Source organism: Geotalea toluenoxydans JCM 15764 (genome assembly GCF_001311985.1).
GTDB classification, from domain to species: Bacteria; Desulfobacterota; Desulfuromonadia; order Geobacterales; family Geobacteraceae; genus Geotalea; species Geotalea toluenoxydans.
Map to the genome: position 1 here is coordinate 1 of NZ_BBCJ01000013.1, position 54,586 is coordinate 54,586.

Annotated in this window: 61 protein-coding genes, 1 tRNA gene and 9 pseudogenes (1 of these 71 cut by a window edge); 19 read left to right on the top strand and 52 right to left on the bottom strand. The window is 56.2% G+C overall.

From position 1 onward, the window contains the following. Positions 1–76 precede the first annotated feature (76 nt). Positions 77–802 carry a non-homologous end joining protein Ku gene (ku, locus tag JCM15764_RS09815; protein WP_243688696.1) on the bottom strand — a complete coding sequence of 242 codons (726 nt, stop codon included), beginning with the start codon at positions 800–802 and terminating at the stop codon, positions 77–79. Between the two features lie 84 nt (positions 803–886). Between ku and JCM15764_RS29500 the strand changes: the two genes are divergently transcribed. The 3 genes from JCM15764_RS29500 to JCM15764_RS09825 all read left to right on the top strand — a co-directional run bounded on the left by JCM15764_RS29500 (position 887) and on the right by JCM15764_RS09825 (position 2,566). Next, positions 887–1,501, top strand: a complete 615-nt coding sequence (locus JCM15764_RS29500; RefSeq protein WP_243688697.1) for a glucosidase family protein — start codon at positions 887–889, stop codon at positions 1,499–1,501. Further along, positions 1,491–2,078: a glycoside hydrolase 100 family protein gene (locus tag JCM15764_RS29505; RefSeq protein WP_243688729.1), complete on the top strand. Its 588-nt coding sequence runs from the start codon at positions 1,491–1,493 to the stop codon at positions 2,076–2,078. Before JCM15764_RS29500 ends, JCM15764_RS29505 begins: the two co-directional genes overlap by 11 nt. Positions 2,079–2,173: 95 nt before the next feature. Continuing rightward, the gene (locus JCM15764_RS09825) at positions 2,174–2,566 is read left to right on the top strand and encodes a rhodanese-like domain-containing protein (protein WP_054695175.1); all 393 of its coding nucleotides are present in this window, start codon (positions 2,174–2,176) and stop codon (positions 2,564–2,566) included. 162 nt (positions 2,567–2,728) lie between these two features. Here the strand turns inward: JCM15764_RS09825 and JCM15764_RS22740 are convergent, their stop codons facing one another. The 5 genes from JCM15764_RS22740 to JCM15764_RS22745 are packed head-to-tail and all read right to left on the bottom strand — an operon-like array spanning position 2,729 to position 3,783. Beyond that, a complete protein-coding gene (locus JCM15764_RS22740) occupies positions 2,729–2,884 on the bottom strand; it encodes a hypothetical protein (protein WP_243688698.1) in 156 nt (51 codons plus the stop codon). Next, positions 2,884–3,084, bottom strand: a complete 201-nt coding sequence (locus tag JCM15764_RS09830; protein WP_054695178.1) for a hypothetical protein — start codon at positions 3,082–3,084, stop codon at positions 2,884–2,886. Before JCM15764_RS09830 ends, JCM15764_RS22740 begins: the two co-directional genes overlap by 1 nt. Beyond that, entirely contained in the window at positions 3,081–3,419 is a 339-nt protein-coding gene (locus tag JCM15764_RS09835) for a hypothetical protein (protein ID WP_054695180.1), read from the bottom strand. Before JCM15764_RS09835 ends, JCM15764_RS09830 begins: the two co-directional genes overlap by 4 nt. Continuing rightward, on the bottom strand, positions 3,386–3,622 hold the full coding sequence (locus JCM15764_RS09840) for a phage holin family protein (RefSeq protein WP_054695182.1): 237 nt from the start codon (positions 3,620–3,622) through the stop codon (positions 3,386–3,388). The genes JCM15764_RS09835 and JCM15764_RS09840 overlap by 34 nt, the downstream gene beginning before the upstream one ends. Before the next feature lie 23 nt (positions 3,623–3,645). Then, positions 3,646–3,783 (bottom strand): phage holin family protein, encoded by a 138-nt coding sequence (locus JCM15764_RS22745; protein WP_243688699.1) that lies wholly within the window; start codon positions 3,781–3,783, stop codon positions 3,646–3,648. A 417-nt stretch (positions 3,784–4,200) separates the two neighbouring features. Between JCM15764_RS22745 and JCM15764_RS09845 the strand changes: the two genes are divergently transcribed. After that, positions 4,201–4,440: a hypothetical protein gene (locus tag JCM15764_RS09845; RefSeq protein WP_054695187.1), complete on the top strand. Its 240-nt coding sequence runs from the start codon at positions 4,201–4,203 to the stop codon at positions 4,438–4,440. 145 nt (positions 4,441–4,585) lie between these two features. Beyond that, the gene (locus tag JCM15764_RS09850; RefSeq protein ID WP_054695190.1) at positions 4,586–5,791 is read left to right on the top strand and encodes a ferritin-like domain-containing protein; all 1,206 of its coding nucleotides are present in this window, start codon (positions 4,586–4,588) and stop codon (positions 5,789–5,791) included. Positions 5,792–5,863: 72 nt separating this feature from the next. Here JCM15764_RS09850 and JCM15764_RS09855 read toward each other — a convergent pair whose 3' ends face one another. After that, positions 5,864–6,043, bottom strand: coding sequence for a DUF1328 domain-containing protein (locus JCM15764_RS09855; protein ID WP_012645444.1), 180 nt, complete (start codon positions 6,041–6,043; stop codon positions 5,864–5,866). A 179-nt stretch (positions 6,044–6,222) separates the two neighbouring features. On the opposite strand from JCM15764_RS09855, the gene JCM15764_RS09860 reads away from it, so the two are divergent. Continuing rightward, the gene (locus JCM15764_RS09860) at positions 6,223–7,038 is read left to right on the top strand and encodes an NAD(P)/FAD-dependent oxidoreductase (protein WP_243688700.1); all 816 of its coding nucleotides are present in this window, start codon (positions 6,223–6,225) and stop codon (positions 7,036–7,038) included. Positions 7,039–7,097: 59 nt separating this feature from the next. Here the strand turns inward: JCM15764_RS09860 and JCM15764_RS22750 are convergent, their stop codons facing one another. After that, complete coding sequence (locus tag JCM15764_RS22750; RefSeq protein ID WP_243688701.1) at positions 7,098–7,397, bottom strand: hypothetical protein; 300 nt, start codon at positions 7,395–7,397, stop codon at positions 7,098–7,100. Between the two features lie 161 nt (positions 7,398–7,558). On the opposite strand from JCM15764_RS22750, the gene JCM15764_RS09870 reads away from it, so the two are divergent. The 7 genes from JCM15764_RS09870 (at position 7,559) to JCM15764_RS09895 (ending at position 14,396) form a co-directional block, all read left to right on the top strand. Beyond that, on the top strand, positions 7,559–8,506 hold the full coding sequence (locus tag JCM15764_RS09870) for an AI-2E family transporter (protein WP_243688702.1): 948 nt from the start codon (positions 7,559–7,561) through the stop codon (positions 8,504–8,506). Next, on the top strand, positions 8,503–8,640 hold the full coding sequence (locus tag JCM15764_RS22755; RefSeq protein ID WP_243688703.1) for a hypothetical protein: 138 nt from the start codon (positions 8,503–8,505) through the stop codon (positions 8,638–8,640). Before JCM15764_RS09870 ends, JCM15764_RS22755 begins: the two co-directional genes overlap by 4 nt. Positions 8,641–8,660: 20 nt before the next feature. Further along, complete coding sequence (locus tag JCM15764_RS09875) at positions 8,661–9,962, top strand: autotransporter assembly complex protein TamA (protein WP_054695200.1); 1,302 nt, start codon at positions 8,661–8,663, stop codon at positions 9,960–9,962. 29 nt (positions 9,963–9,991) lie between these two features. Continuing rightward, entirely contained in the window at positions 9,992–10,336 is a 345-nt protein-coding gene (locus JCM15764_RS09880; protein ID WP_054695204.1) for a BamA/TamA family outer membrane protein, read from the top strand. Positions 10,337–10,412: 76 nt separating this feature from the next. Then, entirely contained in the window at positions 10,413–12,569 is a 2,157-nt protein-coding gene (locus JCM15764_RS09885) for a translocation/assembly module TamB domain-containing protein (RefSeq protein ID WP_054695207.1), read from the top strand. Between the two features lie 73 nt (positions 12,570–12,642). After that, complete coding sequence (locus tag JCM15764_RS09890; RefSeq protein ID WP_054695210.1) at positions 12,643–13,251, top strand: translocation/assembly module TamB domain-containing protein; 609 nt, start codon at positions 12,643–12,645, stop codon at positions 13,249–13,251. A 5-nt stretch (positions 13,252–13,256) separates the two neighbouring features. Continuing rightward, positions 13,257–14,396, top strand: coding sequence for a translocation/assembly module TamB domain-containing protein (locus JCM15764_RS09895; RefSeq protein WP_243688730.1), 1,140 nt, complete (start codon positions 13,257–13,259; stop codon positions 14,394–14,396). Here the strand turns inward: JCM15764_RS09895 and hemG are convergent. The 6 genes from hemG to JCM15764_RS09930 form a co-directional block, all read right to left on the bottom strand. Continuing rightward, positions 14,393–15,655 carry a menaquinone-dependent protoporphyrinogen IX dehydrogenase gene (gene hemG, locus JCM15764_RS29510; protein WP_243688704.1) on the bottom strand — a complete coding sequence of 421 codons (1,263 nt, stop codon included), beginning with the start codon at positions 15,653–15,655 and terminating at the stop codon, positions 14,393–14,395. The two genes, JCM15764_RS09895 and hemG, sit on opposite strands and share 4 nt — an antisense overlap. Before the next feature lie 72 nt (positions 15,656–15,727). After that, the gene (locus tag JCM15764_RS09905; RefSeq protein WP_054695215.1) at positions 15,728–16,285 is read right to left on the bottom strand and encodes a DUF6624 domain-containing protein; all 558 of its coding nucleotides are present in this window, start codon (positions 16,283–16,285) and stop codon (positions 15,728–15,730) included. Between the two features lie 575 nt (positions 16,286–16,860). Next, a complete protein-coding gene (locus tag JCM15764_RS09915) occupies positions 16,861–17,685 on the bottom strand; it encodes a hypothetical protein (protein WP_054695220.1) in 825 nt (274 codons plus the stop codon). Positions 17,686–18,113: 428 nt separating this feature from the next. Then, positions 18,114–18,386, bottom strand: a complete 273-nt coding sequence (locus tag JCM15764_RS09920; RefSeq protein WP_054695222.1) for a transposase — start codon at positions 18,384–18,386, stop codon at positions 18,114–18,116. A gap of 232 nt (positions 18,387–18,618) precedes the next feature. Continuing rightward, positions 18,619–18,996, bottom strand: coding sequence for a helix-turn-helix domain-containing protein (locus tag JCM15764_RS09925; RefSeq protein ID WP_054695223.1), 378 nt, complete (start codon positions 18,994–18,996; stop codon positions 18,619–18,621). A gap of 13 nt (positions 18,997–19,009) precedes the next feature. Next, positions 19,010–19,303, bottom strand: a complete 294-nt coding sequence (locus JCM15764_RS09930) for a type II toxin-antitoxin system HigB family toxin (RefSeq protein WP_054695226.1) — start codon at positions 19,301–19,303, stop codon at positions 19,010–19,012. A 224-nt stretch (positions 19,304–19,527) separates the two neighbouring features. Between JCM15764_RS09930 and JCM15764_RS09935 the strand changes: the two genes are divergently transcribed. After that, a complete protein-coding gene (locus JCM15764_RS09935; RefSeq protein ID WP_054695229.1) occupies positions 19,528–19,926 on the top strand; it encodes a Slp family lipoprotein in 399 nt (132 codons plus the stop codon). Here JCM15764_RS09935 and JCM15764_RS22765 read toward each other — a convergent pair. From JCM15764_RS22765 to JCM15764_RS22820, 29 genes and pseudogenes are all read right to left on the bottom strand, one after another. Next, a complete protein-coding gene (locus tag JCM15764_RS22765; RefSeq protein WP_243688705.1) occupies positions 19,916–20,080 on the bottom strand; it encodes a hypothetical protein in 165 nt (54 codons plus the stop codon). The two genes, JCM15764_RS09935 and JCM15764_RS22765, sit on opposite strands and share 11 nt — an antisense overlap. A 61-nt stretch (positions 20,081–20,141) precedes the next feature. Beyond that, positions 20,142–20,579: an NUDIX hydrolase gene (locus JCM15764_RS22770; RefSeq protein WP_243688706.1), complete on the bottom strand. Its 438-nt coding sequence runs from the start codon at positions 20,577–20,579 to the stop codon at positions 20,142–20,144. A gap of 71 nt (positions 20,580–20,650) precedes the next feature. Continuing rightward, positions 20,651–20,869 (bottom strand): CDGSH iron-sulfur domain-containing protein, encoded by a 219-nt coding sequence (locus tag JCM15764_RS09945; RefSeq protein ID WP_054695232.1) that lies wholly within the window; start codon positions 20,867–20,869, stop codon positions 20,651–20,653. Positions 20,870–20,918: 49 nt separating this feature from the next. Further along, complete coding sequence (locus JCM15764_RS09950) at positions 20,919–21,506, bottom strand: YceI family protein (RefSeq protein ID WP_054695236.1); 588 nt, start codon at positions 21,504–21,506, stop codon at positions 20,919–20,921. A gap of 519 nt (positions 21,507–22,025) precedes the next feature. Continuing rightward, on the bottom strand, positions 22,026–22,697 hold the full coding sequence (locus tag JCM15764_RS09960; RefSeq protein WP_439645278.1) for an ABC transporter ATP-binding protein: 672 nt from the start codon (positions 22,695–22,697) through the stop codon (positions 22,026–22,028). Then, positions 22,616–22,828, bottom strand: a complete 213-nt coding sequence (locus JCM15764_RS29515) for a hypothetical protein (RefSeq protein ID WP_243688707.1) — start codon at positions 22,826–22,828, stop codon at positions 22,616–22,618. The genes JCM15764_RS09960 and JCM15764_RS29515 overlap by 82 nt, the downstream gene beginning before the upstream one ends. Then, positions 22,825–22,968, bottom strand: coding sequence for a hypothetical protein (locus tag JCM15764_RS22780; RefSeq protein ID WP_243688708.1), 144 nt, complete (start codon positions 22,966–22,968; stop codon positions 22,825–22,827). Before JCM15764_RS22780 ends, JCM15764_RS29515 begins: the two co-directional genes overlap by 4 nt. A 67-nt stretch (positions 22,969–23,035) precedes the next feature. Beyond that, the gene (locus JCM15764_RS09965; protein WP_243688709.1) at positions 23,036–23,590 is read right to left on the bottom strand and encodes an ABC transporter permease; all 555 of its coding nucleotides are present in this window, start codon (positions 23,588–23,590) and stop codon (positions 23,036–23,038) included. 218 nt (positions 23,591–23,808) lie between these two features. After that, a pseudogene (locus JCM15764_RS09970) lies at positions 23,809–24,824 on the bottom strand (ABC transporter substrate-binding protein). Next, positions 24,763–25,215, bottom strand: a complete 453-nt coding sequence (locus JCM15764_RS26440) for a hypothetical protein (RefSeq protein WP_279384360.1) — start codon at positions 25,213–25,215, stop codon at positions 24,763–24,765. The pseudogene JCM15764_RS09970 and the gene JCM15764_RS26440 overlap by 62 nt, the downstream one beginning before the upstream one ends. Positions 25,216–25,247: 32 nt before the next feature. Further along, a pseudogene (locus tag JCM15764_RS26445) lies at positions 25,248–25,901 on the bottom strand (anaerobic carbon-monoxide dehydrogenase catalytic subunit); the annotation flags it as partial. Continuing rightward, positions 25,832–26,646: pseudogene (locus tag JCM15764_RS22790) on the bottom strand (anaerobic carbon-monoxide dehydrogenase catalytic subunit). The pseudogenes JCM15764_RS22790 and JCM15764_RS26445, both read right to left, overlap by 70 nt. Further along, positions 26,541–26,786 (bottom strand): hypothetical protein, encoded by a 246-nt coding sequence (locus JCM15764_RS22800; protein ID WP_243688710.1) that lies wholly within the window; start codon positions 26,784–26,786, stop codon positions 26,541–26,543. Before JCM15764_RS22800 ends, JCM15764_RS22790 begins: the two are co-directional and overlap by 106 nt. A 153-nt stretch (positions 26,787–26,939) precedes the next feature. Continuing rightward, positions 26,940–28,457 (bottom strand): S10 family peptidase, encoded by a 1,518-nt coding sequence (locus tag JCM15764_RS09980; RefSeq protein WP_243688711.1) that lies wholly within the window; start codon positions 28,455–28,457, stop codon positions 26,940–26,942. Positions 28,458–28,569: 112 nt separating this feature from the next. Further along, positions 28,570–29,685, bottom strand: coding sequence for an HlyD family type I secretion periplasmic adaptor subunit (locus JCM15764_RS09985; protein ID WP_243688712.1), 1,116 nt, complete (start codon positions 29,683–29,685; stop codon positions 28,570–28,572). Between the two features lie 62 nt (positions 29,686–29,747). After that, on the bottom strand, positions 29,748–30,578 hold the full coding sequence (locus tag JCM15764_RS22805; RefSeq protein ID WP_369412293.1) for an ATP-binding cassette domain-containing protein: 831 nt from the start codon (positions 30,576–30,578) through the stop codon (positions 29,748–29,750). A gap of 113 nt (positions 30,579–30,691) precedes the next feature. Next, positions 30,692–31,910 (bottom strand): annotated as a pseudogene (locus JCM15764_RS28140) (ABC transporter transmembrane domain-containing protein); the annotation flags it as partial. After that, positions 31,907–32,080, bottom strand: a complete 174-nt coding sequence (locus tag JCM15764_RS28145) for a TolC family protein (RefSeq protein ID WP_369412294.1) — start codon at positions 32,078–32,080, stop codon at positions 31,907–31,909. The gene JCM15764_RS28145 and the pseudogene JCM15764_RS28140, both read right to left, overlap by 4 nt. Before the next feature lie 530 nt (positions 32,081–32,610). After that, positions 32,611–33,174: pseudogene (locus JCM15764_RS30615) on the bottom strand (TolC family protein); the annotation flags it as partial. Then, complete coding sequence (locus JCM15764_RS10000; RefSeq protein ID WP_054695244.1) at positions 33,077–33,493, bottom strand: tetratricopeptide repeat protein; 417 nt, start codon at positions 33,491–33,493, stop codon at positions 33,077–33,079. The pseudogene JCM15764_RS30615 and the gene JCM15764_RS10000, both read right to left, overlap by 98 nt. 4 nt (positions 33,494–33,497) lie before the next feature. Further along, the gene (locus JCM15764_RS10005) at positions 33,498–34,349 is read right to left on the bottom strand and encodes a sulfotransferase family protein (protein WP_243688715.1); all 852 of its coding nucleotides are present in this window, start codon (positions 34,347–34,349) and stop codon (positions 33,498–33,500) included. Further along, positions 34,298–34,984, bottom strand: coding sequence for a tetratricopeptide repeat protein (locus JCM15764_RS10010; RefSeq protein ID WP_054695250.1), 687 nt, complete (start codon positions 34,982–34,984; stop codon positions 34,298–34,300). Before JCM15764_RS10010 ends, JCM15764_RS10005 begins: the two co-directional genes overlap by 52 nt. Further along, the gene (locus JCM15764_RS10015) at positions 34,920–35,765 is read right to left on the bottom strand and encodes a tetratricopeptide repeat protein (RefSeq protein ID WP_054695252.1); all 846 of its coding nucleotides are present in this window, start codon (positions 35,763–35,765) and stop codon (positions 34,920–34,922) included. The genes JCM15764_RS10010 and JCM15764_RS10015 overlap by 65 nt, the downstream gene beginning before the upstream one ends. A gap of 103 nt (positions 35,766–35,868) precedes the next feature. Then, the gene (locus tag JCM15764_RS10020; protein WP_054695255.1) at positions 35,869–36,294 is read right to left on the bottom strand and encodes a hypothetical protein; all 426 of its coding nucleotides are present in this window, start codon (positions 36,292–36,294) and stop codon (positions 35,869–35,871) included. 82 nt (positions 36,295–36,376) lie between these two features. Then, positions 36,377–38,512, bottom strand: a complete 2,136-nt coding sequence (locus tag JCM15764_RS10025; protein WP_054695258.1) for a cadherin domain-containing protein — start codon at positions 38,510–38,512, stop codon at positions 36,377–36,379. 45 nt (positions 38,513–38,557) lie between these two features. Continuing rightward, positions 38,558–38,815: pseudogene (locus JCM15764_RS28150) on the bottom strand (cadherin repeat domain-containing protein); the annotation flags it as partial. Beyond that, complete coding sequence (locus JCM15764_RS10030) at positions 38,713–39,357, bottom strand: hypothetical protein (protein ID WP_054695261.1); 645 nt, start codon at positions 39,355–39,357, stop codon at positions 38,713–38,715. The pseudogene JCM15764_RS28150 and the gene JCM15764_RS10030, both read right to left, overlap by 103 nt. 355 nt (positions 39,358–39,712) lie before the next feature. Next, the gene (locus JCM15764_RS10035) at positions 39,713–40,747 is read right to left on the bottom strand and encodes a hypothetical protein (RefSeq protein WP_054695264.1); all 1,035 of its coding nucleotides are present in this window, start codon (positions 40,745–40,747) and stop codon (positions 39,713–39,715) included. An 8-nt stretch (positions 40,748–40,755) separates the two neighbouring features. Next, entirely contained in the window at positions 40,756–40,908 is a 153-nt protein-coding gene (locus JCM15764_RS22820) for a hypothetical protein (protein WP_243688717.1), read from the bottom strand. A 318-nt stretch (positions 40,909–41,226) separates the two neighbouring features. On the opposite strand from JCM15764_RS22820, the pseudogene JCM15764_RS28155 reads away from it, so the two are divergent. Continuing rightward, positions 41,227–43,525: pseudogene (locus JCM15764_RS28155) on the top strand (N-6 DNA methylase). A gap of 53 nt (positions 43,526–43,578) precedes the next feature. Here JCM15764_RS28155 and JCM15764_RS29520 read toward each other — a convergent pair. Beyond that, positions 43,579–44,115 carry a DUF6429 family protein gene (locus JCM15764_RS29520; protein WP_243688718.1) on the bottom strand — a complete coding sequence of 179 codons (537 nt, stop codon included), beginning with the start codon at positions 44,113–44,115 and terminating at the stop codon, positions 43,579–43,581. 15 nt (positions 44,116–44,130) lie between these two features. Beyond that, positions 44,131–44,313 (bottom strand): DUF4160 domain-containing protein, encoded by a 183-nt coding sequence (locus JCM15764_RS10070; protein ID WP_243688719.1) that lies wholly within the window; start codon positions 44,311–44,313, stop codon positions 44,131–44,133. Between the two features lie 220 nt (positions 44,314–44,533). Here JCM15764_RS10070 and JCM15764_RS29525 point away from each other — a divergent pair, with 220 nt between their 5' ends. Genes JCM15764_RS29525 through JCM15764_RS10080 form a run of 4 tightly spaced genes read left to right on the top strand, consistent with a single transcriptional unit; the run spans position 44,534 to position 46,552 of the window. Then, entirely contained in the window at positions 44,534–45,007 is a 474-nt protein-coding gene (locus JCM15764_RS29525; protein ID WP_243688720.1) for a radical SAM protein, read from the top strand. Beyond that, positions 44,992–45,183, top strand: a complete 192-nt coding sequence (locus JCM15764_RS29530; RefSeq protein ID WP_243688721.1) for a hypothetical protein — start codon at positions 44,992–44,994, stop codon at positions 45,181–45,183. The genes JCM15764_RS29525 and JCM15764_RS29530 overlap by 16 nt, the downstream gene beginning before the upstream one ends. After that, positions 45,180–45,806, top strand: a complete 627-nt coding sequence (locus JCM15764_RS29535) for a radical SAM protein (protein WP_243688722.1) — start codon at positions 45,180–45,182, stop codon at positions 45,804–45,806. Before JCM15764_RS29530 ends, JCM15764_RS29535 begins: the two co-directional genes overlap by 4 nt. Then, entirely contained in the window at positions 45,806–46,552 is a 747-nt protein-coding gene (locus tag JCM15764_RS10080; RefSeq protein ID WP_054695279.1) for a TIGR03915 family putative DNA repair protein, read from the top strand. The genes JCM15764_RS29535 and JCM15764_RS10080 overlap by 1 nt, the downstream gene beginning before the upstream one ends. Before the next feature lie 418 nt (positions 46,553–46,970). Here the strand turns inward: JCM15764_RS10080 and JCM15764_RS10085 are convergent. From JCM15764_RS10085 to dnaX, 7 genes and pseudogenes are all read right to left on the bottom strand, one after another. Beyond that, a tRNA-Asn gene (locus JCM15764_RS10085) sits at positions 46,971–47,045 on the bottom strand. A gap of 51 nt (positions 47,046–47,096) precedes the next feature. Further along, positions 47,097–47,684, bottom strand: a complete 588-nt coding sequence (locus tag JCM15764_RS10090; protein ID WP_012645471.1) for a GTP-binding protein — start codon at positions 47,682–47,684, stop codon at positions 47,097–47,099. 20 nt (positions 47,685–47,704) lie between these two features. Beyond that, positions 47,705–48,196 (bottom strand): roadblock/LC7 domain-containing protein, encoded by a 492-nt coding sequence (locus JCM15764_RS10095; RefSeq protein WP_012645472.1) that lies wholly within the window; start codon positions 48,194–48,196, stop codon positions 47,705–47,707. A 151-nt stretch (positions 48,197–48,347) separates the two neighbouring features. Then, a pseudogene (nifJ, locus tag JCM15764_RS10100) lies at positions 48,348–51,928 on the bottom strand (pyruvate:ferredoxin (flavodoxin) oxidoreductase). 59 nt (positions 51,929–51,987) lie between these two features. Further along, positions 51,988–52,580, bottom strand: a pseudogene (recR, locus tag JCM15764_RS10105) (recombination mediator RecR). Positions 52,581–52,753: 173 nt separating this feature from the next. After that, entirely contained in the window at positions 52,754–53,068 is a 315-nt protein-coding gene (locus JCM15764_RS10110; protein WP_012645475.1) for a YbaB/EbfC family nucleoid-associated protein, read from the bottom strand. A 69-nt stretch (positions 53,069–53,137) separates the two neighbouring features. Beyond that, a protein-coding gene (dnaX, locus tag JCM15764_RS10115; protein ID WP_054695282.1) for a DNA polymerase III subunit gamma/tau crosses the window boundary here: on the bottom strand, positions 53,138–54,586 show its 3' portion. It continues 282 nt past the right edge of the window; the window shows 1,449 of its 1,731 coding nt (coding positions 283–1,731); its start codon lies off the right edge, out of view; its stop codon occupies positions 53,138–53,140.

The following is a 54,586-nucleotide window of genomic DNA, read 5'->3' on the forward strand; positions in this document are numbered from 1 at the left end:
TAGAGGGATTAAAACCTTGGTTATGCCGCCTTGCGCTTCTTCTCCTCCAGACTCTTCTTCAACAGGGCCATCATGTCTACGACGTTGGAGGGCTGCGGGACGTTTTCCCTGGGGCTGGGGTTGAATGGCCCTGTGCCTTCTCCTCGATGATTCTTTTCAGGTCGTCGATGTAGCTGTCCTTGTATTTGGCGGGGTCGAACTTGGTGGAGTACTGGTCGATAAGCATGAGGGCCAGGTCGATTTCCTGCTGGCGGAGGTTTTCACCCTGTGGAAGCTTCAGCTCGGCATGGCTTCGTACCTCCTCCTGATAGCGCATCTGATTGAGAACCAGCACATCCTCCAGCGGCTTGACGATGCCGATGCTTCCCCTGTTGCGCAAAACGTAGGAGGCGATTCCCACCTTGCCCGATTTCTTCAGCGCTTCCCGCAGCAAGGCATACGGCTTGGCGCCGGTCTTGTCCGGCTCCAGGTAATAGGGTCGCTCGAAGTATCTGCTGTCGATCTCCTGTTCGTCGACGAAATCGAGAATATCGATGAGGTGGGTCTTTTCCACGCTGGCAATTTCAAAATCCTGCTCGGTAAGAACAATATACTCGCCGCTGGCATGCTGGTAGCCTTTGACGATCTCGCTCATGGGTACTTCCCGGTTCTCAGCCTTGCAGACTTTGATATAGTTTATGGGGTGCAGGTCGGTTTTGTGCAGCAGGCTCAGGTCCAGTGAATTGCTTTCGGAACCGCTGAAAAGTTTCACCGGAATGTTAACCAGGCCGAAACTGATGGAACCGGTCCAGATGGCTTTCATAGGTGCCTCCCTGGTGTTGTGAACAGCAGCTTGTCTGATAAAACATTACCATTTGCCATGGGCTTTGCAACGGGGAGGAGCAGGATGGAAACAATGGAAGTCGCTGACCTGGAGCTGATAGAAGCCTGCTATGAAAAGGCGGTTCTCCTGCTCCATGCCAATTCCAGCGAAGCGGGTATTCTGGCGGCAACCATAACCAGGAAAGCAGCAGGGCGTAACTACACGGCCATCTTCGGCCGGGATGCGGCCATCTGCGCCCTCGGTATGCTGGTCTCCGGAGACGTGGAGCTGGTGCGGGTCGCCCGGCAGGGGCTCGTCACCCTGGCACAGTACCAGGCGCCCAACGGGCAGATCCCCAAATATGTGAAGCCCGAGACCGGGGAGGTGGATTTCTGGTACACCGGCTGTATCGATGCCACTCTGTGGTGGCTGATCGCCATCAGCTTTTACGACCGCCTCTGCCCGGAAGAACAACTTGGCGCAGGCCTCGCCGAAAAATCGGCACTGGCCTTGAATTGGCTCCAATGCCAGGAGCACCAGGCCTGGTACCTTCTCCAGCAGAACGAGGCCAGCGACTGGGCCGACATCATGCCCCGATCCGGTTTTGTCCTTTACAGCAATGTGCTCTGGCACTGGGTGAAAAGGCTCTACGACCTCCCCACCGCCCGCCACACAAGATTATGCAAACCTGCTCTTTAACCCATACGGCAACGTCGTTCCCGAAAAGCGCCGCCCCCGACTCCTTGTCCATTATATCCGCAACCGGTCCAGAGGTACCCCCTTTTACCTCAGTTTCGTCAATTTTGCCGTCTGGGGAATGGAGATCGACGTCTTCGGCAACGTCCTTGCAGCCTTGACCGGGCTGGCCGCTCCATCGCGGGGATGCGAGCTGGTCAGGGCCATTCTGGCCCTGGAGGCGCACCGCCCCTTTCCGCTTCGGGTGGTGGGAAGGCCGATCCAGATCCGTGAGCCGCTCTGGCGGCTTTACATGCACCGCCACCGCCAGAACTTCCCGTGGCAGTACCATAATGGCGGCATCTGGCCCTTTGCCGGCGGATTTTGGGTAATGCTGCTGGCCCGCCTGGGCAAGAGGGAAAAAGCCCTGGTCGAATTGACTCGGTTGGCTCGGGCCAATCAGGTGAACGACTGGGAGTTTAACGAGTGGTTCCATGGCCTGACCGGAGAGCCCTTGGGCATGGGGGGGCAGTCATGGAACGCAGCCATGTTCATCCTTGCCTTCCGCACGGTGATCGACAAAAAGCGCTACGTTTACTGAACGGATGGCGGGCGCGGTTGCCCCCCCGGCCGGGTCTGGTATGCTTCTAAAAAGACTTGTATATTCGCCACCGGTAAAATCTGCGGGAGGTAATCATGGCAAAGCTTTTGACGGAACAGTTCGAGATCACGGCGGACGATCTTAAATCAAGGATGAAGAGCGGCAAGCCGGTATTTCTCGTCAACCTGCGCCATCATGGGGACTGGGATGTCGGCCTGATCAAGGCGCGGGGGGCGCTGAGGGTTGCCGATGACGAGTTGGAGCAGCATCTGGGGGAAATTCCCCATGACCAGGAAATAGTCATCTGCTACCTGGGACCGGGAGATCGACCAAGCGTGGAAGTGGCGCAGATGCTGCAACGAAAGGGTTGGCGGGATGTGCATCCTTTGAAGGGGGGATTCAGCGCCTACCTGGATGCCGGGCTGCCGGTGGAAGACCTGAAGGGAAGAAGTGTCGCCAAAAAGAGGATGCTGCTCAGCGGCGCCTGAGGGTCGAATTCAGCATTGGTTACTCCCAGTTCCCTTCAAAAAGTGGCTTCACCGGATGCTCCTTCCTGTTCAGCTTGAGATCACTGAAAATATCGGCCGAGGACCCGGTTTCCTTATCGGGCTGAGGCCGACAGATGTCAGGAAGGACTTTCTGGCCGATGATTATCTCACGGAAGATGTTTTTCCCCTCAGGCTCAGGACCATGTAAAAGCGCTCCACATCACGCTCCCCCCTGGCCTGCTCCTTTTGCACCTTGGGGCGGTAGAGGAAATAGATATTGCCCCGTTCGAGGATGCCTGTTCCTTTTATTTGAGCCATCAGTACACGTTCTCCCTGACTGTTTCGGGAAAGGCCCCGGCACGGGGCACTTCCGTAACGGTGACTGCCCTTGCCCCGGCCGGCACCCTTTGCCCGCTTTTCGACTGCAGATAAATGGCTCTGGCAGCGGTTCCGGCGGCAATGGCGATCCTTAGGATCGACAGGTAATGTTTCATGGTTTTGACCGGGTTCTTCTTCATTTTGCGGGGCAGCGCTCCATCAGTAGCGCCCCTGGAAGTTCCGCCTCGGGCCGGGGTTTCTTTTTCTTGCGGAAGATGAGCCACAATGCACCCACTCCGATCAGGGCTGCGGGGACGGGTTTCTTTTTCACCGCCTCCGTTATCTTGACCAGCCCGGTAAGCGAATATTCCCTCAGTTTTACCTTCGCCTCAGCCTTCATATGGGCCGGAGCGAACCGTTTCTCGATGGTTTGCAGGGTATCCGTTATCTCTGCTTCCGTGTAACGGATCTCTTCCCGTATCCGGTCGGTCTGGTTCGGCATCACTTGACCGGTTTCATCTGTGCTTTTGCCCATTGAGCAGTCTCCTTGAAGGTCTCTTTGGATTTTTCCGGCGTCAGCTTCATCTGCGACACATCTTTTTTTGCCTTGACCAGCAGCGCACCACCGATACCGATGAAGACAATGCTGATCAACAGGGCGGAGAGCCAGAGGGGAATGAAGACAGCCAGACCGAAGACCATGGCGGCAATGAAGGTCAGCAGCCCGGCGTAAAGCAAGACAGCGGCGATACCTACGGCTATCAGATCCTTCTTGAGCCTTCGACTTTCTCCGAGAGCTCGACCCTCATCAACTCTACTTCTTTTTTGAAGAGAGTCCTGGTTTCCTGGATCAGTTCCGAAAACAGATCACCTAAAGGCCTGTCTTTTTTTTCTGTCATAAGCGCCTCCTTTCTGCCAATGATAGCAGAGGCTTGGTTAGCTACATTTAATTTTATTGGCCGCAACAGGTAATGTCAATGAAGCTGCCTGACAAAAAATTCGGGAGGCTAAACAATTGTGGTCCTAATAAAAAAATGCTAATTCTGCGTTGACAGGCCAACGGCGTCGATTACACTCAAAATTGAGCCTGTAGTGCTTTCCCGTTATCCTGCATTCTGATGTTTCAACCACATAAGAAAGGAGATTGATATGAAAAAATACATGTCGCTGACGGTGGCATCCTTGCTCTTGGGCCTTTCAGGTTGTGCCAAGGAAGTTGTAGTTCCTCCTTCAGCGGAATTGCCCGCAGTAATTGGCGAGGCAAAGGCCACTAAAGACCCCAATGGTAATACCCGTGTCCGTCTAAGGTGGAACACATGGCTCCGCCGCAGAATCTGCAGCCGCCAAAGTCCGTATATGTGGTCTGGGTCGAGACGCCGGAAAAACAAAGATTCAACCTGGGTCAGCTCCGGGTCGACGAAAAACGGCGGGGACAGCTGGATGCCACAACTGCTTTCAAGGTTTTCAGGCTGGTTGTCACCCCCGAGGACTTTCCCACGGTCACCGAGCCGACCGGTCCGGAAGTGCTGGCAACCGGGGTGCTGGAAGCCAAATAACTGCCCGAAAAGGGTGTGAAAGCCTAATGTGAAAGCCTGCCTCAGTGCAGCTTTTCTATTTATTGATGCCGCACCGTTCAGTTTGACTTCCCTTTTCTTCTTAATACAATTTTAAAATAAACTAATTGATTAAGGAGGTAGCGCAATGAGCTTCAATCCTTTCAAAGAACGCGGCATTCCTGCAGAAAAGCAGCTGAGACCCTGGTCGGAGCTTAATGTAAAACCATACGACAAGAATGAGGTCCACCCCTATACCAAGGCGCGTATCATCCTGATGAACGGGGTCGAAGTGGAAGGGGCCATTTTCTCCCACCAATTTGCCCGCAACCTGGACGATCCTGAGCTGAAGAAGCAACTCGCCCTTACCCGCCGGGCGGAACAGCAGCAGCAGAAGGCAATCAACTGGCTTTCCCCCGGAGACGAGACTCCTTTAGAGACCACCATCGGGTATGAACAGGTGGCGGTTGACTTGACCGCCTTTCTTTCGGCCAATGTGCCTGATCCCTACGTTAAGCAGGTCTTCGACTTCGGCCTGTTGGAAGACTTCGATCACTTGTATCGGTATTCAAACCTGTTGCAGATGACCGAAGGGATCAAATCGGAAAAGATGCTGGGCAAATTTACCGAGGTAACACCCGGTCGGCCAACGATAAAGGAGCATCGGCATCCCTTTGACGATGTGAGGAAGCATGTGGACAGGAAGAAAGCCGACCCTTTGACCAACCTCTTCATCCTCACTCTGTTGGCTGGGGAACAACAAACCATGAACTTTTATATGAACCTGGGCAATACCTTCAAGGAGCAGCTGGGAAGAGGACTCTACCAGGAAATAGCCATGATCGAGGAGCAACATGTGACCCAGTACGAGTCGCTGCTCGATCCGACTACTTCCTGGATAGAGAATGCCCTTCTTCACGAGTACAACGAGTGCTGGCTGTACTGGTCATTCATGGAGCAGGAAAAGGATGCGAAGATAAAGCCGATCTGGGAACTGCACCTGAACATGGAACTGACCCATCTGCAGACGGTGGCAGAGATCGCCAGGAAGATGGGGGTGGAACCGGAGCAGCTGGTGCCGGCTTCCCTGCCCAAGCCCCTGGAGTTCAAGTCCCAGATCGATTACGTGCGTGGCATCCTGGCGGAGCAGGTAACCTGGAATGCCTGCGAAACCCAGATCGGTCCTCCGGAAAAGCTGCCGGAAAACTCGCGATACAAGGCAACCCAGGATCTGCTCAATGCCAAGGGTGCGCCAAGCGAGGAAGTCATCAATATGAACCGGTCGAAAAGCGGCAAGGAGTATCGGTGTGAACTGAAAGGGGAACATCCGGTGCGTGAGTTGCGCAGCAAATAGGAAAAAGGAAAACTTGACGGGGAACCAAAAATAAGGCGGCCTGCGGGCCGCCTCGCAAATCGTGCCGGAAACTCAGTGCCGGGTGATCTTGGTTCCCGCAGTGATGCCGAGGATCAGCATGATGAGAGCAACCACCAGGAAGAGGATGAAGAGAAACTTTGCGATGCCGGCAGCGGCAGAGGCTATTCCGGTAAATCCGAACACAGCAGCGACAATGGCTATGATGAAAAAGATAGCTGCCCAACGTAGCATGGCGATTCACCTCCCTCATTGATTTGCCTTCACCATAAGTATATCACCGTGCAAGAGGATGCAGCAAAACAGCTGAAACCGCCAAGCGGGGAAAGGATCTGGCATGTACGATGTGGTAATCGCCGGAGGAGGCATTTCCGGCTGAGTGCCGCCTGGTGCTTGGCAGGTGCTGCAGAAAAGTGCTCGTCTGCGATGCGGGAAGGCCAAGGAATGCCGTTTCCAGGGCACTTCACGGCTTTCTCTCCCGTGACGGCATCAATCCCATGCAGCTTCGCCACCTGGCAAGGGAAGAGCTGAACCGCTACCCGACGGTGTCGTTCAGGGAAAGCGAAATAACTGACGCAGTCGAGACGGCTGACGGTTTTGATGTCCATCTTGTGGATGGAGTGAGACTGCAGGCCGGATATCTGGTGGTGGCAACGGGGGTGGTGGATAAACTCCCGGAAATAGACGGCATTCACGAGCTGTATGGCAGTAATGTCTTTCATTGTCCCTATTGCGATGGTTGGGAGGTGCACGGGGAGCCCCTTGCCGTGTATGGGGATGGGACAACGGGATTCGAGTACGCCCTTGAATTGACCGGCTGGAGCAAGAACGTAATACTCTGTACCGATGGCGGGGTGCTCCCTTCCCCTGTGCAGCTCGAACAGCTTGGGCGCAACGGTATCTCGATTCGCCCCGAGCCCATTCAAAGGCTGGAAAGGGAGAAGGACGGCATGATGATCATCTGGTTCAGAAATGGCAGCGGCTTGATGCGGCGGGCACTGTTTTTCAACCCGCAACAGTACCAGGCTTCTCCCCTGGCCGCGAAGCTGGGCTGCACCATCACTGAGGGGGGAGTGGTCAAGGTGGGGAAATTCCAGCAGACCGGCTCACGGCTGTTCGTCATAGGCGATGCGGCCCGCTCGGTACAGCTGGCCATAGTTGCGGCTGCCGAAGGAGCGGAAGCGGCCTTTGCCATCAACACCAGCCTGCAGAAAGAGTCGATCTGCTGAATTCAGGCAAAAAAGAGCCCTTAAAAGCTTGAACTTCAAAGCTTGAAGGGCTCTTGTCATTATCGGCCGCCACCACTACTGGTCATGACGCCAAACGTGCCACCGGCGCCAGTGCCGGTATCCGTGCCGCCGCCTGTGCCGGTACCTGTGCTGCCGCCAGTGCCGGTGCCGCTTGTCCCACCAGTATCAGTTCCGGTTCCTCCTGTTGATCCGCCGGTTCCGCTACCGGAGGTGCCACCTGTATCACCGCCGGTTCCACCACCGGTACCTCCCTCTTTTTTACACCCGGTGCTAAAGACCATTCCACCTAGAGCAATCAGCGCTGCAACTGTATAAACCGCTTTTTTAACACTTTTCATCGCTGTCCTCCTCTTTGGTATCGTTTGTCTTTTCGCTCATATGAAAGTCTAACTGATAATTCCGGACAGTAAATATATTTTAATATTGCCCGGCGCGATCTGAAAGATGTTGTAAAATTGCCTATTGAGAATCTGAGTTCAGACTGCTGCGAGGTATTTGTATGGATAGAAGGGTTTACCTCAGTATAATCGGCGCCATTGCCACTGCCGGAATTGCCGCCCTGCTCGGTCTTCTGGCAGCACCCATCCTGGAGCCCCTCGCCTGGGCACTGATCATAGGCATCGCAACAATACCCTATTACAACCGGCTGACACAGAGAATTCCAAACCGGCCAGGGAGATGCGCGGGACTGATGGTGCTGGCCGTAACCGTCTGTTTCGTCCTGCCCATTGCCGGACTTATCACCACCATTGCCCAGAACGCCCCGGCATGGTTTCAGACGGCCCAGGGGGTTGTAAGGGATTTTGCCACGTCGGGATCTACCATCCTGCACAGCATTCCCTTCATCGACAGAATAATCTCGTTGGTGGAAAGGAGCGGCATCGATGTGGGGGGCTATGCGGCCAAGTCTGCCGGGCCGATCTCCGGCGGAATCGTCAACGCGGCTACCAACATGGCCAAAGGTCTGGCAGAATTGATGTTCATCCTGGTCGTGGCCCTGTTCATTCTCTTCTTCGTTTACCGCGACGGCGAAAGGGTCATGTCCACTGCCGTAACTCGCTTTGCTCCGGACGGAAACAACATGCGCCGCTACCTTTCCCGGATCCGAGCCACGACAACTGCCGTAGCCGTGGGCACCCTCTTTACCTGCCTGGTTCAGGGAATCATCGCCGGCATCGGCTATTTTTTCGCCGATGTCCCGGCGCCGGTTCTCTTTGCCGGCCTGACATCCGTTGCGGCGTTGGTGCCCGTGGTCGGGACAGCTATCATCTGGGTTCCCCTTGCCGCATATGTGGCTTTCAAGGAGCATACGTTACAGCCGGCCTTCTTGCCCTCTGGTGCATCTTCATGGTCGGTCTTGCCGACAATGCCATCCGTCCCATCGCCGTTGGGGCCAAGGGGAATGTGCCTGTCCCGGCAGTGGTGCTGGGGGCAATCTGCGGTGTGACCACCATCGGCCTTCTCGGCCTGATTCTCGGGCCTATCATTTTTGCCACGGTTATCAATCTCTGGCATGAACTGGCCACCGTTGAAAGGCCGGAGACCGCTCAAGGGGAAGAGACAAGACCCCCATCAGACTGAAATCCGGAAGTGCAGGTGTAATGGGAAACAAAGGTGCATACCTCATTGCCATGCTGATTGCCCTGTTTGCCTTTCTGCCGCCGGTTTCAATGGCGGCAGAGTCGGTGGAAATCGTCGTCACCGGGGTGGAGGATGAGGCGCGGACCAACGTGCAGGAAGCCCTGGCCCTGCCACCGGGAATGGTGCGGGAGGGAAAGGTCGATCGCCTGTGGCTTGAGCGCTTCGCGCGCCAGGCGCCGGACAGGGTGCGCACCGCCCTGCAGCCCTTCGGCTATTACAACGCCCAGGTTGAAACGAACCTTTCGGAGGAGAGAGGATACTTTCGCCTCATGGCAAGAGTTTCTCTGGGTGAGCCTGTGCGTATAGCGGCACTGGATGTGGCTCTGGCAGGGGCCGGGGCAGGAGAAGGGCGGCTGAAAGACCTTGTGGATGTCTTTCCCCTGGAGAAAGGGGATATATTGCTGCAGCAGCCCTATGACCAGGCCAAGGGGGGGCTGGAAGCGGCAGCCGAGGAATTGGGCTTCCTGGATGTCCGGTTCACAGCCCACGAGATCCGTATCGATCCTCCCAGAACATCGGCCCGCATCAGGCTCATCATGGATACGGGGGAGCGGTATTTCTTCGACGGTGCGACCATCGAAGGGGCGCCCGATTATCCCGAGTCCTTCCTGCGCCGCTATCTGAGCTTCAAGTCAGGGGAGCCTTTTTCCTACAGCCGCCTGGGTCAGACCCAGCTCAACTTCAATAACTCGGAGCGTTTCAAGGAGATCATCGTTACCCCCCACAAGGGGGAGGCCACCAACAATACCATACCCGTTTCGGTGCAGCTGAAACAGGCCTACCGCCGCAGCCTGAGGCCCGGGCTCGGCTATGGAACCGATACCGGTGGCCGCTTCTCCCTCCGTTACCGGGATCTGAACATGCTGCATCGGGGCCACGAATACTATGCCAATCTCTTCATCTCCCAGCGCCTGCAAGGCTTTGCCAGCGGTTACGTCATCCCCGACGCCGACGATATCCGTAGCTCCACATCGTTGCAGCTGAATCTGCAGCGTGAGGAAACCACCTACGTCAGCCGCCTGGTGGCACTGGAGCTGGACAAGAACCGTAGTTTCGGCAGGGGGGAGCTTGGAACTGCCTACATCAGACTGCAGCGGGAAAGCTTCACCATCGGCAGCGAAAATTCCAGTTCCAGGCTGGTCCTGCCCGGCCTGCGCTTTACCAAGGACCATTACGGCGACCTCATCAGGCCGGAGAGGGGATTCCGCTACTTTTTCGATGTGCGCGGCACCCACCAACTGATAGGTTCAGACGTGGGCTGATTCAGCTGATCACTGAGGGAAGCGATCTGATGCCGCTGCCGTGGCGACTGTCGCTCCACACCAGGGCCAAGGTCGGCCTTACCCTGCTTAATGATCCCATGGCGGATCTGCCGGCCTCGTTGCGCTTCTTTGCCGGCGGCGATCAGAGTGTCCGCGGTTATTCCTATAAAAGTCTCGGCCCCCGCGACGCCACCGGCGAAGTGGTGGGGGGCAGGCATCTGCTGGTCGGCAGCATTGAGCTGGAGCGTGCCCTGTTCAAGGACTGGGGCCTCTCGGTGTTTTATGACATCGGCAATGCTTCAACAGTTTCACTTCCGTCAAACTATACAGCGGCGCCGGGGTGGGGGTCCATTACTATACCAGGGTCGGCGTAGTCAATCTGTCCATAGCCCGGCAGTTGGGGGTCGACAACCCTGCCTTCCACATCCATTTCACCATAGGGTTGGAACTGTGAAACGTGCCATCGCATACGGTCTGGCGGTTCTGCTGGCGGTGCTGCTAACTGCGGCCCTTGTGGCAATGGGCTGGATTTTTGGCACGACAGCCGGTGCCCGCTGGACACTGCAAAACCTTTCACGGTACACCCCGTTGCAGATATCGGCGGCAAGGGTGGAGGGAAGGCTGCTGGATAGCCTGCGGCTTGAGGGAATAAAAGTCCGTAGCGGTCTGAAACAGGCAACCATTGGCCAGCTGGAGTTCCAGTGGCGACCGGCTTGGTTGGTGACGGGAAGCCTGGTGGTTGATGAGCTGGTGATGGCTGCCGTAGCTGTACGGGATGATACTCCGTCGACCAAAAAGCCGCTGGACCTGAGCTGGCCGCGACTGCCGGGGTTGGCGGACCATGTGGATGTGGAAATCAGAAGCTTGCGGCTGACGGATTTGCGCTATCGCCATAGGGATGCCAAACCGGTACAGGTAAAAAACCTTTCAGCAACCATCTCCTGGCGCGATGGCGTTCTGTCCCTGCCATCAATGACCATGACTACCGATGGGGGGAAGGTTAAGGGGAAAATGGCGGCTGGATTCCATCGGCCGTCACTGGCTATGGATCTGGTGATGACCCCGGCAAAGCCGGTGGCGCAAATGGATTCATTGTCAGTTTTCGGCCGTCTGCTGCCCGCCACTGCTCCGGAGCAACTGGTGGGGCCGGTTCTTGTTGCCGGCAGCGCCAGGGGTGCTCCACAACTGGAAGTAAAGACCGAGCTGGGCTTGACCCGCAATGCCTTAAACCTGCGCCGGCTGAAGATAATCAGGCCGGGGAGCCGGGGAACCATTACCGGTGAAGGAAGCATCAATCTGGCAGCTGTCGAGCCGGAGGTGAAGCTGTCTCTTGCCGCCGCTGACCTGGACCTGTCCCGGGAACTGAGGATGCCGACCGATCTATCCGGCAGCCTGACACTGACGGGAAGCAGTAAAAGATATCAAGGGCAGTTCAGCATCGGCAACCGGGGGAAAGGGTGGCGGGCCGCGGCCCTTTCCGCAACCTTCCGTGGTGGAGATAAAGGACTCAGCCTGGCGCCCCTCAATGGCTCAATGCTTGGCGGCACTGTGGCTGGTATGCTGGAAGTGGGCTGGCTTGGCGGCATCACCGCCAAGGGCCGACTGCAGGGGAAAAACCTGGACCCGGCACGGCTGGCCAAGGACTGGACCGGCGAGGTTAATTTCAATGCCGCAGCGGAAGTGGTATTACCGAAGCAGGGAAGCCTGCAGGGAAAGGCGGATGTGGTTCTGCTGGAGAGCCGCCTCCATGGACAGCCCCTCACCGGCAGGGTCAAGGGGGAGCTTGCCGGGAAAAATCTGCAGATAGCGAATCTGGACCTGCACGGCAGGGGGTTTGATCTGCACGGCTCAGGGGATGTGAGCCGGCGGTTTGATTTGACCGCGGTGGTGACTGATCTGTCCAGACTGGTGCCCGAGACCGCCGGAGAGTTGCGGCTGGCAGGGTGGGGTGCCTGGAAGGATGGCAGAGCCGCTGGCTCCATCAGCGGCAGTGGTCGTAAACTCAAGGGACGCGGCATGGACATCGACAACGTCAACTTTGAAGGAAGGGTTCCCCAGGGAAAGGACCAGCCGGTCCACCTTGCCGCTTTCCTGCAGAAGGCGGCGTACCGCCAGTTCCAGGCCGACTCGGTCCGGCTGAAAATGGATGGCAGGATTTCCGACCACCTGCTCAGCCTGGAGATGACCGCCCCGGAGGCGAGTATTAACCTGGCCCTGGCCGGCAGTTACAGCGGTGGATCATGGCAGGGTACCATCAACCGGTTTTCCGGCCGGGATCGCATCGGCCCGTGGAGACTGCTTGCCCCCGCCAGGCTGCAGGCAAGTTCGGCAAAGCTGTCGCTGGCACGGATGGCCCTTGCCGGGACAGGCCGGGAACGCCTTGAAGCCCGGGCCGAGTTCAGTCCTGGGCCGGTCACTGGAGACGTGGATGTGCAATGGGAGGCGATCAGCCTGAACAGGCTCACCCCATGGCTGCAGGGAGTGCAGGTTACGGGAATCAGTAACGGCGCATGCAGGTTCCATCCTCTCCGGCGACCGGCTTTCATTCAACATAAAAGCAGGGGGGCAGGCAAGGGTAACCAGGGAGGGGCGTACCGTCACCATTGAACGGGCGAACCTCAATGGCGCTGGGAGCGAGAAGGGGATACACCTTGCCCTCGATGCGAAGGCAGCCGAAGGGGTGCAGCTGGAGGCGAAACTAGCCACCGCCGTCCCTGCGAGACTTGCCCTGCCGGAGCAGGGAACCATGGAGCTGAAATGGAGAGTTGCCGATCTGGCAGTACTGCAGCCCTGGATGAAGGGCAACGTCAAGGTCGCCGGTGGTCTGGAGGGCGCGGCAAAGGGTAAGTTCCTGCCGGAAAATCGCCTGGAGATGGCCGGCGATGTGACCCTTACCGGAGGCAATCTCCACTGGCAGAAACCGGAAGGGGAGGGAACCATGGCCCTGAAGGATGCCTCCTTCAAATGGTCATGGCAGGGTGATACCCTGCGGGGCTCAGTGGGGCTGACCCTGGCGGAGTTCGGCCAGGCGAGGGGCAGTTTCACGTTACCGGTGCCCGCAGCCTTCCCGGTCTCCCCGGATCCCCATGGTGCGGTTTCGGCGGCCCTCTCCGGCCGGGTCCAGGAACAGGGTGTACTGTCCGCGTTCATGCCAGGTCTGGTCCAGGAAACCCATGGGCGGGTGGATGTGGATCTTGAAGTCGGTGGCGTCTGGCAGGAGCCGAGGCTTCATGGCAAACTGCAGCTTTCCCAAGCCGGCGCTACCTGCCCGCAGCCGGCATCACCTTGAGGGATGTGACGCTGTCGGCCAATCTGGACAAGGACCAGGTGGGGATAACCCTTAGTGCAATATCAGGCTCCGGTCGGCTCGAAGGGGAGGGGGTGGCCCTTTTGAAAGGGTGGCAGCTGGACAGTTATCGGGGGATCATCACCGGCGACCGCTTTCAACTCATTCATCTGCCGGAACTGGAGGCTTCAGGTTCGCCGCAGCTATCCTTCGATGGCACCATGAAAAAATTGGCGGTGCGCGGAGAGGTGCGCCTGCCGGTGCTTCTTATTCACGGGCAGCCTCCCCGTGCCGGCATCCAGCCTAGCGATGACGTGATCCTGGAGGGGGCGCCGGCAGAGAAAAAAACGCCGCCAGTGGCACTGGATGTTCAGGTCCGGGTCACCCTGGGGGACAGGGTGCTGGTCAAGGCGGAGGGCATCGATGCGCAACTGGGAGGGAGTATGGATCTCACTCTCGCAAGCCTGGACAATATCAGCAGTAAGGGGGAGATCAAGGTGGTCAAGGGTCGATACAAGGCCTACGGCCTCGATCTGGCCATCGTCCGTGGACGGGTTTTCTATGCCGGCGGACCGGTCAATGAGCCGCTGCTGGATATCCTGGCCCTGCGCACTGTCGGTGAGGTGCGTGCCGGGGTCACCGTCAGTGGCACTCCGCGAACGCCGGTGATCAAGCTGTATTCGGTTCCGGCGATGCCGGACATGGATATTCTTGCCTACATGGTATTGGGCCACCCCCTGGGGGCCAGCAGCGAGCAGGCGGGCCTCATGACCCAGGCGGCCGGGCTGCTCCTGTCCACCGGGCAGTCGGTGGTGCTCCAGGACCAGATCAAGAACCGGCTCGGCCTCAGCACCATCGAGATCGAAAGCGGCCAGCGGGACGCGGCGGAAAAGATGGGCTACAAGCAAATTCCGGTCGTCCCCAGCGGTGTCGCACCTGCCAAACAGCCCGATGCCGGTGTCTCCCGATCGATCCTCACCCTCGGCAAGTACCTGACGCCACAGCTCTATATCAGTTACGGCCGCTCCCTTTTTACCGGCGCAAACCTGTTCCGTCTCCGTTACGATATCTCAAGGCGGCTGCAGCTGGAGACGGAAACCGGCAGTGAGAGCGGCGTCGACCTCTATTACAAGATGAACTTCAACTAGACTTTTCCCATGCGCCGGCCGAATTGTTCCACCTTTTCCCAATCGGTGAACTCAATGACAGTCTTGGGATCGGTCGGCCCCTTGGTCATCCACATGATCAGCCTGATCATGAAACGATCGAGGGGGGTATAACTGGGGTAATCGATCTTGCCGGCAAAGACGGCCAGTTCCCTGGGTTTCCAGGAGATCCGCCGGAGAAATTTTTGCAGGTAGGGGTTTTGTTCGGGGATGCTTTTCTCCGGCTTGCGGGCCACGACGTTGACGGAGAAAAAGGCGTTGGGCTTGCTCTCCAGGATGGGGCGGTTTTTCTCGATGAAGCGGGTGATGAGGGGGCTGTGCTTGCCGTAGCGGATGCTGGCGCCTATGATGATTTTATCGAAGGAGGCAAGGTCAATCCGGTCCGCATCCTCAACGGGTACCATGGCCACCTGGTGCCCCTGCTGCTCCACAACCTGCTGCAGCCTGTGGCATATCTTCCTGGTCTGGCCGTCGGTGGTTGAATAGACAATGAGGAATTTTGCCATGGGTATCATCCTTTCTATTGCTGTTCCGGGAGGGTTCAAGAGGGCGGAAGGGTCAATACTTGACCGGTCCCCAGACGAAGCGGCCGGAATGATCGATGTATCCCTTTTTCCCGTCCACTTCCACCCGTGCCAGTCCGTCGACGAAGGCATCGGCGCTTTCAAAGGCAGGCTGGATGGCGATTTTTCCGCTCTTGCCACATAGCCCCATTTGCCGTCAGACTTGATCCTCGCCAGCCCTTCGGTAAAATCGTCCACATCCTTGTATTGAGCGGGAACGACCTTCCTTCCGGCTTTGTCGACAAAGCCCCAGCGGCCATTGATCTTCACTTTGGCCATACCGTCCCTGAAATTCCCCGCATCTTCGAACTCCAGGGGAATCTTCACCTTGCCGCCATGGTCCACAAAGCCCCACTTCTTCTTGCTCCTTACCCTGGCCAACCCTTCGGAAAACTCGTCGTTGTCGTCATAGACAGGGGAAACGACCACCCTGCCGCTCCTATCCATGAAGCCCCATAGGTCATCTACCTGGATCCGGGTCAGCCCCTCCATGAAACCGCCCCGCACATCATCGTAGCGGGGAGGGATAACCTCTTTTCCCTGGCGGTTGATAAAGCCGATTTTGCCGTCCCGCTTGATTTCGTAAAGGGAAGCTCCCTGTTTCTTCTGCTGGCCGCCAAAGGCGGGCAGCGCCAGGGAAAGGACGAGGCAGGCAAGAGAAAAGATCAGTCGTTTCATGGGTGGACCTCCTGGATGCCGTTTTATTACAGCAAATTTGAAGTGGCAGCAACGCTAGTGGCCTGAGCAGGGTCACGGCTCCTCGGCCTGGTTAGCCTTGCGATTTCGGCGGATAGCATTCTCCCTTTCCTGTATGCGCGTCGTCGCTTCGGCTAAGGTGCCCAATCCCATTTCCTTTCGCAACTTGTCAACTTCCACAGGATTCTCCATCGGCAATGGAAGAGCAGTTCCGTTTTCATCCACATCATGCTGGGTGCCGTAAATTTGAGGTCTTCCAGACATGGTGAGTACTCTGTCTTGGAGGTAGGCGAAGTGGCTACCTTCTGCATCGCCCCTTTTAACAGCCTCTCGGAGAAGTGGCAGGCATGAGTCCATAAATGCAGTGTCCAATACCGCATGCTGGACGATGAGCCAAGCAGCCTCGGCAGCCTCCTTGCCCACCAAGGTAATCCCTGGCCATCCGTGTTCTTCGATGATTTGCTTTATGCGCTTGTTATTTCGCTCGTGTACTTCCTTGATTTTCGGATGGTAGACCACCGTACCCAATTCCCCACTATCGATCAACTCCTGCAATGTTTTCTGATCCTCATGTTGCATTGAGAGCAGCTCATCACTAAGCTCTTTGTCCAAGTATGCATTCCTTTCTCTTAGGTGATAACGGGCTCGACCGGTGATAGGGTGCCGCTTTGTGAATTATGCGGGCTATTCTTATTTCAACTCCCGAATGCTTCCAGGAGTTGACTCACTTTTGCTCGTATCCTTGGTCGGTGTTGGCGAGAGGAGATATTTTTCACCACCAATTTGCATACTGGGCCAAGAACCAGGGGGGCCTGCGGGTCAGGTTTGACATTTGAAGTTGCGAGAATGTTTAAATGTCTAACATGACCCCTATGCTTTTCTCAGAATGCCGCTGGATACGCAGAAAAACGCCCCTGTCCTGGTGTCCACATACAGTTCACGCCGGCCCATTGCCTTCCGCGTTTCCCTGTCCGAGTCGCTGATTTTTGAACCACTCTTGTCAACCCCGCAGTTCCAGCAAATATCCAAACCGTCAGCAATTTCCTCTCTACAGGCAGGGCATGTCCACACTCTGGCGCCTCCGTATACAGCTGCTCTTGATATATTGAACGAAGCTAGAGGGTCAACCTACACATTTTACTTTGTCAATTGTGTAGGTCTGGCCCTTTAGTTCTGCCTAAGCCTTGTTAGCCATGTCTCCAGAATCTTCTCTCGGGATTCATTTGCAAGTCGTTGTATGCGTTGTTCAATGTGACCTCGATCTTTAACCTATCATGTCCCGCGTAGACCGTTCGTAACCATGCTGGCCGGGCTAAGGCATCTAGTGCCAGCACAAACAAATAGAGAATGAAATTTGGCTTTAAGGTGGGCTCCAAGAATACCGCTCCTTCACCGACCTTCTTCTGATCATTTCTTGTGAAAGCGACCTGAGAGATTGCCCAAGGTTGGCCATGAACCACTGATGACGTGAGCCTGTAGTGCGCCTTTCCCCCGAACCAATATCCGGTCAGATCAGTCGCCGACGGTACGGCAACTCGTTCGAGGCCGTGCTCCCTCTCCTTTTGATCGAGATAGGAAAGTCTACTCTGGAAGCCTCCATCATCAGTTTCTGGATTTCCATTTATGATTTTTCTCTGTCCCTCCAAGGAGTTACGTCTGAGGGCAAAACTCCTACATAAGCGCGTGGTGGTGATTAATTGCGGTTCTAAAAGCCAGCAACATGTTGAAGACACCTCTATACCTGAGCGGACGAGTGAAAATGGAGCAATGCTCTGGATGGGAGTACTCATGATTCTTGTCGTGGCAACAACATGGTCAATTACGGATTCGTACATAAGGGCTGCTTGCCCGAGGATTCCTGTTATCGGTTCAGTATCGTTGACGTTCTCAGCTTCAATGGCGGCTGGGGACCCGGCCGCAAACCCATTGCCATAACCACTCATGACCTCGCGAATTTCACCAGCGAGTGCAAGTAGGCGTATTCGTGAATTTTCGACATCGATTGTCTTCATGTTTGTTCTCTGGATAACGGGGCTGAGGCACCACCTGCTTGATCGGTGTTGCCGATGGTTAGGCATTGCTATTTGGGTGGAAATCTGGAAATCTGGAGACATATTACGGATTATTTCCCCTTTTTCGGTCTCCCCGGCCGCTGTGGACGTGGTCCCTGCCCGTCAACAGTTGAACTTTTTCAGCAAAATCGTCGTTACCAACAGGTCTGCCCGTCCTCGTAGATAACCTCAGTCTGTTCGTTTCTTCTTCATCCTCAGCAGACAGAAGTTCTTCCCAATCTGATACCGTCCCAAGGATGGTTCTGTCATTAACCAATAGATCTGTCTCTACTAGGCCAAGGTGAAATCGTGCACTTGACCACTGTACGCTCCAGGATGGGTTACCATCTTTGCCTTCACTGGATTTCGCTCTACATAACGTGCTGCCGCTAAGAGATGCTTGTCATCAAGCCCGCAGGATCCGAACCGGCCTTGGAACAGGTAACAGCGAACCCCTTCTTGGAAGTTACGCATCCTAGTGTACCGTCGATGGGCCTCACCAAAAGCTTGGCAAGGGAAAACGTATCAGAGGGGATAGCTATGAAATGCACATGGTTCGTCATGAGGCACCAGGAAAGGAACTGCACGCCGAAGCGCCTCGCCTCCTCCGCAAGAAACTGCAGATAGGCCAGACGTGAATCATCATCGGAGAATATGTCCATTGACATGACTCCGCGCTGTGTTACCTGGTGAGGGAACCCTGGAACTATGAGGCGAGACATCCTTGGCATAGGCGGAGCTTATTAAATGGGTTTTACAGAGTCAAGTAAAAGCTTGCCAACATTCCGGTAGCGAGGTGAAAACCTTATTATGTCCCGTATTATGTCCCCAGATTTCCCCATGGGTGATTTTATTACAAGTCATGGCTGAGCAGGTTTTTCAGGCCGCCGCATATCAAGCCGCGTCTCTGAAGGTAGGATAAGGCTGTATCAGGACTTCTGCCGGTATACCGAGCCCCTTGTGAATATTTCGGATCATTTCCATGGTTAGCGGGCGTTTGCGGTTAAGTACTTCCGATACACGCGCACGGCTGCCGATATATGGTTCGAGGTCGCGGCGTGTCAACCCCCGGCTTTCCATGTGGTACATAATTGCCTCGATCGGATCAGGCCTGGGGATAGCAAAGCGCCTTTCTTCATAGGCTTCCACAAGGGTTGTCAAAACCTCCAGCCGATCTCCTTCCGGTGTGTCGGGAGCGGAATCGAACAGAAGCTCGATCTCTTTGAGTGTGACCTCATAATCAGCTTCGCTTTTTATCGGTTTGATTTCCATATTATTTCTCCGTTCAAATTGTTGCCGCGTCAGTCCTGTCATATTCCCGATGAGTGCCTACGAAACGGATGTACAGTATGCCGTGCGCGTACTGGACTACCACGATAAGGCGGTAGTCGTTTCCCTTGATGTTGAATACAACCCGGTTATTTGCCAAAAAACTAGCGTTTCGGTAGACATTCTTAATATCCGCCGGTGAACGCCATTCGGCGTGCTTGGCATCGTCATACCAAGCCTGTAGCGGTTGCCGTGCGTCCGGATGCCGGTCCCAGAATTCTCTCAGGGTTTTTCGGGAGATAATGCGCATGAGTGGATTATACCCTGCTCCCATTTAGGAGCAAGCGTAATTTATTTTACCCATGGGACAGGCGCGGCGGCATTGACATCGTCCGGTTTACGGCCAGACTTAAAGCAAGTGACAGCGGCAAAGGAGGTCTGCGATGCGTCTATGTCTCTTGCTGGTGCTGGCGATGTGGCTCTCCGGTTGTGCCGGGGTCTTCAGTGATGAGTCTTTGAACAAGGTGCAGTGGGATGTGCTTTACCGTGCTGCGGGTGGAGCCGGAGCAGTACCAGGGACGATATTTTCTGCTTGGCGGGGCGATTGTAGCGGTGCGGAATGGTGAGCAGGGGGGGGAGCTGGAGGTGGCGCAGCTTTCAACCGACGACGATGGCCACATCAAGGACAATCCCACCTCGGGAGGGCGCTTCCTTGCCAGGAGCGGCGATTTTCTCGATCCGGCCATCTTTCGGCGGGGGATGCTGGTGAGCCTGGTGGGTCCGGTGGCGGGGAAGGAAGTCAGGGAACTGGCGGGGCGGGACTATGCCTATCCGGTGCTGGAGATTCGGGAAATCCACCTCTGGCGTCCGGAGGAACGAAGCCGCGAGCCGCGCTTTCATTTCGGCTTTGGCATCGGTACCTTCATCCATTAGGGAAGGTCATGGCCTTTTTCAACTTGTGCAGCAGGTCGTAGGTGATTCCCCAGAGCTGCCGTTCCTGGGGTCCGGGGATAGAGACTGCCGGAAAGCTCTTCATGCGCCCCTTGAAGAGGAACCTGATCCGGGCACGGCCGGCCGGGTCATCCATATCCTTGAGGGGAAACCAGAAGGCCTCGGCTACCTCATGGGGGTCCGGGTGCAGTACCGGCTCATCCCGAAGCGTAAACGAAGCAGGATACGACGATATTCAAGCCGCTCGGGGCGATGTCTTTGAGGCGACCCAGGTAGCGGGCGGCGGACAGGTCCAGGCCGAGCTCTTCCCGTGTTTCCCGCTGGGCGGTGTTCATGGGGCCGTTGTCGGCGCTTTCCGTTCTCCCCCCCGGCAGGCCGATCTGGCCTGACCAGTAGTCGTTTTCGTTGACCGATCGCTGGATGAGCAGGACGCTCAGACCGTCGGGCCGCTCGCGCAGGATCATGGACACTGCGGCATGGGCGCGGTCGCCGGGCTTCCCTGTCCGGGGGCGATGGCGGCCGAGCACGCGCTGAATCTGCTCGAACGAGTCCATGCTGTCTGTCCTCAGCCCTTGATGACGCTCCGGTCGTGGTGAAATGGTTTGTATCTTCATTGTATAACTCTTTGCTTTCATGGCTATGTCCAAAAAAAGGCCGGACCGGCAATGCGCCGGTCCGGCCTTGTCATGCCGCATGTTTTACTGCCCTATTTTGCGCAGCTCCCGTCGCAGAAGGGGGCGTTGGCGGTCTTGCCGCAGTTGCAGAGGTATACCTGCTGCTTCTCCTTAACCTCGAAGGATTTGGGGGTGCAGTCGGTTCCCTGGTGGGCGCCGTCACAGAAGGGGGTGGCGGCTTTTCCGCAGGTGCAGCGGTAGTAGGTGCCCGGTTCCAGTTCAAGTACGAGGGGTCCTTTTGCTTGGGTCATGGTAGTGTTCTCCTTTGGTATTTTCCAACAACCTGTTGTGTCTAATTACTTACTTCTTAATCAGCTCAATTTCGAGAATGATGGCCACTTCTTCACCAACGGCTACCCCACCGGTTTCAAGCCCTGCATTCCAGACCAGACCGAAATCCTTGCGGTTGATGGTGGTGGTGGCGGTGGTGCCGCGACGGAGGTTGCCCCAGGGGTCTTTGCTCTCTTTGGTGATGGGGTCGACGGTGAGAACGACCGGACGGGTAACGCCGTGGAGGGTCAGGTTGCCGGTAACTTTAAGATTTTTCCCAGCTTTAGCCACCTTTTTGGAAACAAAGGTCATGGTCGGATATTTGGCCACATCGAAGAAATCGGCGCTGCGCAGGTGCTCGTCGCGCTTTGCGGCATTGGTGTTGATGGATGCGGTTTCGATGGTGACGTCAACCTTGGACTTGGTGATGTCCTTGTCGTCCAGTTCAAGGACGCCGGCTACCTTCTCAAAGCTCCCCTTGACATTGGAGACCATCAGGTGGCGTACTTTGAATCCCATGTTGGAATGGTCGGCGTCGATCTTCCAGCTGGAAGCCGAGGCGATTGCCGGCAGGGACAGGGCGATAATTGCTGCGATGGATGTGATAATGCGTTTCATGGTTGTTTCTCCTTTTGTTGTTGTGTTGATAATAAATGGTTTAATATTGAACTTATTGCCTAAAAAAATTTCCTGCCTTGTTCTTATGGGTACTGTCGGTGTGCTCCTCCTTCGTATCTTTTTCGGGGGTGATACAGCATTGATTGATTTGAAATCATATCGTTTGAACTTAAACTATATTTTTCTGAAACAACTGTCAACGATTTTTTTCAGCATGGCAAAAAAATTCTTCCGGTTCATCTGAACATTGCCTGGGAAGGCAGCGTGGCATCGTGAGTAAGCGACGAGCTACAGCGGCGAGCGGACACCCGCCGCATGTTGAAGTAGAGGATATATCACTCCAATCACCGCGCAATTACGCGGACGGCACCGCAAGGTCCACAGCTGTGGCGACAGAGCGAATGGACCATGTCGCGGCTGCCTTGTATTTCAACGGGAATGCCTGAAGAACAAAAAAACGCAACGGCGATGGATAAACCGTTGGCGTGGAGAATGATTTGCGGCAGGTGGTTGAAGAAGCTAAATGGAATATTCAGTGGCCATGGCCGCATGTTTATGCACCAGGTGAAATTCTTCGAAAAGTTCACGGCGCACGGTGGCGAAATCGTCCGAGGTACGGTCCCGGGGATGGGCGAGGGGAACATTGAGCACCTTCTGCACCCGTCCCGGGCCGGAAGCCATCAGGACGACCCGCTGGCCGAGTGCTATGGCTTCATCCAGGTCGTGGGTGACAAAGACGACGGTCGAGCGGGTTTCCTCCCAGATGCGCAGCAGTTCGTCCTGCAGATGCAGGCGGGTGAAGGCATCCAGGGCGGCGAACGGCTCGTCCATAAAAAGGATGCTCGGCTCCACGGCAAGGGCCCGGGCGATGGCCACCCGCTGCTTCATGCCCCCAGAAAGTTCGTGGGGGTGCTTTTCGGCAGCATGGGCGAGTCCGACCAGTTCCAATGCGGCCAGCGCCCTTGGTTGGGCCTTGGCGGCGGAGATTCCGCGGGCCTGCAGGCCGAAGAGGACGTTGCCGAGGACCGAGCGCCAGGGATACAGGCCGTAGTCCTGGAAGATCATGATGTGGTCCGGATCGGGGCCGCTGACCGGTTTGCCGTCTATGGTCACCAGGCCGCTCGAAGGGCGCTCAAAACCCGCCATGAGGTTGATGAGCGTTGTCTTGCCGCAGCCGCTGGGGCCGACCAGGCAGACGAATTCGCCGGCGCTATCTGCAAATCCACCTGGGTAAGAGCAGTCTGCATGTCTCCACGGGCAGAGCGGAAGCGTTTTTCCACCCCCTCCAGAACAATCTTCGCAGTGTTTGCAGCAGCATTCATTGGCTTACCCCCCAGCGCCGGCCGATAATCCGCTCCAGCGATTTCATTCCCCTGTAGATTGCCAGACCGAGCAGGCCGACCAGCAGCATGCCGGCCATGATCTGGTCGGTACGAAGGAAGTTGCGGGCATCGACGATCATGAAGCCGAGCCCCGACTGGCGCCCAGCATTTCCCCTGCCACCAGATGGATCCAGCCTGTTCCCACCGCTATGTGCAATCCAACCATGATCCCCGGAAACGCTGCCGGACGATGACCCGTAGAAAGGTCATGCCTGCCGGTGCGCCGAAGTTGCCGGCCACTTTGAGATAAACCGGTGGAACGGCCCGTACTGCACTGATAGTCGCAAGCAGCACCGGATAAAAAGATGCCAGGAAAATGATGAAAACCGCAGGTGCATTGCCGATACCGAACCAGAGGACTGCAAGGGGAAACCAGGCAATGGGGGAAATGGGGCGGAGCACCTGGATAAGCGGGTCAATGGCTTTGTGGCAGCGGATGAAACGGCCAAGGAAAAGCCCCAGGGGAATCCCTGCCAGTACTGCCAGCAGATAGGCGGCCCCGAAGCGGGCCAGGCTGATGCCCATGTGGCTCCAGAGGGTGCCCATGTCTGCAAGCTCAACAATGGAGCGCACCACATCGCTCGGGGCGGGGAACTGTTCAGGTGGGTAGCGGCGGGCGGTCACCTGCCAGAGCAGGGTGAAGGCGATCAGTGAAGTCAATGGCAGTGCCAGTCGGGCCAATTTGCTGATGAAACCATTCATACGTTTCTTTCGTTCCTTTCACTTCCGTAACAGTATCTAGTTTCCATCCGGAAACTCCGGATGAGAAACTAGTGGTTTCCGATTCGGAAAGAGGGGATTTTTTGTTCTGGCAAGGAAATCAAGGGCTTGCGCGGAGACGTACATCGGTACGTCGCACAAGTAAGCCCGCAGATTGACGCCGCCAGGGCAGAAAAGAACCCTTTCCGGATGGAAACTAGCTAACTTTTCTTGGCAAAACGGTCATCCAGGTATCCGGCCACATCGACTTTGTTTTTGGCAATACCGAACTTGATCATGTAGTCCTGGGTGGCGGCAAAATCAGCCCTTGCCGGCGTCAGGTTCAGGAAACTCAGCCGGTCGCGGGGGGAGGTGAGGACCTTTTCTATCAGTTCGGGACGTTGACCGAGGATTCTGGTGGATGCCTTGGCGGCTCCGGCCGGATTGGACTCGATGAAGGCAGCCGTGCGGGTGAAGCCGGTAACCAGCTCCTGCACCGCCTCGGGATGGGAGTTGATCACCGTTTCCCGCAGATTGAGGACGCAGCAGATGTGATTGGGCCAGATATCCTTGGAAAGGGTCAGGATCTTTCCGACCTTCCGGGCCTCGGCCTGGGCGCGAACGGTTCGGCGACGATGTAGCCGTGGATGCGGCCGGTGGCCAGGGCGTTGAGCATTTCCGGTGGGGCCATGTCGATTATTTTCAGGTCCCTGGCAGGATCCATGCGTTTTTCGGTCAACGCCTTGCGCAGCAGGATGTTATGGGTGGAGAAGGGGCTCGGAACGGCGATGATTTTACCCTTCAGGTCTTCGATCCGGTTGATGCCGATGTTGTTCCTGACGGTAATCGCACTGCCGTTGCGGTGTCCCAGGAGCACGGCCTTAATGGGTACCCCCTTCTGGCGCAGGGTGAGGGCGATGGGGGTGAGGAGGAACGCGCCGTCGATAGCGCCACTTTTCAGTGCCTCGGCAATTTCGGGCCAGGAAGAGAACTTGACCGGTTTGATGCCGACGGTTCTGAACTGTTCCCGCTCGGCGGCAATCATCAGCAGGTGGTCCGACAGGGGAAGGTAGCCAATCTTGAGGGTGACCTTGCTGCCGGCAAATACGCTGCCGATCAGTCCGGGGGCGGCGGTTGCCGCCAAGGCAAGGCCGGATGCCTTGAGAAATTGACGTCTATTCATGGTGGTGATCCTCCGTGTCGTTATGGGTATGGGGATGCCCGTGGAGATGGGCATGGCTATGTTCCTGTTGCCTCTGCAGCGCCGACAGACGGGTTGTGGCGGGTTCACTCCCCTTGTCCCAGCCGAGGGCGGCCCTTCTTTCGTCAAAGTCGGCAATGATCCGCCTTGCCAGTGCGACAGGGTCTTGATCGACCACCATAACCGCCCCGAGCAGTTCCCGGGTATCCTCGTAAATGAAGCGGGCGACTTTTTCCGAGCCATCCACCGGCGGGGCAATGCAGTGATAGGAGTTAAGGCCCAGCAGTCGGAAACCGAGGGCGGCCCCCAGTCCCTTTTCGTTGGACCACTCCGGGCTGGAAAAGGCCAGCGGCAGACGCTTGAGTGGTTCATTGGCAGCATTGGATATGGTGCGGAAAAAACCGAGGCGCGGGCATTGTCCAGGCATTCCCCCATGTGCCAGACCGGCGGCAAATGGTGAGGCGTCAGGGCGGCGTTCAGGCCCGGCCCGGCTCCGGACAACCCCGCGGGGAGGCAAAAGCCGAGCTTCAGCAGGGCATAGGCAGCACAGCCATTGGTCAGGGCCAGGACGTCATGGGCTATCAATTCGTCGGCAACCTTGACCACCGCCTCTTCATAGACCACCTTGGGGTTGTTGCACCCCACCAGATTGACCACCCCCCTGATCCTCCCGCTCTTCAGGTGCTCCAGGAGAGTGTCGGCGCCGCCAAAGGTAGCGAGGATATTTTCCACCGAAAAACCCACCTCCGCCTCCATGCGGGCAGCAGGGATGAAAACCTTGCCGCTTTGCCGCCCACCATAGGCCTGGATGCCGAGCCGGACGATTCTCTCGGCCAGGGTGTCGGCCTCACCCAGGTTGCTGTGGTGGTGATCGAAGGCAATATGTTCGGCGCCGGGCAAGCGGGTCGAATCGCTGGTGGTAACGACCCGGGTGTGAAAACATGCAGCCACGTCCATGATGCCGGGAAAGACATCCTGAACATCAGCCACCCACAGATCGATGGCGCCCGTTGCCAGCGCCAGTTCCGCCCCCACGGCGTTGGTCAGTGGTGTAATATCGCCGAACTTGGCCAGGGCCGAATGCCCCGAGCAGCAGATGCCATAGAGGCGGATAGTGGCGGCTCCCGCTTGTCGGCGGCTGCAATCAGGTCGCTGCGCCGGGCGGCTTTGACGATAGCCGCCACCAGTACCGGTGAGTGCCCATGGACAGCTATGTTGACTGTGTCTTCACTGATGGCACCCAGATTGGTGCTGATTTTGCTCCGCTTGGGGAGGCCATAGAGGCAGTCCATGGCGATGGCCGACCCGACGACGCTGCTCCAGGCAAAGGCCAGGCCGCAGCGCAGCATCTGGCGGGTGACATTCTCCCACTCGCCGTCGGTGCCGGTGGTGGTGCGGTGCAGTGCCTCGAAGACTTCGTGGTAGGCTCCCACTGGCAGGATGTCCAGCTCCCGCCAGACCTGCAATCGTTCCGGCGGAGCCATGGCCTCAAGGGTCCGGTGGGGCCCGGGAAGGGTGCGGCAGAGATCGTCCAGCAGTATCATGGCGATTTCCGCGGCCAGTTCTTTGATTGTTTTCCCTTCTTCGAAAATGCCGAAGGCTTGGCAGTGGCAATCACCTTGTCCGGGCCGAGAATGGGCAGGTCCAGAGCACCATCCGCTGCACCCTTGAGGGCCAGCATCACTTCGCGGCCGCGTGCACCATGGGCAGCCACCCCTGCCGCGGTCCAACGCAGGATGTTGCGGGCGACGATCAGGTGGGCGTCGGCGCCGCAGACGCCACGCGGACTCTTGGCGGTGATGCGGCATGGGCCATGTGGCAGTTCTTGCAGCAGGTACCCGAGAGGCCGAAGCCGCAGTGGGGCTTCTGGGTGTCAAAGCGATCGAAGGGAGTTTCAATGCCGATTTTTCCCATGTGTTGCAGCATTTCCCTGACTGCCCGGTCAGGGGTCCGTTCGATTACATCGGCCTTGGTGGGAAAACCTTGCCTGCGGGACATGGTATTAGCTCCTTATAAGATAATATATTAATACGATTAGTTTAGTAGTTTAATTAGATAGCAAACTATACTAAACCGGTCAACAAAAAATTAATGGTAAACATACTGCTTCACTGGGCAAGACTTTTCGGGCCGTGGGGGTGAGTTTTCCGGTCAGGGCGCTGCTGCCGAAGAATCATCGATGAAGGCGGTGACATCTTTGGTCAGCCGGGACAGTGCAGCCAGGTCGAGATACATCATGTGACCCCCCCGGTAGCGGCGAATGGTGAGGTTGTTCCGCAGAGCCGGTGTCAGTCCCAGATGGTTGAGGGTATATTCGGTGGAGAAATGAGGTGTTGCCAGATCGAAGCAGCCCATGGCCACGAACAGCTTCATATAAGGATTCTTGGCCATTGCCTCCCGTAGGTCCTCGCTGGTGTCGGCATAGCCGTTTTTTGCTTCCCAGTCCCATCTGCCGATGCCTCCGCCAAGAATGAAATACTCCATGTCCGACCGGAAGCCGATCTCGTTGCGGATATAATCGTTGAACAGGGTCGTATAGGGGGGGCGGATGGTGGCCACGGTGGGGTCAAAGCCGTGGGGGGAGGAGGGATCCACATTTGACGCCAGGAAGCGGCTGTCCATGGTGCCGGTCACCAGCTGCCGGTCACGGAGGAGCTCCCTGACGAAAGTTCTGCTGTCGATGCGCAGGTTGCGCCCTTCAATAAAGGCCGGGCTCAGGCCGGTGAACTGGGAGAGCTTGCCGGCGATTGCCTTTCGTTCGTCCGGCGAGAGCCGGTCTCCCTTGGCCAGGGCAGTAAGATATTCGTTTTCGGCCCAGGCTTCTGCCTCTTGCAGGATTTTATCCGGATCGGCAGCCTGGGTAGCGAGTTTGCCATGGTACCAGGCGGTGGCGGTGTAACTGGGGAGGTAGAGGGCATAGGGGAGATCGTTGCCGGGATCGAAGGAGACGGTCTGCATGTTCATGATGGCGGAAATGAGGATGGTGCCGTTCATGGCGATGCCGTGTTCAAGGAGGTAATCGGCCAGGCCGGCGGCGCGGAAGGCCCCGTAGCTTTCTCCCACCAGAAACAGCGGTGAGTTCCACCGCCCGTAACGCCCCAGGTAAAGGCGGATGAATTTGCCCACTGCCTCGATATCCCCCTGGACGGAGCTGAACTTCTTGGCCAGATCAGGCTTGGCCGCCCGGCTGTAACCGGTGCCGACCGGATCGATGAAGACCAGGTCCGCCTGTTCGAGCCAGGTGTATTCGTTGTCGGTGAGCCGGTATGGGGGGGGAGGCATGGTGCCGTCGGGGAGCATCTGCACCCGCTTTGGGCCGATGGTTCCCAGGTGCAGCCATACCGAGGAGGAGCCAGGGCCGCCGTTGAAGACGAAAAGGAGTGGTCGGCGGTTTTCCGGCTGCCGGTTTTCCAGGGTGTAGGCGATGAAGAAGATCCGGGCCTCGGTTTCGCCGCTGTCGCTAATTACCGGCAGGTGGCCGGCGGTGACCTGGTAACTGAGTTCTTTTTTTCCTATCGAGAGCCGATGACTGCTGACCACAGGTTTTTCCTCAACCTGTTTCATCTCTCTTGGCGGTGCTTCAGCTGCCGCTGCAGGTTCCTGATGGGCACCTGCCGGGTAAGGGATGCTGATAAGCAGTGCTGCAACAAGAATGAAAAAACGAAACACAGGCCACCTCCAATGGAAATTGATTAAGTTTAGCCGATAATTCCCCCATTGCGAGCAAAAATTAAGAGCCATCCTGGTATCATTAATAGTATTTCCCGTTGACTGGAGGTAGCTACCGTTCGCCCATTGATTCGGTGAGGGTCTTGCGCAGCGGCTTCAGGAGGTAATCGAGCACGGTCCGATCCCCGGTGCGGATATCCACCTGGGCGGTCATGCCGGGGAGAATTTCCAGGGTCCTTCCGGTTGTGGTCTTCACCGGTTTGGCGCTGGTGGCAACATGCACCCGGTAATAGGTCAGCTCGCCGGTTTTTCCCTCTTCCTTGATGGTATCCGCACTCACATAGGAAACCGTCCCGTCCACGGAGCCGTACATGGTATAGTCAAAGGCGTCGAAGCGGATGGTGGCCTTGAGGTCAGGCTTCACCAGGGCAATATCTGAGGGCCTGATCTTCGCCTCCACGATCAGGACATCATCCAGCGGCACGATCTGTAGCAGTTCCTCCCCGGCACGCAGCACCCCCCCCTGGGTGGTGACCCGCACGTTCTTTACGATCCCCGACACCGGCGATCTCATGACACTGTCTGCCAGCTGCTGGGCGCGGGGAGTCCTTACCTGCTCGTTCTGGCCGATATCATCCTCGGTCTTGGCCAGTTCCGCCCTTGCATCCTGATAGTATTTGTTCTTGCGGTTTATCAGCTGCGCTTCGGCATCATTCAGGGCACGCTCCGCCTTGATGACCTCGGAGCGGCTCACGTCGCCGGTCTTTGCCAGCTCCGCCACCAGGCGCGCATCCTCTCTGGCCAGTCTGACCGCCACGCCCAGTGTGCGCAGTTCCTCGTCCAGGCTCTGACGCTTCTGGGTGAAAAGGGCCTTCTGGACATTCAGCAACTCGGGAAACCTTCTCAGGTTGGATGGAAAACCTATTTCCGATGCTCCGGCAACCTCTGCCCGCAGCCTGGCTGCTTGGCCATGCAGTGCGGCAAGCCGGGAATCAAGCTCCATGACCTGGGCGGCAAAGCGGGTCTGATCAAGTGCCGCAAGCACCTGCCCCTGCTTGACCGAATCCCCTTCCCGCACCTTCAGTGATTTAAGCACCCCCCCGTCGACCGCCTGAATCACCTGAACTCTGCTGGTGGCGATGACCGTACCGGCGCCCCGTGCACTCTGGTCGATCCGGTAGCGGGAAGACAGAAAACAGTGGCCGCCAGAGCGACGATGAGCACCCACAGGACCAGCGAATGGCCACCAAGAGCGGGTCTTATGCCATGTTCGGACAAGTGCGGCATATATCAGACCCCCACCGTCTGTACCAGCCGCCGTCCCCGGCGCGGCTGCTGCTGAAGCACTTCTTCAGGTTTGCCGTCGGCTATGATCCGGCCCCGGCCCATGAGGATAACCCGGTTGGCAAGCACCGTCAGCCGGGGCCTGTGGGTGGCGATCAGCAAAATATCGGTCGGCCGGACCGTATCCTTAATGGCTTCGAGAATCCTGTTTTCCGATTCCATATCGAGAGAGGCCGATGGCTCGTCGAGCAGCCAGACCCGCGGCTGGGCGAGGAACAGTCGAGCCAGTCCCACCAGCTGCCGCTGTCCGCCGGACAAGCCCTCGCCCCCTTCGCTGATCTCAAGCTCCATGCTGCGCGGACTGTCGGCGGCGACACGGTCGATGCCGAGCAACTCGGCCACCTCCAGGAGTTTTCCGTCACTGGCTCCCCCCCCCAGTATCACGTTGCTTTTCAGGGTTCCCTTGAAGAGATGGACGTCCTGGGGGAGATAACCGATCCGCTCGTTCACCACCTGGGTATCCAGCTCCCAGATGTCGGCCCCCCCCAGACGCACCTGCCCTTCGCTCGGCCGGTACAGACCCGCCGCCACCCTGAGGAGCGTAGACTTTCCGCAGCCGTTGGGGCCCAGCAATACCACCCGGTCGCCGGCGGCGAAGTGGAGCTCCGGCAGCTGCAGCCGCATGATCGGCGAATTTGGATAGGCGAAACGGACACCCTCGAAATCCAGCCTGTCGGGCAGGGTTTCGGGAAGGAGCAGGCTCTGGTCATCCCGCGGTCTGTTTCCAAGGAAAGCAGGCGGTTGACCATCACCAGCGACTCCCGCACATGCTGCCATTGTACCAAGAGCTGCACGCTCTGGGCGATGGGGCTGATGACCCTTCCCCCCAGTATGGTGCAGGCGATCAGGCCACCGGTGGTGAGATCGCCCACTTCGATCCGCGTCACCCCCACTACCATGGCGGCAACATAGGCAATGGTGCTCAGGGTGCCTGTGGTCGTCATGGTGGTACTGGAAATGATCCTGCTCCGCAGGGAATATCCGGCCATGGCTGAGGTGATGGTCCGCCAAGACTCGGCGAAGCGCCAGCCGGCGCCCGAAGACTGGATCGTTTCCGAGCCCTGGATCATATCCACCAGCAGTCCGTGACGCTCGTGACCCCGGTTTATCTCCTGACGGGCGAGTTTCCGAAGCTGTCTCTGGGCCACCCAGCCGCATGCCAATGCCACCGGCAGCAGGATCAGGTAGACCAGGCTCACCCGGCCGCCGATACCGGCGATGAGGGCAATGAAAAAGAGGCAGAAGCAGATCGGTCACGGCAAAGATGATGGTCGAGGAGAAGAAGCCCCGCACCAGTTCCAGGCCGTTCATCTGGGCGGCAAGGGAGCCGAGGCTGCGTGGCCGTGAGTCCAGTCGCAGACGCATCACGTGTTCGAACAACCGCTGGGAAATTGCCACATCCACCTGCTTGGCCATGGTGTCCACAATCCGCGCCCTGATGAACTTCAAAGCCCAGTCGACCGCCACGATGATCGCCATGCCGGTAACGAGCGCCGTCAGCGTCGTATAGGCCAGGGTCGGCACGACCCGGTCGTACACCTGCATGGAAAAGAGGGAGGAGGCCACTGCCAGCAGGTTCACCACGACGGTGGCGAAAACAACCTCCATAAGCCAGCGTTTTTCCTTGAGCACCTCCTGCAGCAGCAGGCGCGATGCGCCGCTTTTCAGCAATTCGGCGGAGCTGGTGTCCTTGGCGGTAAACCGCAACCACAGAACCGGCGCATCCGCCAGCTCCCCGGCCGGCAGTTCCGTGGCGCTTCCGTCCTCTCCGGCAAGGGAAACAGTTCCGTCACGGCCAGGGGAGGCAACCTGCCACTCCCCCCCGTGCAGGGCCAGTACCGGTAGATGTCGTCTGTCCAGGCGGCTCCAGCGCAGCTGGGCCACATGCACCCCCTTTTGGTGCACTGCTGCAAGGATTCTCGACAGGCGCTCCACAGGCGGAAGTTCCACATTCTCCGACTGTACCTTGTGGCAGACCTGGGCCAGTGCGCCGCTCGGCACCGGAACCCCTTGCATGACCAGCAGTTTACCCAGCACACCCGGCTTGATCGCCGTCACACGCAGCTCTTTACCCCTGTCTCTGTTTTCCATACCATCCTGTCCCATCATGGTTGTATTCCTATGGTCCCATCGAGTCTTCCCAGCAGTACCGCCAGACGCAGGCTGTTTTCCTGAAAAGAGCTCCTGGTCTGCTCCAAAGCGAGCCGGGCATCGGACAATTCCCGCTGGGCATTGAGCACATCGACCCACGTCTTTCGCCCCGCGTCATACTGGCGCATGAATGAAGCAGGGTTTCCTCCGTTGCCGTCACCAGCAGCTCATTGCTCTGCATAACGCTCCGCAGCGACTCCGTTTCCGCAAGGAGCGCCTGGGCACGGCGCCTGGCGTCATTGCGGGCGGTCTCGACCTCTTTGCGGGCAGCTTCGACCCGGGCGTTCGCGGACTTGATCCGCTTCCATCCCGCAAAACCGGCTCCTTCAATATTTCCCTCCAGGACCAGCCCGGCCTTGGTTTCCACCGGCAGTTCCCTGACCCCGTTTTTCGAATAGATATCCTGGTCGAACCGGGCATAGAGGCTTGGCATCAGATCGGCCCGGCGCAGGTTTACCTCGGTCCGTACCACTTCCACATCAGCCTGCCGCTGGCGCACTGTGGCTGAAGCTTCTACCACGCCGGCAACAATGCCGGCTGGCTCCGGGAGTGCCGTGAGCGTGTCCGGTATGGGCAGAAGGCTTTCCATCGGCTCCTGGGTCAGGGCCTGCAGATCCGTCAGCGCACGCTGCAGCTGCCCTTTCAGCTGTTCCCGCTGGGCAACGGCCAGGGCCAGCCTGGAGCGTGCCAGGCGGACATCGGCTTCGGATGCGATGCTGCCGGCTTGGCGGCGGGAGATGAGACCCAGCAGTTTTTCATGCTCCTGTACGTTTTGTTCGGCGGCTGCCAGGCGCTGCCGGTAGCCCATCAGTACGGCATAGGCCGAGGCGGTTTCTTCCATGAGCTGGCGCTGCAGTGTCAGGAGCGATATATGGCCTGAGCGCAGCCTCATCCCTGCCTTGTCGATTGCGCCGTCAATGCGCCCTCCGACCCAGAGGGGCTGCTGAACGCGGGCGAAGACCTGCGACTGGTCATTGGTCAAAGCCTGGGCCTGCAGGGACAGGGATGGGTAACGGCGTGCTTTTTCCGACTGTAGATCCAGGCCGAGGGCGCCCAGTTCATCGAGCCTGCTTTTGATGCTCGGGTGCAGGGTGACGGCATTGCGCATGGCGGCTACGATGCCATCAGCGCGTGATGCAGGAATATCTTGGGCAGCAAGCGGTCCAGCCGGCATCGGGAAAGTGAACAAACAGAGCAGCAGAGCGCGGCGCCACAGTGTCATCAGGCGTCACCGATTGCGGGGGGGTCTCTCCGGAGCCGCGTCGACAGGTACGGTTGTCGATGGCCCCGGTCAGTTTTTCGACCTCGCCCGCGTTCCCCAGCGCCTTCTCAACCGCCAGGAGGTTTTCCAGCCACGGCTGATGGTCGGCCAGCAGCTCTATGGAGCGGCGCATTTCTTTTCTCGCCTCGACCAGTTTCTGCTGCTGAAACAGGGCCGCCCCGAGAAAATGGTGGGCTGCTGCGTGGGCGGGGCGTGCCAGAATAAGGGCCCGGAAGGCGGCTTCTGCCTCAGCCGTCCTTCCGGCCTGGAGGTGTGCCATCCCGTCAAGGAAGAGCTGCCGGGATACGGGAGAGCGGAAGGGGCTCAGGCATGGGCGGGATGTCGGCCAGTACGTTTTCCAAGGGCTCCAGATGTTCCGCGTACCGCTTCCATTTTGCCTTCGACGTGGTATAGACAGGCTGGCGCACCTGCCACACGGAAGCGGTCTTCACCGCCCGGTCAAGCTCCTGGAAGGCGAGCACCTCCTCCTCCCACGGCAGTTCCAGATAGTCGATGATGCGGTGCGCCCATCCCTCCACGTCCTCCACCAGGGCATCGTAATCCACATCGAGGATCTGCCCCGGAAAAACCCGGTGCCAGTGGTTCATCAGGCGCTGGTGATCCACCAGCTGCTCACCGATCCAGGAAAGGTCGTAGGCGAAGCCCATGCCGCCGAACTTGGCGGCATAATCGACGAAATAGTTGGACATGGCCACATCCCGCGGCTCTCGCTTAAGGTGCAGGATCCGGGCATTGGGAAACAGGAGCTTGATAAGGCCCACATGCTCGAAGTTATGGGGAAGCTTGTCCACCACCCTTTCGGCCCCTGGCGCATAGGCCTGCAGTTCGGCCAGGTGCCTTTCGGCGAAGCGTCTCGATTCATCCTTCCCCAGGTCATCGATGCACTCCGGGTAGCTGCGCCTGGTGCCCAGCTTAATCTCCCAGGCATTCAACTTCCGGATCAGCTCCGGAACCAGGGACAGTTCGCCGGCGCCGTAGACTCTGCTGTGGCTCCCCAGGATCTGTTCCACCAGGGTCGTCCCCGAACGGGGCATACCGAGGACAAAGGTGGGGACCCGGCTTTCTATTCCATAACCGGCGCGGCTCTGCATGAATTCGGGCGAAAACCTGGCCATCTCCCTTTCCACGTGGGCCCGATGATGCTCGGGACGATAGAGAAGATGTTCCTTGGCCGCTGTATTGGCGTCGACGGCAAACTGCCAGGCTTTGTCATACTCTTTTTTCTTTTCCCAGGCTGTTGCAGGGTAAACAGCAGATGTGACTGCACCGGTCCTTCCAGGCTCGGTCTCCGCGCCGCCAGCGCCATCTGTTCCAGAACCTTCGAATCGTCCGGTACCTTCCGGGCCTGGATCAGCTGGCTCCACCCCTGTAGCGGAGCGACTTTTTTCAGATCCTCGTAAAGCTTCATTGCTTGGTCAACATGTCCCCGCTGCATGAGCAGTTGCCCCAGTCCAACCAGTGCCGGTGCAAACTGGGGCGCCTGGGCAAGCGCCTCACGGTAACCTGCTTCAGCAAGGATAAGCTCATCGTTTTCCGCCAGCACATGGGCATGGGCAGTAAGAGCATGTGCACGGGATAAGCCGCTTTTGCCTCCCGTCAACTCCAGCGCCCTGTTCGCGGCTTCCCTGGCGATCTTGTTCCCCAGGCGGCTGCCCATCATTGCCAGTCGGGACCAGAGGCCGGAGTTATCCGGCTGTTTCTCGATTGCCTGCTTCAGCCAATGGGCCGCTTCGCCAAAGCGGCCGCGCACCTGTGCCAACTCTGCAGCGAGTTCCATGAGCTGTGTCGTCAGGCTTCGTTTCCAGAGAATCCTTCAGCAGATGCCACGCCTCGTCGTGCTTTCCCCTTGCTCCCAGCATATGCACCAGGGCCGCTGTCGCCCCCTGCTCGCCGCTTTCCGCAGCCTGGCGCATCAACAATTCAGCTTCATCGTGCCGTTCAAGAGATGAGAGGGCCTCCATATGGGACATCATATAGAGACGCTGGTCCTTGTCCGGAAGGGACGCAGCCATGTCAAGGGCGCCCAATGCCTTAGCCGCCTCGCCAACAGCCAGATAGACCCGCGCCAGGTTCAGCCAGGCGCCTCCCGAATTCGGCAACAGCTCCACCGCCTGCTCCAGCATCGGCAGCGCCTCCGGTATCCGCCCTGCAGCCAGCAGGCATGCCCCGAGCCGGGCCGCTATCATTGGGTGTTTTTCGTGACCTCTTCGCGCGCGATAAAGAAAGGGTATCGCAGTACCGGGCTCCCCCAGCCGGAACCAGGCGCTTCCCACTGACAGCAGTGCTTCTCCGTTGTCAAGGTCGGAAGGAGTTGGAAATTCGGCCAGTGCCGCCATGGCCTTTTCCTGTTCATTGTCCATGGCTGCGGCAAGGGCGTAAAAGGCACGCGCCGGCCGTTTCAGTTCAATCAAGACCGCCAGTTTGTCCGCCTGCTCCATTGCCTCCCCGGTCTGACCGGTCTGCAAAAGGTTCAGCACTTGTGCCAGGCGCGGATCCAGGGAACTGACTGGGGGTGGGGCAGAATCTGTCATCTGTCGCTCCGGGTGGAAAGAAGGGTGTTGACATTGCGGGATCAGGAAGAATGATGCCCGCACCGATGGCGGTGCGGGCAGAGACCAGTGGAAGCGGGACGGATTAAGGACCCACGCCGGAATCGACAAAGACGACCTGATCGAAATGATGGGCAAGGGCTCCGGCATTGATGGCAATGGCCCCCTCCTGCGTTCCGGTGGCGGCGTAATATTGCTGCGTCATGAAAGATCCGGAGGGAGTGGTCTTTTGAGTCGAATGACCCAGCATCAGCGAGCTGCCCATGAGGAAAACGGCGGCCTTGCCGCCGGCCGTGCCATAGTATCCACCGCTGAAAGCGTCCCCATCGGTCCAAGGAATGGCGGCATTTTCCGGCTGAGATGCCAGCAGTTTACTGCCGTTGCCGTAACGCAAGGCATCGATATCTATCACCAGCATGTCGTCGGAACCAAAGCCGCTGAAGTCAAGGGGATCATTCGGCATGCCGTTCAGGTGAACGGTGACGGGAGCGGAGCCTAAGATATCGGTCAAGTCGCAGCAGCCTTTTCGCCGGCTTCCCGCAGGCCATTGCCATTGGTGTCTGTCCAGCTGCCGGTGCCGTCGATCACCACATTTACCGGCCAGACGAAATCCACCAGCCACCGTGGGGGGCGTCCGAGTTGAGGGTGGCAAGCACGGCCGCAGTATTGTTCCCCGTATAGCCGGGCAGAATCTGGCGGGCATCATTCAGGGCATTGGCCGAGTCGGTCCAGTAGGCAAAGGCCCCGCTCCTTTTGCCGTTTATGGTGTTTCCCATCTCCGCAATGCGCATGATGGCGTGAGCATCGGCCGGTTGCCCATTGAATGGAGTCGAGAGCGGCGATTCCCGCACGGTAAGACGCACCGGCTGGAGAGATTGGGAGTTGAAGGCATAGGTGATCCGGAATGGTGTCATGAGACCAGTTATGGAGGTGAGCGCCGAGAGGGATTTCAGCCGGGTGGCAGACCTGAGTATATCGTTTCCCTGCAGTTCCTGGATATCCAGCTCCAGTTTGTCGTCGGCGCCGAAGCCGGTCAGGTTCAGGGTGTCTTGTGGGATGTCGTTGAAATGGATGGTTACCGGCTTGCCCCCTGTCAGATCGGCATTGCCACCTGCACCGAAAACAGCCGGCCGGTCTTCACCCACGTCCCATACGCCGTCGCCGTCGGTGTCGATTATAGCCCCGTTGCGCTCCACGATCACCTGTATGGTCGTCGGTGCGGGAATGTTGACGAAGTCCACCGCTTGCTGCAGCAGCAAATCGGGGGAAAGCTGCGATGCCAGGTGACCTCTCATGGTCATAAGACCGTCTTTACTGCTGAAATCCAGACTGCGCGGGCTGCCGGCAAGGCCATGCAGGCTCAGGCCGGCATCCACCGAGCGGGCTTTGGCTGAAATGTTCACATAGGTGTGGTTGTTGTGATACCGGGTCCCGGCGCCATTGTTCAAGGCAACCAATGCATTGCTGGTACTACCCATGTGACTGGCTCCATAAGCGGTAATAGCATCGAGGGTCTTGATGTTGGGCCTGGTGAGGATTTGCAGTGCCTCATGGCCATTGTCGATGAATGCCCGGGCATCCATCTCTATCCTGTCGTCGGCACTGAAACCGGCAAGGTTGATGGCAGCGGTCGGGACATTATTGTAATGGATGACCCCATGGATTGCTGAAAGGTCGAAATTTCCGGTGCCCGGGGTAAAGTCTGCCCTGGTCGTGTCGGACCCGTCCCGCATACCGTTGGCATTGAGGTCGACCCAGGCGCCGGATGCTTCCACCACAAAGTGCTCTCTGATATCGGTTACGGTTACTGTCAGATCCTGCGAATCGGTGAGTCCACCGGTGTCGGTTACGGAGACCTGAACATCATAAATATTGTTGTTGTCGGCATCGGCCCGAGCTTCGTGATCCGGAGCAACCAGGAAGGTCAGCACCCCGGTGACGGAATCGATGGTGAACAGTGCGCGATCTGCTCCGCCGGTGATGCTGAAGGTTTTGCTGTCCCCTGCATCCTCGTCTGTCGAGGTGACGGTGGTGACGGCGGTCTGGTTTTCCGCAACGCTCATGGCTGCCGTTGCCCCGCCGCCGTTGCTGGTGATAACCGGCGCTTCGTTCACGTCTACAACCCCGACAGTTACCCCTTGCTCGGCACTGTAAAGGCCGTCGTTGACGATCACGGTAAAGCTGTAGCCAGGCCTCGTCTCGAAGTCGGCGGGGTTGCGGAGAGTGACGGCGCCGCTGCCGGCATCAATGTTCAACTGATCCGCATCTCCTCCTGCCTTGAGGCTGTAGGTGAGGACGGAGCCTTCATCGGCATCGGCGGCGGTTGCCTGGTAGATGACGGTGCCGGTGGGGGCGTTTTCGGTGACGCTGCCCATTGCGCCGGAAGTAATGACGGGGGCGTTGTCGTTGAGGTTTACTACATTGACCGTAATTCCTTGTTCGGTGCTGTTGGCGCCGTCGTCGGCGATGACGGTGAAGGTGTAGGAAGTCTTTGTCTCGAAATCGGCGCTGTTATTGAGGGTGACTGCGCCGCTGCCGGGATCGATGGTGAGCAGGGAGGCGTCTTCTCCTGGCTTGAGGCTGTAAGTGATGGTGGTTTCGGTATCCGCATCCCGAGCTGCAGCCTGGTAGATGACAGTATCCGTGGTGGCATTTTCGGCGACGGTACCGCTGCTGCCGGAAGTGATGACCGGGGCGTTGTCGTTGCGGTCGGTGAGGTTGATGGTCACCGTGCCCGTATCGCTTAACCTGCCGTCCGATGCCTGGACGGTGAGGGTAAATTCCCGGATGGTTTCGAAATCGAGCTTTGAGGCGTCGGCAACGGTGATTGCCCCACTGGCGGCATCGATGGCAAAGGCGCCATTGTCGTTTCCGGCGATTATGGTGTAGGTAATCGTATCGCCGTCGGCGTCGGTAGCGGATACCTTTCCTACCGGCGAACCCTTGGCGCTGTTTTCGGCAAGGATAACGGCGTAGTTGCCAGATTCGGCGCAAAATTGGCAGGATTGGACCCCGAGTTGGCAGGGCTGGATCCCGGGTTGGCAGGGCTGGACCCCGGGTTGGCAGGGCTGGACCCCGGGTTGGCAGGGCTGGACCCCGGGTTTGCGGGGTTGAAGACCTCCGTGTCATTGCTGTGCATGCCCTGGGGCGAGCCATCGCTGTCATCCCCGGAAAAAGCGAGGCCGATCCCCGTGGCTACTGCCGCCAGGCCGGCTCCCCCCAGCAGCCACCAGCCTCCGTTGCCGCTGGACTGGTCTTCATTCTTATCGCCGGTCTTGGCTATGTCGCTGCCGGGAGCAGGCCGTGGTTCTGCAGTCTCTGCCTGTACCGGCAGGGCTGCGGTCACGGCACCATCGGCTTCTTTTCCTTCGACAGCCGCAACGATCGTCTTCTCATCAGCCTGCGGCTGGTCTTCAGGCCCGACTTTCCCGAAAGCCTTCTTGACCATGGACGGAGAAAATGCCTGCGTCCCTCTGTCGCCCGGCGCGACCGGAATGGCATAACCTCCCTTTTCCCTGACGGCGATCATTCCGGAAGTGAGCTTTGCCTCATCGGTGACAATTTTTTTTGCCATGACCATCCTCCTCAATGCATGGAAGCTCGTAGAAGGCCTACGTAGCGAACAAAAACTTTAACCGAGCCGGTTCACCCAAAGGAGTGAACGATAAGGGTGACGGTAAAAATAAAATAGTATTAGTTAGAAACTAATAATAAAGTGTTAGTACTAAATGTCAAAGGGAAAAATTACAGAGAGGCTGCATGGGGCAAAGCGGCAGGCGGAAGAGGTGATCGAAGCCGCGAGACCGCTTCAGCGCAGGCCACAGCGAGCATCAACCTGAGCAGTTTCACGCGACGGCGCAACGACGCAACGTTTAATCCGCAAGTGAGGAGAGAGGCTGATGGTTCGATCAGTTTTCCCCTTTTTAATTTTACGTTTCTTCCTTGTTTTGCGGGGCAAGCCGAACGATGAGCCATGAAGTGACCAGCGCTACTACGAGCACGGCCGCGGATGCGACGGCACTCGCAAGCAGGTGTGGCTTGATGAGGAGAATGAGCCCGAGAAGGAACATCATCACCCCGGACAAAAGCTTGAGGACCCGCCCGTGCCGTTCGCTCAGCCTGCGGCTGCCGAGGGTGACGGCGAACAGGGCGACGATGCCGGCGAGGGGGATGACATACACCACGTTGTACAGGGCCAGGTAAAGATAATAGACCGGCATCGGCAGGGGCTGCAGGGTGAGTGCACGCGTATAGATCATGGGGAATCCGGCGGTACAGATCAGCTCGTAAAGGTTTGCGGTAAACGCCAGGAAGATTGTGGCGGCAAGCATGGCGGGCACCGACCCGGCGCGCATGATGTTGCGCATCCGCTCGAACAGCCTCGGCTTGGCCTGTTCCGGAATGGTCAGGGAGATGCCGCGCTTGAAGAAAAAGTAATCCTTGATGTTGATGGTAGCGATGACGATGGCGACGGCCCCGGCAACGGCGGCAATATACTTCAGCCGCCCAACCAGCAGAAAGAAATTGAGCCAGGCAGCCATGAAGACGAAGTAGAGGAGACCCGAGAAGAGCACGAAAATGCCGCCGATGATCACCATCCGCTTGCGGGAATGGGCGTGCAAAAGGAGCGAAAGGAGGAAGAAAAGCACGAAGAAGGCACACGGGTTGAAGCTGTCGAGCCCGGCAATGACAAGGGTCAGCACCGGCAACGACAGCCGGGAGGTCTCGACCGTACCGAGGAGCGGCAATGAGACGCTGTCTTCGGAATCGGAAAGGCCGTCCTGGATCGACTGCTCTGGGGCAGCGCCGTAGGCTGTGCCTTCCTCAAGCACCATGCCGGCAGGCGCTGACACGGCAGCAGCCTGACCGAGCAGGAAAATGGCCACAGCCAGGATAGCAGCGCGGCAACAGGCAGCCAGGCCCGGTCGCGGCCGCCGACGTATCAGGAACGGACAATGGATCATGGCACTCGTTACTGCTCCGGGTTCTCACAGACCGGACAATGCTCCTCGCCGCTTTCCCTGTCCATGTCCAGCCTTTCCCTGCACACCTCGCAGTTGACAGAGGGAATCGCTTCCTTTCTCCGCTTCCGGTACCTCTCGCCGAATCTTTTCAAGAGTCCCATAATTGGCTCTCCTCTGCTGGTCGGGAAGTGATCCTGCTTGCCAGTACCAAGACGCATATGAAAAGTTTCCCACAGGATGGGGAATGCTCAAGGGGTTTTTTCGATGGACGCGCAGGGGGCGGGCTGGAGAGGCAGCGTTCTGAAGGTGGGGGCCGGCCAATGTTTTTCAGCGGGTAGTGGCCGTGGGGCTAAGACCCCCGGCTACCCGATTATACATTTCATTCTCTTTGACTTATCTGTTATTATTATCGTTTTTTTCGTAGCTTTTGCTATTGGAATTTAGTACGGTAGCAAAACTTTCTGCATAAAGGAGGAAAAATGTCTATAAAAAATATTGAGCGGGATTCTGAAACCATAATTGACTATAAACTCAAGAACTTAGCTTGGAATGACCACCCGAGCGATAATAATAGAACTGTCTGGAAACAGGGAGTAAAAACGTCGGAGCAGAAAAAGAAACTTGAAGGGACTCGTCCCGATTATACGCTTTACCCCAGAGGTTCAAATGATCCGATAGCGGTCATTGAGGTAAAAAAACGGGGTGCAAACATTCACGATGCCCTTGTGCAGGGTGAAGGCTATGCCAGAAAAATACAGGCTCCGATTGTCTTTGCAACTGATGGTGTTTTTACTAAAACCCTACACATAAAATATAACAAGCCTCTTCTGCTCAATGATGAAGAAATCGACGATCTTATAAAAGAGTCCTTGGCGTTACGATTTTTGGAAAACAACGAGGTCAGCACGCTTGACAAGCGAGTTATAAAATCAAGGGGTGAGCTGATTTCTATTTTTAGTGGCGTGAATGATTTACTCCGTGAGGAAGGTTTACAAAAGGGCATTGAGAGATTCAGCGAGTTTGCAAATATTCTTTTTCTTAAAGTATTGAGCGAGTTAGAGGCGATCAAAGAGGAAAACGGAGAGCCTGCACTGGTGAATAAGGCGTACCGGTGGGAGACGTTCAGGGAAATGAAAGGCGATATGCTTTTAAAATATGTGAGTGATACCGTCATAAAAGGATTCAGTAAAGAATACGACGACTCTTCTATTTTTCAGCCTTTGCAGATTAAACACCCTGATAATTTAAAAGCAATCATCAAATCTCTTGACCATCTTCAACTCAGTGACACCCATGCAGATATAAAGGGCGATGCTTTTGAATATTTTATCCGGTCTTACAGTGCAAGTAATCCTTCTGATTTAGGGGAAATATTTACTCCACGGCATGTAGTTAAAACAATGGTGAAACTCCTCAATCCCAAGATCGGTGAAAAGGTGTATGACCCCTTTTGTGGTACGGGGGGATGTTGATTGTCGCTTTTAAGCATATCTTGGATTCTATGTCTCATACTGAATTAAATCTTCGTCGGTTGAGGAAAGAAACTCTTTTTGGGACGGAGTTAACAAAAACCGCAAGCGTAGCAAAAATGAATATGATTCTTGCTGGTGACGGTCACAGCAACATTAAACGCGCAGATAGCTTTGAAAACCCGATAGATAATGAATTTGATGTAGTAATTACTAATTTCCCCTTCGCGCAAAAACCAGATACGGCAATAAGTATACTATACCGTCAAGAAGTGGCGACCATATAGGCCCACAACACTGCTTTAGAGCGGTAAAACAGGGCGGCAGAATGGCTATGATTGCGCCGGAAGGCGTGCTTGTAAACACAAACCAAAACTATGAATCTATAAGAAAATACCTTATTGATAATTCAAACTTGCAAAGTGTTATTTCGTTGCCACGTGGTGCCTTTGAGCCTTACAACAGGGCAAAAGCTGACATTCTGTTTTTTACAGATTGTCACTATACTTCACAGGTCAAACATTTCTGGTATTTCAACGTACAGAATGACGGTTACACGCTTGATAAAAGGCGCGAAAGGATTGAAGGGGGCAATGACCTTGAAATTGTTTTGTCTGAAAGGGATTTAGAGAAACAAAAGGAAAAATATTTGTTGTCAATCGGTGTTTCACGCATTGGTATTTCTTCCATAAAGTCGAATAAATACATCCTCTCTGCTGGTCATTATATTGAATCTTCAAGTCAAAATACTCCCGACTCTTCTTTTTTGAGACTTAATGATTTATTTGAGCCTTCAGGCTCAATAAGGGTTGGTGATGAACAAGATACGCCAGTAATGTCTATTACAATGGTGGATGGTTTAATAGACCAAGCTGAAAAATTCAAAAAACGAATCGCAAGCAAGGATATTTCCAATTACCGGAAAGTTGCCTTAAATGATTTGGTTGTTGGTTTCCCGATAGATGAGGGGGTACTTGGTTTTCAGACAAAATACGATTTTGCTGCCGTTAGTCCTGCTTATAAAATCTGGAAACTTAAACGGAGTGATATTGATGTCAGAGTTCTAGAAATGATTTTGCGTTCTGACTACATGAGAGAAGTTTACAGGTCAAAAATGCAAGGTGCCGTCGATAGGCGGCGCAGTATTCCTGATGATGTTTTTCTTGAAATTCAAATCCCGCTTCCTCCTAAAAATGTGATGAAGAAAATAATCGAGCATCATGAAAATTTAGTCAAAGCGAAGCAACTCCTAGTTGATAAAAAAAACGCTCTCAAAAATACAGTTGAATCCCTCTGGTCTACTGAGTAGTTTTCTGACTTTGCGCGCCCCTCAAGGGCGCTCGGGGTAAATCCGGGGACATCTCACTTAATTGCTTTTCTTCGAAACAATTCCTTAAAAAGTTCCTTCGACCGCGCCAGTCCTTCCTCGGTAAGGACAACGGATTTGGTGTTGCTCCTCGGGTCGAGTATATACCCCTTCTCGAACAGCCGGTTCATCACCTGGAAATCAAGCCCCTTCCAAGCCCGCACCCCGTCATGCAGCGTCAACTGGAGCAGAGCGAGCACGCACTCGTCGATCTTTTGTTCATCCAATTCCGCAGTGCGCCTGTGAGAAGCGTATTCATCCCCTGCCTCGTGCACCCTGCTCACCAGTGGATACTGTTCTGGGTGCAGGATGCTCTCCACTTCCAGATCGACATCCAGCTCCGGCCAGTACAGGTGCTGCGCTGAAGGGAGTTCCACATGGACAACCTTGCCAATCGGCGCATCCTGAAACCACGGAAACTTGTCGAATGGAAGAAAGACTTCCTGTTCATTGAGCAGGAGCCAGAGGCCATGTACGGAGACGTTGGTGACTTCAACTGCTGAAGTGCCGCTGCCATGAGTTTTGTATCTCATTTTCGTGCTCCCCTATCAACTCCCTACAAGATTCAGCTCCGTATCCGACAAACCGTAATTTTGCGCCAGCTCGATCTGCGGCTCGATCCAGAACTTGGCCTCGCCCTTTTCACTATGGACATGGATGTGCATCCAGGACTCTTCGCGGGAGAAGAAATAGAACCGAAAACCGCTCTCTCTGAACACCGTCGGACTCATCACCCCTCCCTGAGAAAATGCGGTCGTCAGATTACAGAAAAAGCCCCGACATAACAAGAGAAAACCTCTGCCCGGATTGCCCGGACAGGGAGGGAAGAGAGGGGCTTGAATATAAGGATTTTATCTTCCTTGCCGGACCTGCGACATATTGTGGCGCACATCTCTGCTAGGCTATGCCTAAAAAGCTGCGGGGGACTGCCATGCAGCAACTATTGATTTGATGGACAAACTGAAGACGCTTGCCGAGGGGGCAAAGTACGATGTTTCCTGCGCTTCCAGCGGCAGTCATCGCCGCAACCGGGACGGCATCGGCAATGCCGCTTCCTGCGGCATCTGCCATTCCTGGACCGCTGACGGCCGCTGTGTCTCTCTATTGAAGATCCTCATGACTAACTGCTGCATCTATGACTGCGCTTACTGCGTCAACAGGCGGAGTAACGATATCCCCCGTACCGGCCTGACACCGGCAGAGGTGGCGGAACTGACCATCGGCTTCTACCGGCGCAACTATATCGAGGGGCTCTTTCTCAGCAGCGGCGTTGTCGGGTCGCCTGACCGGACCATGGAACTGCTCATCGCGGCGGTGCGGACCCTGCGGGAGACGTATCGCTTCAACGGTTACATTCACCTGAAACTGGTCCCCGGCGCAGATCCGCTTCTGGTGCAGCAGGCCGGTTGGTGGCCGACCGGGTGAGCGTCAACCTTGAGCTGCGACCCGGGAGAGCTTGGCCCTGCTGGCGCGGACAAGAGCCGGGAGGCGGTGGTGGAACCATGCGCCAGGTCAGCAGTCTCATCGTCACCAACCGGGCGGAGCGCAAGAAATCGCGCAAAGTATCACGATTTGCCCCGCCGGCCAGAGCACCCAGTTGATCGTCGGGGCCAGCGGCGAGAGCGACTGGCAAATCGTCACCCTGTCGGAGCAGCTTTACGGGAAGATGGACCTGAAACGGGTCTACTATTCGGCCTACATCCCGGTGAATGACGATCGGCGGCTCCCCGCCCGCACCCTGTCGCCGCTGCGGCGAGAGCACCGTCTCTATCAGGCCGACTGGCTGCTCCGCTATTACGGCTTCAGTGCCCATGAACTGCTGGACGAGCGGTGTCCCAACCTGGAGAGTGATCTTGACCCCAAAACCGGGTGGGCGCTCCGTCACCGGGAGCTGTTTCCGGTTGAGGTCAATCGGGCGGAGTATGGGGTGTTGCTCCGGGTACCGGGGATCGGGGTCCGTTCGGCGCAACGGATCGTCGCTGCCCGACGGCAGGGGAGCCTTTGCCTGGACGATCTTTCCCTGCTGGGGGTGGTAATGAAGCGTGCCCGCTATTTCCTCACCGCCCGGGGGCGCTACGCCGGCGACTGTTCCCTGGAGAGCGCCATGCTTCGCAGTCGGCTCATGGCGGCTCCGGCGAAACGGGACCATGGCCAGCTCTCGCTGGCATTTCCCGAAGCAGCAGAGACGGAAGCCGTGGTCAGCGTCATCGGCGGCGAATTATAATGGGGAGTGACTACTGCTATGATGGCAGCGATGCTGGGCTGCTGACCTTGCTGGCCGACATCGTTCCCCGGGGGATAGAACCCCGCACCATCGGTGTAGAGCCGCCGCAGCAGGAGGATCTTTTTGCCGCACCCGTTTTGGTGGCTACCGATCAGGAGCTGGCGGAGCGGTTCTGGGTTGAACTCACCCGCCGACTGCCGCCAGTCTCCCTGGGACAGCTGCGCCGGGCCTGGTACGCCGATCATTCCGGGCGGGAGCTGATGATCTGCCGCTTCATGCTGCTGGTCTGGCGAGAAGGGGGACGGGCATGCGCCATGCTGGCCCATCCACATGTGACGCCTCTCTGGAAGCTGGCGCAGCAGGTGGGACGGGAAGCCCATCGCTACCTGGGCTTCGTCCGCTTCCAGGAAACGACCAGTGGCTACTATTATGCCTCCCTGAAGCCCGACCACCGCGTTCTATCCCTTATCGCCTGCCACTTTGCCGATCGCTTCCGTGACCAGCACTGGGTTATCCACGACGTGCGCCACGGGGAAGGAATCGTCTACGACTGCACGTGGCGGCGCTGGCTGCTGCTTCCTATGACGACCGAAGGTGATCCGGAGCTGACCCCAGCGGAGGAAACGTTCCAGAGGCTTTGGCGCAGCTATTTCGCAGTGCTGGCCATTGGGGAGCGGGAGAATCTCGCGATGCAGCAGGGGAAGGTACCGCTCAAGGTGCGGCCATGGCTGGTGGAGTTTCGGTAAAGCATGGCATTCCCCTGCCGAGGGGCGGTACCAGCGATGTAATCAGGTGGGTAGGAGGCTACCATAGGCTTTAAGAAGCGAAGCCGAGATACTGCGTGTGCATTTAATTCCTCCTCCCTTACCTGTGTTGTGACGACAGGATAACTCCAAGATGTTCCATCCATTACCAATGTGCTAGGAGCCTGTTGGACTTAGGGATCGAAGCGAGAGAATGGAAAATCGAGGACGGATATCTGGAAATTTGAGAGCGAATAGTGGACCTATTTGTCGAAAATTTACGGAGATCCGGACCGATTTGCCATTTTCGCAGCCGATTCATTCTAAGTCCGACAGACTCCTAGAGACCACGCCACAGACCACGTAGAGAAAGATGCCACAAAAAAAGGGCTTAGCTTTTTGAGCTAAACCCTTGTGTTTTTGGCTCCCCAACCCGGACTCGAACCAGGGACATGGTGGTTAACAGCCACCGCTCTACCGACTGAGCTATTGGGGAATAAAGGAAGTCGTATTTATATTTGAAACAGCTGCTGCTGTCAAGCTATTTTTATTTGCCCTTTTTCAGGTCCACAAGAATCAGTTTGGCAACTGCTTTGAGAGTTTCAAATACCCCTTCACCGGTAGTAGCGCATGCTTCGAAATCAGGCACGTTGGTAGGATTCAGCTCTTTGCGAAGCTCTTCAATGCTGACAACGTTGGGCAGGTCTCGCTTATTGTACTGAACAACGTAGGGAATCTTATCCAGATCATAGCCCTGCTCGGTCAGGTTAATGCGCAGGTTTTCCACGGATTCGATATTTGCTTCCATCCTCTCTTCCTGGGAATCGGCGACAAACACAACGCCGTCAACCCCTTTCAGAATGAGCTTTCTGGATGCATCATAAAAAACCTGACCGGGAACCGTGTACAGGTGGAAACGTGTCTTGAAACCTCTGATCTCGCCCAGTGCAAGGGGAAGAAAATCGAAAAACAGAGTACGTTCGGTCTCAGTGGCAAGGCTGATCATTTTCCCTTTAGCATCAGCGGCTGTCTTCTGGTAGACGAATTGCAGATTGGTTGTTTTACCGCAGAGCCCTGGTCCGTAATAAACAATCTTACAGTTTATTTCGCGGGATGCATAATTGATGAAGGACATCTGGCGTTACCCCAAGTCTGTTAGCTGAACAGGTTATCTATATCGTCGTCGGTAATTTCTGCAAAGGGAAAATCCGTTTCGCCGCTTTTTTCCTTTTCTTCAGCTTTCTGCATCAATCGACCGAAGATGGTTGTCAATTCTTCAGAGGCTTTTTTAACACGCAGACGGACCAGACCCAGTGATGATCTGTTGTCGAAGAGAACGACAAGAATAACCCTGCCACCGACGATGGAGATGTGCAGGTTATCTTTTTCGCCTTCATGGAAAAGAATGGAGAATTCTTTTTCACCGATCAGCTTGGCAAGTCCACCGGTGGCGGCAATATTGCCGGCTGTAAGCGAGGCCAGTGAAGTGGTGTCGAATCGTTCCGTCTCACCTACACCTGTGATGAGCTGACCGTTTTTATCCACAAGAAAGATAACCTTGCTGTTGGCTTCCTTTAAAAGCTTTTCAATGACAGCATTTATCTGTTTGAATTCCTCATCGTACATAACCATCTGAGGATTCGACATGTAACACTCCTTGTGCTGTAGGAGGATTTTATTACAGCGCATTTTATATAACAGAATTGAAAGATACTTTCAAGCTTTAATGGGTATAAGGCACGTGCACAAAAAAAGCTCCGGCTTAAGTGCCGGAGCTTTTTTCGCAAAAAATGACCTGTTACTTTTTGTCTGCGGCATATGACATTGCAGCCATTTTCTCATAAAGTTCAAAGCGCCTGGAAGTCCATTGGGTTGCCTGCTTCATCAAAGCGGCTGCAGCTTCGGGATTACTCTTTTTCAAAACCCGATAACGGTTTTCACCATAGGCGTACTGTTCAAAGGAGATGGTGGGTGCCTTGCTGTCAAGCTGTAGTGGATTTTTGCCCTCAGCAGCCAGTTCCGGATTGTACCGAATCAGCGGCCAGTGGCCGGATGCAACTGCGTTTTTCTGCTCATCCACCGCGGTGGTCATGTCGATGCCGTGGGCAATGCAGTGGGCATAGGCGATGATCAAAGAAGGTCCGTCATATGCTTCTGCTTCAATGAATGCCTTAACAACCTGGCAGGGTTACTGAGTGCCACCTTAGCCACATAGACGTTGCCGTAGGCCATGGCGATCATGGCCAGATCTTTCTTGGGCATTGCCTTGCCGCCGGCGGCAAACTGGGCAACAGCCCCAAGAGGTGTCGATTTGGAGGCCTGCCCGCCTGTATTGGAGTAAACCTCAGTGTCCAGAACCAACAGATTGACGTTTTTACCCGAGGCGATGACGTGGTCAAGGCCGCCGTAACCGATGTCATAGGCCCAACCGTCGCCACCGACGATCCACACCGATTTCTTCACGAGATAGTCAGCCAGCGAAATAAGACGTTTGGCAGCAGGCTCTGTGCAGGTTTCCAACCCTTTCTTCAGGGTTGCAACGCGCTCGCGCTGGGCTTCAATCCCTTCCTGTGTGGATTGATCTGCGTTCCGGATCTCTTTCATTGTGCCGACGAGTGATGCGCATGACTTGCAGCCGCAGTTCATAAGCTCATCAAGCAGTTCTGTAGCTGCTTCTGTGAATTTATCGACGGTGAGCCTCATGCCGAAGCCAAATTCGGCGTTATCTTCGAACAGGGAGTTTGACCAGGCAGGGCCACGGCCATCGGCACGCTTTGCCCATGGGGTCGTAGGCAGGTTCCCGCCATAGATGGAGGTACAGCCTGTGGCATTGGCAATCAATGCCCTGTCGCCGAAAAGCTGGGACATTAATTTCAAGTAAGGTGTCTCGCCGCAGCCGGCACAGGCCCCGGAGTATTCAAAAAGAGGCCTGATCAGCTGGCTTCCTTTCAGGGTTTCACGCTTGACCAGTTTGGCCTCAGTTTCGGGAAGCGAGAGGAAGAAATCGTAATTTTCTGCCTCGGCTTCGCGGAGGGGCGGCTGGAACTGCATATTGATGGCCTTGTGATTGGGGTTTTCCTTGCTCTTTGCCGGGCAGTTGTGAACACAGGCAGCACAGCCGGTACAATCCTCTGGGGCCACCTGAAGAGTGAACTTTTTGCCGGCAAACTCGGCCCCTTTGGCATCAACAGACTTGAAGGTTTTAGGTGCCTTGCCGAGGAGCGAAGGGTCATAGGCCTTCATACGGATGGTGGCATGGGGACAGACGAAGGAGCAGATGCCGCACTGGATGCAGAGAGATTCATCCCACACGGGAATATCGACGGCAATATTGCGCTTTTCGTACTGTGATGTGGCAGTGGGGAAAGTGCCATCCGATGGCATTGCCGATACTGGCAGATCGTCGCCACGACCGGCGATGATCTCGGCTGTTACGTCCTGAACAAATGCAGGGGCGTGACTGCCGACAACGGGGGGCTTCTTCAATTGGCTGGAGGCGGTCGCCGGGACAGTTACCTGGAAGACGTTTTCCAGGGCAGCGTCGACAGCTTTGTTGTTCATGTCGACGACTTTTTCACCAGCCTTGCCATAACTCTTCTTGATGGCGTCCTTGATGGCGTCAAGGGCTATTTCCAGCGGGATGATCGAGGATATCTTGAAGAAGGCGGTCTGCATGATGACGTTGATGCGTGCACCTAGGCCAAGCTCTTCGCCAAGCTTGATGGCGTTGATAACATAGAATTTAAGCTTCTTGTCTATGATCTGCTGCTGCACCTCGACAGGTATTTTATCCCAGACCTGATCCTTGTCGAAGGGGGAGCAGAGGAGGAATGTGGAGCCTTCCTTGGCCTTGGAGAGCATGTCGTATTTTTCCAGGAAGGTGAAGTTGTGACAGGCGATAAAATCGGCACGATCAATGAGGTACGGCGAGCGAATGATATTCTTGCCGAAGCGGAGATGGGAGGTCGTGACGCTGCCGGCTTTTTTGGAGTCGTAAACAAAATATGCCTGAACGTTGTTGTCGGTCTTTTCACCGATGATCTTGATGGAGTTCTTGTTGGCACCGACGGTGCCGTCAGAGCCGAGGCCATAGAACATGGCGGAATAGGTGCCGGCAGCTGCATTGCCAAAGCTGGGGTCGAAGTTAAGGCTGGTGTTGCAGACATCTTCCTTGATGCCGGTAACAAAGTTGCTTTTCGGTTTGTCCTCTTTCAGGTTGTCAAAGACCGACTTAGCCATTGCCGGGGTGAATTCCTTTGAGCCGAGACCGTACCGGCCGCCAACAATGACAGGGTATTGGGTGAAAGAAGTTTTCTTTTCAGCCATTGCTTCGCCAATGGCGGTGCGTATGTCCAGATAAAGGGGCTCGCCCAGTGAGCCAGGCTCCTTGGTGCGGTCGAGAACGGCTATCTTTTTCACGCTTGCCGGAATGGCAGCGACAAAGGCATCGGTAGGGAAAGGCCTGAAGAGGCGAATCTTGAGGAGGCCTACTTTTTCGCCTTTAGCGACAAGGGTTTCAACGGTTTCGTGGATTGTCTCAGCGGCTGAGCCCATAACAACGATAACACGCTCTGCATCAGCAGCTCCCACATACTCAACCAACTTATACTGTCTGCCGGCAATCTTGGCGAACTTGTCCATCTCTTCCTGAACGATGCTGATGGTCGGCTCGTAGTATTTATTGACAGATTCGCGTCCCTGGAAATAGACGTCCGGGTTCTGGGCAGAACCGCGCATGACCGGATGGTCAGGGGACAATGCCCGTGCACGGTGGGCGAGCACTAGGTCGTCGTTGATCATGGCCCGCATGTCATCAAAAGTGAGTTCTTCCACCTTCTGCACTTCATGGGAGGTCCGGAAACCGTCGAAAAAGTGGACGAAAGGAACTCTGGCGCGCAGGGTTGCAGCCTGGGCGATCAGGGCGAAGTCCATGACCTCCTGGACATTGTTGGAGCAGAGCATTGCCCAGCCGGTCGAGCGGCACGCCATGACGTCTGAATGATCGCCGAAGATCGACAGGGCCTGTGCGGCAATGGCGCGGGCAGAAACATGGAAGACCGTGGAAGTAAGCTCACCGGCGATCTTGAACATGTTGGGGATCATCAGCAGGAGGCCTTGGCTGGCGGTGAAGGTGGTGGTAAGAGCACCGGCCTGCAAGGCGCCATGAACCGCACCGGAAGCTCCGCCTTCCGACTGCATCTCGGTGACCAGCGGCACGGTGCCCCAGATATTCTTTTCGCCGTTGGCGCTTTTCTCGTCGGAGATTTCGCCCATTACCGATGATGGTGTAATGGGGTAAATGGCAATAACCTCGTTAGTGGCATGGGCAACGTGGGCTGCCGCGGTATTGCCGTCGATTGTAACCATTCTGCGACTCATACTGTTCCTCCCGATTTTTTATTGTTACTTATACTTATCTATTCGTGAAGCTGAGTTATTCATAATTCGGAGCGTCCTTCGACAGCCCGCTGAACGGTAGCTGCATCAATAAATTCAAGGTCGCTGCCCAGCGGTATGCCGTGGGCAAGGCGAGTAACCCTTATGGATAAGGGTTTTATAAGTCTGGTAAGATAAAGCGCCGTTGCCTCCCCTTCCACGGTGAAGTTGGTGGCAATGAGCACTTCCCGGATCGCGCTGTTTTCCAGACGTTGCATGAGTTCTGCGATCTTCAGATCGCCGGGGGTGATGCCGTTCAGGGGAGACAGCGCTCCGTGCAAAACGTGATAACGACCCTTGAAAGCATGGGAGCGTTCCATGGCCAGAATGTCCTGCGGTTCTTCAACAACACAGATGGTGGTGCCGTCCCTTTCGGTAGTGCAGAGATGGCAGGGATCGTCTTCAGTGATGCCGAAGCACACAGAACAGAATCGAACGCATGCCTTGACCTCAAGCAGGCTTTCAGCCAGAGCAGTCAAATTATCCGGTGATTTGAGGAGGTGAAAGGCAAGCCGTAAGGCTGTTTTGTCTCCAACGCCCGGCAGTTTTTCAGTTCCCCGAGTAGCCTCGTTAGCGATCTGGAAAAATGTATCATAGAATTCTCGGAATTAAAACAACTTTTTATTTTAATGTGAATGAAAAGGGTTTACCGTGAATAAAAAAGTACTTAACTAGCTGAAATGACAGAGATTGTAAAGGTAGGGAGAAGGTCCGTTCCCGGTTCCCACAAGCGGCGGAAAACGGACCTGATTCAACGGAAAACAACAATTAAAAAAGACCGGGTATATTTATGCCGCCGGTGATTTTGCTCATCTGTTCGGCCATCTCCGATTGAACTTTCGTCAGTGCTTCGTTTACCGCTGCCACGACTAGATCCTGAAGCATTTCGACATCTTCCGGATCAACCGCCTCTTTTTTTATGGTAAGGGCAAGCAGTTGGTTTTTCCCGTTAACAACCGCAGTAACGGCACCGCCACCGGCAGTGGCTTCCACTGTTTTTTGGGAAGCTTCCTCCTGCAGTTTTCCCATTTTCTGCTGCATCATCTGCGCCTGCTTCATGATTGACGCTAAACCTTTTGACATGTTTACCTCCCGTTGTTGGTGATATTTTTTATTAACAATAAACTGGTTTTTGTTCAAACTAAAACAAAGTTATTTATTCAGCTCAGATACCTCGTTGACTTGGCCGCCGAAAACTTCCAGAGCAGCATTTATTGCCGGGTGTGCCAGGGCCTTCTCTTTTAATTGCTGCTTCCGTTTGGTTTCCTCAAGGCTTTTTTTTTCCTGCAGGGATGGTGGGGCGCCGACGGTTTCTCCGGCGAGTGATTTAAATCTGATGGTGGGCTGAGAGCTGAAAAATGCATGGGACAGGGTTTTCAGGTCTTCCATGGAATCTGCATCCTGCATTTTGCTCAGCTCGAATGACCCCTCGGCATATCCTACTTCCACAAGCTTTCCGGAAACAGTGATTGGTCGGCCAACTTCAAGAAAAGTGGCAAGAACCGGTTTCTTGCCTTTGACAAAGGTGACAAATCCGGGCCAGGTTGAATCGGTGTGCGGTGCTGCGGTTTCGTCAGCCGCTGGTGCAGATTGTGTAGCTGCTTCTAATGGTTCTCGCTTGGGCTGACACTCTTCTATCTTTTGCGGTGGTGAAGGGGTTTTGGTGGTGGCATTTTGTGGTGCCGCAACTGGTCGGGACTTTTCCCACACCGGAGAGGAAGATGCGACTGATGGCAAGGGGGCGCCGGACTCCAACGCCTTGAGGCGATCAAGGATTTCATTTACCGGAATGACTGGGGCCAGTGCAGCCATTTTCAGCAGGGCCATTTCCAGGACCAATCTGGCAAAGTTGGAGTGGGCCATTTCGTTTTCGGCCTTGAGGAGAATGGTCAAGTGGCGTTGCAGATCGGCTGTGGCAACCGTTGCAGCAAGGCTTTTCAGTTCGCCGCATTCAGTTTCGGAAAGATCCAGGATATCCGATGCATTGTCAATGGCTCGCAGGATGGCCAGGTTTCGGAAGTGGTCGAGAAGCTCCTGGCAGAACTGGCGCATGCTGTAGCCGAAGGAATCCACCTGCTTGACTATCTCAAGCACTGATTTGTTGTCCCGGGAAAACACTGCCTGAGAGGCTTGAAGGAGAAGGCGGCGGTCGACTACGCCAAGCAGGCTCGCCACATCATCGTCGGCGACGTTCTCGCCACAGAATGCAAGCACCTGGTCAAGGGTGGAGAGTGAGTCACGCATGCTGCCATCACCCTTGCGAGCAACAATGGCCAGGGCGTCGTTGCTTATGGAAACCTTTTCCTGGTCAACGATGTACCGCAGGCGGTCAACTATTTTCTGCAGGGGAATCCGCTTGAAATCGAAGCGCTGACAGCGGGACAGGATGGTGATCGGTAGCTTGTGTGGTTCGGTGGTGGCGAAGATGAATTTCACATGGGCCGGGGGTTCCTCCAGCGTCTTCAACAAGGCGTTGAAGGCGTTGTTGGTAAGCATGTGCACTTCGTCGATGATAAATATCTTGTAGCGGCTTTTCGACGGGAGGTACTTGACATTGTCGCGCAACTCGCGGATGTCGTCAACGCCGGTATTGGATGCACC

Excerpts from the sequence above, each read along its gene's own strand:
- JCM15764_RS29500 (WP_243688697.1), top strand. The coding sequence starts at position 887 with ATGGAAACAATGGAAGTCGCTGACCTGGAGCTGATAGAAGCCTGCTAT.
- JCM15764_RS09935 (WP_054695229.1), top strand. The coding sequence starts at position 19,528 with ATGTGCTTTACCGTGCTGCGGGTGGAGCCGGAGCAGTACCAGGGACGA.
- JCM15764_RS10030 (WP_054695261.1), bottom strand. The coding sequence starts at position 39,357 with ATGGCAAAAAAAATTGTCACCGATGAGGCAAAGCTCACTTCCGGAATG.
- JCM15764_RS09825 (WP_054695175.1), top strand. The coding sequence starts at position 2,174 with ATGGCAAAGCTTTTGACGGAACAGTTCGAGATCACGGCGGACGATCTT.
- JCM15764_RS22780 (WP_243688708.1), bottom strand. The coding sequence starts at position 22,968 with ATGATCGTCGATGCCCGCAACTTCCTTCGTACCGACCAGATCATGGCC.
- JCM15764_RS10035 (WP_054695264.1), bottom strand. The coding sequence starts at position 40,747 with ATGATCCATTGTCCGTTCCTGATACGTCGGCGGCCGCGACCGGGCCTG.
- JCM15764_RS10070 (WP_243688719.1), bottom strand. The coding sequence starts at position 44,313 with ATGAGTCCGACGGTGTTCAGAGAGAGCGGTTTTCGGTTCTATTTCTTC.
- JCM15764_RS29525 (WP_243688720.1), top strand. The coding sequence starts at position 44,534 with ATGGACAAACTGAAGACGCTTGCCGAGGGGGCAAAGTACGATGTTTCC.
- JCM15764_RS09855 (WP_012645444.1), bottom strand. The coding sequence starts at position 6,043 with ATGCTACGTTGGGCAGCTATCTTTTTCATCATAGCCATTGTCGCTGCT.
- JCM15764_RS09945 (WP_054695232.1), bottom strand. The coding sequence starts at position 20,869 with ATGACCCAAGCAAAAGGACCCCTCGTACTTGAACTGGAACCGGGCACC.
- JCM15764_RS10110 (WP_012645475.1), bottom strand. The coding sequence starts at position 53,068 with ATGTCAAAAGGTTTAGCGTCAATCATGAAGCAGGCGCAGATGATGCAG.
- JCM15764_RS09835 (WP_054695180.1), bottom strand. The coding sequence starts at position 3,419 with ATGGGCAAAAGCACAGATGAAACCGGTCAAGTGATGCCGAACCAGACC.
- JCM15764_RS28145 (WP_369412294.1), bottom strand. The coding sequence starts at position 32,080 with ATGCGCCAGTATGACGCGGGGCGAAAGACGTGGGTCGATGTGCTCAAT.
- JCM15764_RS09920 (WP_054695222.1), bottom strand. The coding sequence starts at position 18,386 with ATGGACATATTCTCCGATGATGATTCACGTCTGGCCTATCTGCAGTTT.
- JCM15764_RS10095 (WP_012645472.1), bottom strand. The coding sequence starts at position 48,196 with ATGTCGAATCCTCAGATGGTTATGTACGATGAGGAATTCAAACAGATA.
- JCM15764_RS22820 (WP_243688717.1), bottom strand. The coding sequence starts at position 40,908 with ATGGGACTCTTGAAAAGATTCGGCGAGAGGTACCGGAAGCGGAGAAAG.
- JCM15764_RS29520 (WP_243688718.1), bottom strand. The coding sequence starts at position 44,115 with ATGAGATACAAAACTCATGGCAGCGGCACTTCAGCAGTTGAAGTCACC.
- JCM15764_RS10080 (WP_054695279.1), top strand. The coding sequence starts at position 45,806 with ATGGGGAGTGACTACTGCTATGATGGCAGCGATGCTGGGCTGCTGACC.
- JCM15764_RS09880 (WP_054695204.1), top strand. The coding sequence starts at position 9,992 with ATGCCGCTGCCGTGGCGACTGTCGCTCCACACCAGGGCCAAGGTCGGC.
- JCM15764_RS10000 (WP_054695244.1), bottom strand. The coding sequence starts at position 33,493 with ATGGCACACCTCCAGGCCGGAAGGACGGCTGAGGCAGAAGCCGCCTTC.
- hemG (WP_243688704.1), bottom strand. The coding sequence starts at position 15,655 with ATGAAACGACTGATCTTTTCTCTTGCCTGCCTCGTCCTTTCCCTGGCG.
- JCM15764_RS09845 (WP_054695187.1), top strand. The coding sequence starts at position 4,201 with ATGGCTCCGCCGCAGAATCTGCAGCCGCCAAAGTCCGTATATGTGGTC.
- JCM15764_RS26440 (WP_279384360.1), bottom strand. The coding sequence starts at position 25,215 with ATGCCTGGACAATGCCCGCGCCTCGGTTTTTTCCGCACCATATCCAAT.
- JCM15764_RS09930 (WP_054695226.1), bottom strand. The coding sequence starts at position 19,303 with ATGCGCATTATCTCCCGAAAAACCCTGAGAGAATTCTGGGACCGGCAT.
- JCM15764_RS09830 (WP_054695178.1), bottom strand. The coding sequence starts at position 3,084 with ATGAAGAAGAACCCGGTCAAAACCATGAAACATTACCTGTCGATCCTA.
- JCM15764_RS22750 (WP_243688701.1), bottom strand. The coding sequence starts at position 7,397 with ATGAAAAGTGTTAAAAAAGCGGTTTATACAGTTGCAGCGCTGATTGCT.
- JCM15764_RS10090 (WP_012645471.1), bottom strand. The coding sequence starts at position 47,684 with ATGTCCTTCATCAATTATGCATCCCGCGAAATAAACTGTAAGATTGTT.
- JCM15764_RS29515 (WP_243688707.1), bottom strand. The coding sequence starts at position 22,828 with ATGAATGCTGCTGCAAACACTGCGAAGATTGTTCTGGAGGGGGTGGAA.
- JCM15764_RS09875 (WP_054695200.1), top strand. The coding sequence starts at position 8,661 with ATGGGAAACAAAGGTGCATACCTCATTGCCATGCTGATTGCCCTGTTT.
- JCM15764_RS09850 (WP_054695190.1), top strand. The coding sequence starts at position 4,586 with ATGAGCTTCAATCCTTTCAAAGAACGCGGCATTCCTGCAGAAAAGCAG.
- JCM15764_RS10015 (WP_054695252.1), bottom strand. The coding sequence starts at position 35,765 with ATGACAGATTCTGCCCCACCCCCAGTCAGTTCCCTGGATCCGCGCCTG.
- JCM15764_RS09870 (WP_243688702.1), top strand. The coding sequence starts at position 7,559 with ATGGATAGAAGGGTTTACCTCAGTATAATCGGCGCCATTGCCACTGCC.
- JCM15764_RS22805 (WP_369412293.1), bottom strand. The coding sequence starts at position 30,578 with ATGGCAGCATGTGCGGGAGTCGCTGGTGATGGTCAACCGCCTGCTTTC.
- JCM15764_RS22765 (WP_243688705.1), bottom strand. The coding sequence starts at position 20,080 with ATGGATGACCCGGCCGGCCGTGCCCGGATCAGGTTCCTCTTCAAGGGG.
- JCM15764_RS09965 (WP_243688709.1), bottom strand. The coding sequence starts at position 23,590 with ATGAATGGTTTCATCAGCAAATTGGCCCGACTGGCACTGCCATTGACT.
- ku (WP_243688696.1), bottom strand. The coding sequence starts at position 802 with ATGAAAGCCATCTGGACCGGTTCCATCAGTTTCGGCCTGGTTAACATT.
- JCM15764_RS22770 (WP_243688706.1), bottom strand. The coding sequence starts at position 20,579 with ATGAAAGCAAAGAGTTATACAATGAAGATACAAACCATTTCACCACGA.
- JCM15764_RS09915 (WP_054695220.1), bottom strand. The coding sequence starts at position 17,685 with ATGAAGACAATCGATGTCGAAAATTCACGAATACGCCTACTTGCACTC.
- JCM15764_RS10005 (WP_243688715.1), bottom strand. The coding sequence starts at position 34,349 with ATGGCCAGGTTTTCGCCCGAATTCATGCAGAGCCGCGCCGGTTATGGA.
- JCM15764_RS22745 (WP_243688699.1), bottom strand. The coding sequence starts at position 3,783 with ATGACAGAAAAAAAAGACAGGCCTTTAGGTGATCTGTTTTCGGAACTG.
- JCM15764_RS22800 (WP_243688710.1), bottom strand. The coding sequence starts at position 26,786 with ATGTCCCGCAGGCAAGGTTTTCCCACCAAGGCCGATGTAATCGAACGG.
- JCM15764_RS09925 (WP_054695223.1), bottom strand. The coding sequence starts at position 18,996 with ATGGAAATCAAACCGATAAAAAGCGAAGCTGATTATGAGGTCACACTC.
- JCM15764_RS22740 (WP_243688698.1), bottom strand. The coding sequence starts at position 2,884 with ATGGCTCAAATAAAAGGAACAGGCATCCTCGAACGGGGCAATATCTAT.
- JCM15764_RS09950 (WP_054695236.1), bottom strand. The coding sequence starts at position 21,506 with ATGAAACGCATTATCACATCCATCGCAGCAATTATCGCCCTGTCCCTG.